General features: G+C 50.4%; 49 protein-coding genes (1 of these 49 running past the window's edge). 6 read left to right on the top strand and 43 right to left on the bottom strand.

The genetic code is table 11. From position 1 onward, the window contains the following. The 12 genes from B2U90_RS05480 to B2U90_RS05425 form a co-directional block, all read right to left on the bottom strand. Nucleotides 1-409, bottom strand: partial view of a Mini-ribonuclease 3 gene (locus B2U90_RS05480; protein WP_059075370.1) — the 5' portion only. Its footprint begins 68 nt before the window's first position; 409 of the gene's 477 nt are visible here — the first part of the coding sequence; it begins with the start codon at nucleotides 407-409; the stop codon falls past the left edge of the window. Continuing rightward, nucleotides 406-1,851, bottom strand: coding sequence for a cysteine--tRNA ligase (gene cysS, locus B2U90_RS05475; protein WP_059075371.1), 1,446 nt, complete (start codon nucleotides 1,849-1,851; stop codon nucleotides 406-408). Before cysS ends, B2U90_RS05480 begins: the two co-directional genes overlap by 4 nt. A gap of 331 nt (nucleotides 1,852-2,182) precedes the next feature. Further along, nucleotides 2,183-2,626: a hypothetical protein gene (locus B2U90_RS05470; RefSeq protein WP_141700280.1), complete on the bottom strand. Its 444-nt coding sequence runs from the start codon at nucleotides 2,624-2,626 to the stop codon at nucleotides 2,183-2,185. Between the two features lie 18 nt (nucleotides 2,627-2,644). After that, the gene (gene gltX / locus B2U90_RS05465; protein WP_292017302.1) at nucleotides 2,645-4,108 is read right to left on the bottom strand and encodes a glutamate--tRNA ligase; all 1,464 of its coding nucleotides are present in this window, start codon (nucleotides 4,106-4,108) and stop codon (nucleotides 2,645-2,647) included. Between the two features lie 28 nt (nucleotides 4,109-4,136). Continuing rightward, on the bottom strand, nucleotides 4,137-5,324 hold the full coding sequence (ispD, locus tag B2U90_RS05460; RefSeq protein ID WP_234995351.1) for a 2-C-methyl-D-erythritol 4-phosphate cytidylyltransferase: 1,188 nt from the start codon (nucleotides 5,322-5,324) through the stop codon (nucleotides 4,137-4,139). Further along, the gene (locus B2U90_RS05455) at nucleotides 5,325-6,506 is read right to left on the bottom strand and encodes a PIN/TRAM domain-containing protein (protein ID WP_059075375.1); all 1,182 of its coding nucleotides are present in this window, start codon (nucleotides 6,504-6,506) and stop codon (nucleotides 5,325-5,327) included. A 182-nt stretch (nucleotides 6,507-6,688) separates the two neighbouring features. Then, nucleotides 6,689-7,027 (bottom strand): hypothetical protein, encoded by a 339-nt coding sequence (locus B2U90_RS05450; RefSeq protein ID WP_059075376.1) that lies wholly within the window; start codon nucleotides 7,025-7,027, stop codon nucleotides 6,689-6,691. A gap of 105 nt (nucleotides 7,028-7,132) precedes the next feature. After that, nucleotides 7,133-8,512, bottom strand: a complete 1,380-nt coding sequence (gene radA / locus B2U90_RS05445; RefSeq protein WP_292017301.1) for a DNA repair protein RadA — start codon at nucleotides 8,510-8,512, stop codon at nucleotides 7,133-7,135. Nucleotides 8,513-8,567: 55 nt separating this feature from the next. After that, nucleotides 8,568-10,994 (bottom strand): ATP-dependent Clp protease ATP-binding subunit, encoded by a 2,427-nt coding sequence (locus B2U90_RS05440; RefSeq protein ID WP_059075378.1) that lies wholly within the window; start codon nucleotides 10,992-10,994, stop codon nucleotides 8,568-8,570. A gap of 69 nt (nucleotides 10,995-11,063) precedes the next feature. Further along, nucleotides 11,064-12,125, bottom strand: a complete 1,062-nt coding sequence (locus B2U90_RS05435; RefSeq protein WP_059075379.1) for a protein arginine kinase — start codon at nucleotides 12,123-12,125, stop codon at nucleotides 11,064-11,066. Nucleotides 12,126-12,128: 3 nt separating this feature from the next. Beyond that, on the bottom strand, nucleotides 12,129-12,650 hold the full coding sequence (locus B2U90_RS05430; protein ID WP_059075380.1) for a UvrB/UvrC motif-containing protein: 522 nt from the start codon (nucleotides 12,648-12,650) through the stop codon (nucleotides 12,129-12,131). A 22-nt stretch (nucleotides 12,651-12,672) separates the two neighbouring features. Further along, nucleotides 12,673-13,125, bottom strand: coding sequence for a CtsR family transcriptional regulator (locus B2U90_RS05425; RefSeq protein WP_075581305.1), 453 nt, complete (start codon nucleotides 13,123-13,125; stop codon nucleotides 12,673-12,675). A gap of 257 nt (nucleotides 13,126-13,382) precedes the next feature. On the opposite strand from B2U90_RS05425, the gene B2U90_RS05420 reads away from it, so the two are divergent. Both B2U90_RS05420 and B2U90_RS05415 read left to right on the top strand, forming a co-directional pair. After that, entirely contained in the window at nucleotides 13,383-15,122 is a 1,740-nt protein-coding gene (locus B2U90_RS05420; protein WP_292017300.1) for an ABC transporter ATP-binding protein, read from the top strand. Further along, a complete protein-coding gene (locus B2U90_RS05415; protein ID WP_292017299.1) occupies nucleotides 15,115-16,743 on the top strand; it encodes an ABC transporter ATP-binding protein in 1,629 nt (542 codons plus the stop codon). Before B2U90_RS05420 ends, B2U90_RS05415 begins: the two co-directional genes overlap by 8 nt. A gap of 148 nt (nucleotides 16,744-16,891) precedes the next feature. Here B2U90_RS05415 and B2U90_RS05410 read toward each other — a convergent pair whose 3' ends face one another. The 16 genes from B2U90_RS05410 to B2U90_RS05335 all read right to left on the bottom strand — a co-directional run bounded on the left by B2U90_RS05410 (nucleotide 16,892) and on the right by B2U90_RS05335 (nucleotide 37,509). Then, nucleotides 16,892-17,893, bottom strand: coding sequence for a VirK/YbjX family protein (locus B2U90_RS05410; RefSeq protein WP_059075383.1), 1,002 nt, complete (start codon nucleotides 17,891-17,893; stop codon nucleotides 16,892-16,894). Nucleotides 17,894-18,003: 110 nt separating this feature from the next. Beyond that, entirely contained in the window at nucleotides 18,004-19,032 is a 1,029-nt protein-coding gene (locus tag B2U90_RS05405; protein ID WP_075581309.1) for an alpha-hydroxy-acid oxidizing protein, read from the bottom strand. A 153-nt stretch (nucleotides 19,033-19,185) separates the two neighbouring features. Continuing rightward, complete coding sequence (locus B2U90_RS05400) at nucleotides 19,186-19,347, bottom strand: rubredoxin (RefSeq protein WP_059075385.1); 162 nt, start codon at nucleotides 19,345-19,347, stop codon at nucleotides 19,186-19,188. A 154-nt stretch (nucleotides 19,348-19,501) separates the two neighbouring features. Further along, nucleotides 19,502-20,152 carry an RsiV family protein gene (locus tag B2U90_RS05395; protein ID WP_059075386.1) on the bottom strand — a complete coding sequence of 217 codons (651 nt, stop codon included), beginning with the start codon at nucleotides 20,150-20,152 and terminating at the stop codon, nucleotides 19,502-19,504. 30 nt (nucleotides 20,153-20,182) lie between these two features. Beyond that, the gene (gene uvrC, locus B2U90_RS05390; RefSeq protein WP_292017298.1) at nucleotides 20,183-22,012 is read right to left on the bottom strand and encodes an excinuclease ABC subunit UvrC; all 1,830 of its coding nucleotides are present in this window, start codon (nucleotides 22,010-22,012) and stop codon (nucleotides 20,183-20,185) included. Continuing rightward, on the bottom strand, nucleotides 22,012-24,867 hold the full coding sequence (uvrA, locus tag B2U90_RS05385; protein WP_292017297.1) for an excinuclease ABC subunit UvrA: 2,856 nt from the start codon (nucleotides 24,865-24,867) through the stop codon (nucleotides 22,012-22,014). Before uvrA ends, uvrC begins: the two co-directional genes overlap by 1 nt. A 108-nt stretch (nucleotides 24,868-24,975) precedes the next feature. Next, nucleotides 24,976-27,093: an excinuclease ABC subunit UvrB gene (uvrB, locus tag B2U90_RS05380; RefSeq protein ID WP_292017296.1), complete on the bottom strand. Its 2,118-nt coding sequence runs from the start codon at nucleotides 27,091-27,093 to the stop codon at nucleotides 24,976-24,978. Between the two features lie 144 nt (nucleotides 27,094-27,237). After that, entirely contained in the window at nucleotides 27,238-28,587 is a 1,350-nt protein-coding gene (locus B2U90_RS05375; protein ID WP_292017295.1) for an MATE family efflux transporter, read from the bottom strand. A gap of 171 nt (nucleotides 28,588-28,758) precedes the next feature. Beyond that, the gene (locus tag B2U90_RS05370; RefSeq protein WP_292017294.1) at nucleotides 28,759-29,559 is read right to left on the bottom strand and encodes a tRNA threonylcarbamoyladenosine dehydratase; all 801 of its coding nucleotides are present in this window, start codon (nucleotides 29,557-29,559) and stop codon (nucleotides 28,759-28,761) included. A gap of 624 nt (nucleotides 29,560-30,183) precedes the next feature. Next, a complete protein-coding gene (gene rpsD, locus B2U90_RS05365; RefSeq protein ID WP_059075392.1) occupies nucleotides 30,184-30,771 on the bottom strand; it encodes a 30S ribosomal protein S4 in 588 nt (195 codons plus the stop codon). A 92-nt stretch (nucleotides 30,772-30,863) separates the two neighbouring features. Beyond that, nucleotides 30,864-31,436 (bottom strand): histidine phosphatase family protein, encoded by a 573-nt coding sequence (locus B2U90_RS05360; protein WP_075581316.1) that lies wholly within the window; start codon nucleotides 31,434-31,436, stop codon nucleotides 30,864-30,866. Nucleotides 31,437-31,534: 98 nt separating this feature from the next. Further along, nucleotides 31,535-31,909 carry a desulfoferrodoxin family protein gene (locus tag B2U90_RS05355; protein ID WP_200817493.1) on the bottom strand — a complete coding sequence of 125 codons (375 nt, stop codon included), beginning with the start codon at nucleotides 31,907-31,909 and terminating at the stop codon, nucleotides 31,535-31,537. Nucleotides 31,910-32,045: 136 nt separating this feature from the next. Continuing rightward, nucleotides 32,046-33,212 carry an SAM-dependent methyltransferase gene (locus B2U90_RS05350; RefSeq protein ID WP_075581318.1) on the bottom strand — a complete coding sequence of 389 codons (1,167 nt, stop codon included), beginning with the start codon at nucleotides 33,210-33,212 and terminating at the stop codon, nucleotides 32,046-32,048. A gap of 42 nt (nucleotides 33,213-33,254) precedes the next feature. Beyond that, nucleotides 33,255-34,094, bottom strand: a complete 840-nt coding sequence (locus B2U90_RS05345; RefSeq protein ID WP_059075396.1) for a bifunctional 5,10-methylenetetrahydrofolate dehydrogenase/5,10-methenyltetrahydrofolate cyclohydrolase — start codon at nucleotides 34,092-34,094, stop codon at nucleotides 33,255-33,257. A gap of 14 nt (nucleotides 34,095-34,108) precedes the next feature. Beyond that, a complete protein-coding gene (locus tag B2U90_RS05340; RefSeq protein ID WP_113855628.1) occupies nucleotides 34,109-36,085 on the bottom strand; it encodes a penicillin-binding protein in 1,977 nt (658 codons plus the stop codon). After that, nucleotides 36,082-37,509, bottom strand: a complete 1,428-nt coding sequence (locus tag B2U90_RS05335) for a CCA tRNA nucleotidyltransferase (protein WP_292017293.1) — start codon at nucleotides 37,507-37,509, stop codon at nucleotides 36,082-36,084. The genes B2U90_RS05340 and B2U90_RS05335 overlap by 4 nt, the downstream gene beginning before the upstream one ends. A gap of 226 nt (nucleotides 37,510-37,735) precedes the next feature. On the opposite strand from B2U90_RS05335, the gene B2U90_RS05330 reads away from it, so the two are divergent. The 3 genes from B2U90_RS05330 to B2U90_RS05320 all read left to right on the top strand — a co-directional run bounded on the left by B2U90_RS05330 (nucleotide 37,736) and on the right by B2U90_RS05320 (nucleotide 41,813). After that, nucleotides 37,736-38,998 carry a M20 metallopeptidase family protein gene (locus B2U90_RS05330; protein ID WP_292017292.1) on the top strand — a complete coding sequence of 421 codons (1,263 nt, stop codon included), beginning with the start codon at nucleotides 37,736-37,738 and terminating at the stop codon, nucleotides 38,996-38,998. A gap of 139 nt (nucleotides 38,999-39,137) precedes the next feature. Continuing rightward, entirely contained in the window at nucleotides 39,138-40,478 is a 1,341-nt protein-coding gene (locus B2U90_RS05325) for a DUF3100 domain-containing protein (protein WP_292017291.1), read from the top strand. Between the two features lie 21 nt (nucleotides 40,479-40,499). Continuing rightward, complete coding sequence (locus tag B2U90_RS05320; protein WP_113855626.1) at nucleotides 40,500-41,813, top strand: amidohydrolase; 1,314 nt, start codon at nucleotides 40,500-40,502, stop codon at nucleotides 41,811-41,813. A gap of 110 nt (nucleotides 41,814-41,923) precedes the next feature. Here B2U90_RS05320 and B2U90_RS05315 read toward each other — a convergent pair whose 3' ends face one another. From B2U90_RS05315 to B2U90_RS05275, 9 genes are all read right to left on the bottom strand, one after another. After that, nucleotides 41,924-42,352, bottom strand: coding sequence for a YbjN domain-containing protein (locus B2U90_RS05315; RefSeq protein WP_292017290.1), 429 nt, complete (start codon nucleotides 42,350-42,352; stop codon nucleotides 41,924-41,926). Nucleotides 42,353-42,379: 27 nt separating this feature from the next. Next, on the bottom strand, nucleotides 42,380-43,600 hold the full coding sequence (locus B2U90_RS05310; protein ID WP_292017289.1) for a multidrug effflux MFS transporter: 1,221 nt from the start codon (nucleotides 43,598-43,600) through the stop codon (nucleotides 42,380-42,382). Continuing rightward, a complete protein-coding gene (locus tag B2U90_RS05305; RefSeq protein WP_075581323.1) occupies nucleotides 43,601-44,281 on the bottom strand; it encodes an HAD family hydrolase in 681 nt (226 codons plus the stop codon). A gap of 89 nt (nucleotides 44,282-44,370) precedes the next feature. Continuing rightward, on the bottom strand, nucleotides 44,371-44,733 hold the full coding sequence (locus B2U90_RS05300; RefSeq protein ID WP_075581324.1) for a VOC family protein: 363 nt from the start codon (nucleotides 44,731-44,733) through the stop codon (nucleotides 44,371-44,373). A gap of 12 nt (nucleotides 44,734-44,745) precedes the next feature. Further along, the gene (locus B2U90_RS05295) at nucleotides 44,746-45,225 is read right to left on the bottom strand and encodes a YbaK/EbsC family protein (protein WP_292017288.1); all 480 of its coding nucleotides are present in this window, start codon (nucleotides 45,223-45,225) and stop codon (nucleotides 44,746-44,748) included. A gap of 95 nt (nucleotides 45,226-45,320) precedes the next feature. Then, entirely contained in the window at nucleotides 45,321-48,368 is a 3,048-nt protein-coding gene (locus B2U90_RS05290; protein WP_292017287.1) for an AAA family ATPase, read from the bottom strand. Next, nucleotides 48,365-49,516 carry an exonuclease SbcCD subunit D gene (locus tag B2U90_RS05285; RefSeq protein WP_113855620.1) on the bottom strand — a complete coding sequence of 384 codons (1,152 nt, stop codon included), beginning with the start codon at nucleotides 49,514-49,516 and terminating at the stop codon, nucleotides 48,365-48,367. The genes B2U90_RS05290 and B2U90_RS05285 overlap by 4 nt, the downstream gene beginning before the upstream one ends. Before the next feature lie 11 nt (nucleotides 49,517-49,527). Next, the gene (locus B2U90_RS05280; RefSeq protein ID WP_075581328.1) at nucleotides 49,528-50,361 is read right to left on the bottom strand and encodes a deoxyribonuclease IV; all 834 of its coding nucleotides are present in this window, start codon (nucleotides 50,359-50,361) and stop codon (nucleotides 49,528-49,530) included. Between the two features lie 71 nt (nucleotides 50,362-50,432). Then, the gene (locus B2U90_RS05275; RefSeq protein ID WP_059075409.1) at nucleotides 50,433-50,870 is read right to left on the bottom strand and encodes a Fur family transcriptional regulator; all 438 of its coding nucleotides are present in this window, start codon (nucleotides 50,868-50,870) and stop codon (nucleotides 50,433-50,435) included. Nucleotides 50,871-51,106: 236 nt separating this feature from the next. On the opposite strand from B2U90_RS05275, the gene B2U90_RS05270 reads away from it, so the two are divergent. Further along, entirely contained in the window at nucleotides 51,107-53,272 is a 2,166-nt protein-coding gene (locus B2U90_RS05270; protein ID WP_292017286.1) for a Tex family protein, read from the top strand. A gap of 58 nt (nucleotides 53,273-53,330) precedes the next feature. Here B2U90_RS05270 and B2U90_RS05265 read toward each other — a convergent pair whose 3' ends face one another. From B2U90_RS05265 to B2U90_RS05240, 6 genes are all read right to left on the bottom strand, one after another. Further along, a complete protein-coding gene (locus tag B2U90_RS05265; RefSeq protein WP_292017285.1) occupies nucleotides 53,331-54,326 on the bottom strand; it encodes an NADH:flavin oxidoreductase in 996 nt (331 codons plus the stop codon). A gap of 207 nt (nucleotides 54,327-54,533) precedes the next feature. Further along, nucleotides 54,534-55,100: a GTP cyclohydrolase I FolE gene (folE, locus tag B2U90_RS05260; RefSeq protein WP_200817444.1), complete on the bottom strand. Its 567-nt coding sequence runs from the start codon at nucleotides 55,098-55,100 to the stop codon at nucleotides 54,534-54,536. A 4-nt stretch (nucleotides 55,101-55,104) separates the two neighbouring features. Continuing rightward, complete coding sequence (queE, locus tag B2U90_RS05255) at nucleotides 55,105-55,761, bottom strand: putative 7-carboxy-7-deazaguanine synthase QueE (protein WP_113855616.1); 657 nt, start codon at nucleotides 55,759-55,761, stop codon at nucleotides 55,105-55,107. Nucleotide 55,762: 1 nt separating this feature from the next. Beyond that, entirely contained in the window at nucleotides 55,763-56,182 is a 420-nt protein-coding gene (gene queD / locus B2U90_RS05250; RefSeq protein WP_075581332.1) for a 6-carboxytetrahydropterin synthase QueD, read from the bottom strand. 158 nt (nucleotides 56,183-56,340) lie between these two features. After that, on the bottom strand, nucleotides 56,341-56,616 hold the full coding sequence (locus B2U90_RS05245) for a GNAT family N-acetyltransferase (RefSeq protein ID WP_059075415.1): 276 nt from the start codon (nucleotides 56,614-56,616) through the stop codon (nucleotides 56,341-56,343). 97 nt (nucleotides 56,617-56,713) lie between these two features. Then, entirely contained in the window at nucleotides 56,714-57,535 is an 822-nt protein-coding gene (locus tag B2U90_RS05240) for a MerR family transcriptional regulator (protein WP_292017284.1), read from the bottom strand. Between the last annotated feature and the right edge of the window lie 136 nt (nucleotides 57,536-57,671).

The raw sequence follows: 57,671 nt of genomic DNA, 5'->3' as shown, positions 1-57,671 counted from the left end.
GTTCCTTCTGGTCAGACAGGACCAGGAACCCGACGAGTGCTTCCAAAGCCGTGCTGTCATGATATTCCGCAACGGAAGCACTTTTCGGTGTCTGGGAATAGGCATTACGTGCCCGCTGACAGACGGCCTGCTCCTCTTCATTCAGGTTTTCTTTTATCTGACGGTATATGATGGCCTGCACTTTGGCTGACACGAACTCGGCTGCCAGCGTATGCAGTACCTGCACGTTGGGTATCCCCGTCCCGACGAGATGACGACGCATATATAATGCATAGTAGGCATCACCAACAAAAGCCAGGGAAATGGGGTCCAGCTGCGCCGGTTCTGCTTCGGGGACATCCAGACGGACTCCTGAAGCAAAAGCGGCGTAAGATTTCTTTTTTAATGCCTGCAGTTGTCTGAATTTCACTTTTTCCAGCGCGCTCCCTGAGGAGAATCTTCTACGGTAATACCCAGAGCCGCCAGCTTATCGCGGATAGCATCGGCCAGAGCATACTGTTTCTGGGCCCGGCATTCCTGACGGACTTCCAGGATAAGGTCCATGAGGTCGTTGTAGTCCTTATTGCTGGCTTCGCCTTTATTGCCATTCCAGCGGTCTTCCAAAATACCGAGGATGTCGGTCATAGTCTTAAAAATCCGTTTGACTTCAGAAACGACGGACGAATCGACAGGAACGTTCTTATTGAGGACCGCATCTTTATAAATATTGACTTTGCGGGCCAGTTCAAACATGGCTGCGCTGGCAAGAGCGGTGTTGAAATCGTCGCACATAGCTTCTTCAAAGTCTTCTTCAATCTTTTTCGCATCGGCCAGAAGCTGGGCTGATGTATCCGATTTAGCACCGGCGGGCATAGCCAGCAATTCCAGAACATTGTCAATCGATGTGCCCAGGCGTTCCAGGCTGCGGGTCATTTCTTCCAATCGTTCGTCGCTGAAATCAAGCGGGCTGCGGTAATGGTTGGAAATGAGGAAATACCGCAGGGCATCGGGACTGTAATGTTCCAGTACGTCTTTGACGAGGAAGAAATTATTCAGAGATTTACTCATCTTTTCAGAGTTGATGGTAATGAACCCGTTGTGCAGCCAGTATTTGACCATCGGTTTCTTGCCTGTATACGCTTCTGACTGGGCAATTTCATTTTCATGATGGGGGAAGATCAGATCGCTTCCGCCGCCGTGGAAATCAAAGGTATCGCCAAGATATTTGTTGCTCATGGCCGAGCATTCGATATGCCAGCCCGGACGTCCCGGTCCCCACGGGCTGTCCCACGAAGGTTCACCCGGCTTTGCTCCCTTCCAGAGAGCAAAATCCATAGGATTATGTTTGCGGTCATCGACTTCAATACGGGCGCCAGCCATCATGTCGTCGAGGCTGCGGCCGCTCAATTCGCCGTAATCGGCAAACTTTTCGACGCTGTAATAGACGTCGTGGTCGATGACATAGGCATAGCCTTTGTCGATGAGGGTCTGGACCATGTGGATGATTTCATCCATGTGTTCCGAAACGCGGGGATATTTGTCGGCCCGACGGATGTGGAGCTTATCCATGACGTCGAAGTAGGATGCGATATACCGGTTGGAAATCGTATCCCATGTAACGCCTTCCCCATTGGCGGCGTTAATGATTTTATCATCGACATCGGTAAAGTTCTGGATGTGTGTGACTTCATAGCCCAGATGTTCCAGATAGCGTTTGATGACATCCCATGTAACGAACGGGCGGGCATTGCCCATATGAGAATGATTGTACGGCGTAATCCCGCAGACGTACATCTTGACCTGTCCCGGCGTTACCGGCACAAATGTTTCTTTACGACGTGTGAGTGTATTGTAAACTTTTAATTCTCTCATAATAAACCTCCTTCAGGTAAATAAAAAGACCGCCGTCCCCTGACAGAGACGGTGGCCCGTGGTTCCACTCTGCTTTATGGCAAACACCATAATCTCAACTACAGGTAACGGCTGTCTCCGGACCGGAATACTGTCATTTCATCCGGCCTGCTCCCAAAGGCAACTCTGCAATTTCATCTGCTGGCCCGGCTCTCAGCAGCTGCCGGACTTCTCTGTAGCGTTCCCTTGCAGATCATTTTGATCATCGCATTTCTAAATTGATATTAATTATTAAATATACTGTATTGTATATTACATGATACTCAATATTTTCTATTCTGTCAAGAACATTTTATGTATCGGTCATATCCGGGCGGTCCCATGTATCGACGGGCGTCTCCTCTTCATCTTCCTCCTCGCCTGCCAGCATTTCATCCATCTGAAAAGCCAGCTGGCAGAAATAAGGATAGTACGGCGAAGTACGGCCTGCTTCCAGTCCCCGGTATGTTTCCCGGCAGGGATATTCTTCCAGGAGCCGTTCATACGGTGGCAGAGGAATGCCGAATACGGGGGAAAATTCCCGGTCCTCTACGTCATCGAGAATGCTGGTTCCGGCCACTCGGAACGTATATATGTCGTTCAGATTTGTACAATGAATATACGTATACCTCCCGTTTCCCTCGGAAAGTTCTATTTCTCCATCCAGCACCAGACGGCCGGCAATCATGCGGGCCGCCCGGTTGCGGCTGAGTACTTCCCACCGGGAAGAAGGCGTCTTGTCAGACGTATCCATCAACGTTCACCATCCCGGCATTCAGTCAGCTATGAGGCCGCTGGCATTGAGCCGGCTGATGACTTTGTCCCGTCCCATGAGGGCGACGATGACGTTCAGGTCCGGTCCGTGCATGACACCTGTAACAGCTACGCGGATAGGCATGTAGACGAATTTACCTTTTACTTTCAGGCCTTTCTGGATTTTTTTGAACAGGGGCTGTACCGTTTCCGCCGTCACTTCGTCGAGAGCTTCCAGTTCATCGCGGAACATTTTGAGAACAGCCGGAGCCGTTTCTTCTTTAAGGACAGCAGCTGTTTCTTCGTTTTCCGGCTGGTAGTCTTCCGTGAAGAATACTTTGGCCGCATCGACAATCTGGGCGCCGTACTGGACGTGTTCGCGCATGGCAGAGCACATTTGTTTCAGCCAGGTCCGTTCATCATGGGAAGGCTGATCTGATGCATAGCCTGCTTTCTGCAAATGAGGCAGGCAGATTTCCAGCAGCTGGTCTTCATCCAGTTCTTTCATGTAATGGAAATTGATCCAGTTCAATTTTTCAATATCAAAGACAGCGGGATTCTTCGCTACCCGGTCCAGGCTGAACTGCTGGCAGAGTTCTTCCATGGAGAAAATTTCCTGATCGCTGTCAGGCGTCCATCCCAGAAGAGCCAGGAAATTGTCAATAGCCTGGGGCAGGTATCCCAGGTCGCGATACTGCTGGACGCTGGTTGCGCCGTGGCGTTTGCTCATTTTCTTCTTATCTTTGCCCAGGATAAGCGATACATGGGCAAAGGTCGGTACGGGAAAGCCCAGTGCTTTATAGAGGACGAGCTGGCGCGGTGTATTGGACAGATGTTCTTCCGCACGGATGACATGGGTAATATGCATGAGAGCATCATCCATGACAACACAATAATTATATACAGGAATTCCGTCTGATTTGACAATGACAAAATCGCCTACTTTATTGGAGTCAAAAGCGACATGTCCCCGTACGAGATCGTCGAATTCGAGAGTTTCATTCTTCGGGGTCTTGACTCGGATGACATAAGGCCGGCCTTCTTTCAGGTACTGCTGCACCTGTTCCGGCGACAGATGGGAACACTTGCCGGAATAAACCGGTGTTTCTCCCTTTGCCATCTGTGCTTCTTTTTCGGCTTCCAGTTCTTCGGGAGTACAGAAACAATAGTATGCTTTACCTTCTGCTAGTAATTTATCGGTATATTTTTTGTAGATATCCAGGCGTTCCATCTGACGGTACGGTCCGTCCGGGCCGCCTACATCAATACCTTCATCCCAGTTGATACCCAGCCAGCGCAGTGCTTCCTTGATATTTTCTTCCGATTCACGGGTAGAACGCTTCTGGTCCGTATCTTCAATGCGGACGACAAAGGTACCACCGGTATGTTTGGCTTCCAGGTAATTGAAAAGAGCCGAGCGGGCACCGCCAATATGGAACGGGCCAGTCGGGCTGGGTGCAAAACGTACGCGTACTGTATTAGACATAACAAACTCCTCCTACTATCTATTACTATTAATTTCTGTATTTAATAACCATGGCAGCGGCCTGGGCGGCCATGCCTTCCTGCCGGCCTACAAAACCCAGGTGTTCTGTCGTAGTCGCTTTGACACAGACGGCAGACGGATCAATCTGCAGGGCATCTGCCAGATTGGCTGTCATCTGAGCCACATATGGCTTGATTTTCGGCTGCTGGGCCAGGAGCGTCACATCGACGTTAATGACGCGGCAGCTGTTCTCTATCAGTATCTGCCGTACTTTACGCAGTAAAATAAGGCTGGAAATATTCTTAAATGCCGCATCCGTATCGGGAAAATACGTACCGATGTCTTTCAGCCCTGCCGCTCCCAGGAGCGCATCCATGACGGCATGGACGAGTACATCCGCATCAGAATGGCCATCCAGTCCTTTTTCATAGGGAATCTCCACGCCGCCCAGAATCAGTTTCCTTCCTGATACGAGCGGATGGACATCATAGCCGCTGCCGACACGGTGCTCTGACGGTCCGGTCATATAAAATTCAAGGACCGGCACATCGTCCATCGTAGTCACTTTATGATTCCGTTCATCCCCCTGGAGAATAACAACCTTTTCCCCCATTGCCTCTGCCAGTGAGGCATCGTCTGTCCCCGTCAGGTGATGCTCTTTGGCGTACCGGTGGGCTTCCAGCAGTGTCTGGCGCCGGAAGATCTGAGGCGTTTGTACAGCAATCAGGCGGCTCCGGTCCAGTGTGCGGACACGCTGCAGCCCCCAGGCTCCAGCTTCTTCCCGTTCCTTGACCGTATCTTTGACAGGAATAGCATATACAGCTACATTTGCTTTTTCCATAACCGGCACGGCATTATCAAACCACTCCGGACCGGCCATGGGGCGTGACCCATCGTGGACCATAATGATGTCGGCTGACTCATCTGCTGCCACGAGGCCATTATAAACAGAATCTTCCCGTTCCGCTCCTCCCAGAGCAAAACGGACCGGTACAGACGGATGCAGGCCGGCAACCATATCTTCTATATCCCTCCGGTCCCGTTCCGCTACTACAATGACGACTTCACTGACACAGGCTGCAGCAAAAACGTGCTGCAGCGTATGAGTCAGTACAGGTTTTCCGCACAAAGGAAAAAACAGCTTATTGCGCTCATAGCCAAAACGCCGGCCTGAACCGGCCGCTACTATGATGACAGATACTTTCAAACCTTTCACCTACTCGTGTTCGACTTTTACAAATATCATACGCCCTGCCGAAGTCTGCAAAACAGAAGTAACTACGACGGGGACGGTAGAACCAATATATTTCTGGCCATTTTCGACGACAATCATAGTACCATCGTCGAGGTACCCTACACCCTGATTATTTTCTTTACCGGCCTTGACGACCAGTACTTCCATATGCTCTCCCGGAATCCGGGCCGGCTTCAGTGCATTGGCCAGATCATTGATATTCAGGACAACGACACCCTGCAGCGCCGCTACCTTATTCAGATTATAGTCATTAGTCACGACTTTGGCGTTGATTTTCCGGCCCAGCCGGACCAGTTTGGAATCAACGCCCTGCACATCATCAAAATCATCATTGATGATACGGACTTCTACATAGTTGTCTTCCTGCATCTGCTTCAGTATATCCAACCCGCGGCGCCCTTTGTTTCTCTTCAGGACATCAGAGGAATCGGCAATAAGCTGCAGTTCCTCCAGGACGAAAACAGGCACCAGAAGAGGCCCTTCGAGGAAACCGGTACTGCATATTTCCGCAATCCTCCCGTCGATGATAGAACTTGTATCCAGGAGTTTCCCTGAAAATTCTTCTTTTTTCCGTTCTTTTTCCCTATTTTTGGGCAAGCGGAAAATACCGGCCCAGCTGACGATTTCTGTCTTCTTGCGTACAGCTATACTCATGCCGGCATACCCGAAAATAATGCTGAATACAATTGGCCCATACGCTCCGATAATCGGCAATTTGGAAAACGCCAGTCCTATTAAATTAGCAATAATGAGTCCAAAAAGCAATCCCAGCGTTCCAATAAGCAGATCCTGCGTAGAAAAGTCACTCAGGCCCGTTTCCATGCGCTGAATAACCTTCCATATCAGCCGCAGCACGAGCGGTGACAAGATATATCCCAGAACGACACCCAGAAGGGCTCCCACGATATAGGTAATCATAGTCATCAGTGTCGTACCAAAAATACCAATCCGGGAAAAACGACCCTCGATTTCTGCACTGAAAAAAGGCGTCGTCACCAGCTGGTCTGCCAACATGACAAAGATGACGGCCATGATCAGCATAACCGCACCTTTCATGATATTATCAGCAATTTTACGGCCATTGAGTTTCTTGCGTTCCGGTTTTCTTTTTTCTTTATTTTCTGTCGTATGTACATCAGCCATAGTATGTCACCCCCTTCTCATATTAATCAACATTTTCATTCATTATACCTGTAAAAAGCATCTTTTTACAATTTCTTATCATACCATATTTTTTGATAAGACTCCACAAAAAAGAACACGTCAGGGAAAAAACACGAGCAGCTCTGCCTTTCTATACAGCAAAACTGCTCGTCTTTCTCTATTCAGCGATGGCACCCGCCATAGTAACCACCGTTACCGTGATGTCCATAGCCATTGCCGTGATGTCCGTACCCATTACCGTCCCCGTAGCAGGGGCCTGTCATTTCGACGGCACCATTTTCATTGACTACGTAGCCACGGTGCTGGATAACCGGTTCCATATGACCATCTGCCATAACACGGCGTCCCTGATAATAGGTAACGGGGCTGTTGCAGTCATATACAGTCGATCTTCCTGCCGGACCAGCAGTACTGTTATGATAATATGCCAGAGCACTTCCGCCACATAAAAGGGCCACTGCCGTACATAATACGGCCAGTCTTTTCACTCGTTTCTGCATAATTGTCCAACCTCCCTTGTACTTTCTTTTTAAATTTTATATTCTACTACCAGTATACCATACCAGCCGGTGAAAAAAATAAATTTTATTTAAATTGTCAAAAAATCAGGAAGAAAAAGCAGCCGTTATGGCATCTCTGATAGACACCACAGGAATGATCCGGCAATCGGGAAAGTCATCCCGTTTCAGCTCTGACATATTCCCCCGGGGAACGATGAACCGGGTAAATCCCATTTTGGCCGCTTCCTTCAACCGGCGGTCAGCCTGAGGGACACGCCGTATATCTCCAGTCAGTCCCACTTCGCCCATGACTACCGTATGCTCATCCATAGAAATATCCTTAAAGCTGGAAACGACGGCCAGAATAACCGGAAGATCGGCAGCTGTCCCGGTGAGCCGCAACCCGCCTACGACATTGATATAGACATCCTGTGTTCCCAGATTCAGGCCGATTCGTTTTTCCAGGACGGCCAGCAAAATAATCAGACGGTTGTAATCCATTCCGGAAGCAGTCCGCCGTGGTACGGCAAATACGGAATGCGATGTCAGCGCCTGTATTTCTCCCAGCATAGGCCGCTGGCCGTCCATAACGGCCGCGATAACCGAACCGGCCTGATGAGCCGATCGTTCAGCCAGGAGCAGCTGGGACGGATTGGCCAGTTCCGAAAGGCCCTCTTCGGTCATGGTAAACATGCCGGATTCATTCGTCGAGCCAAAACGGTTCTTTATCCCCCTGAGGATGCGGAACTGATACTGCCGGTCACCTTCAAAATACAACACGACATCCACCATATGTTCCATCATGCGCGGGCCGGCAATGGCCCCTTCTTTGGTCACATGGCCGATGACCACAACGGGTATGTTGGTCGTCTTGGCAAAAGTCATGAGCCGTGCCGTACCTTCCCGTATCTGCCCCATGCTCCCCGGTGTACCGTCTGCATCCTGGCAGTACATCGTCTGGATGGAATCGACGATGAGCAGCCGTGGTTTCCGCCGTTCAGCCTCATGTAATACAGCATCCAGTGATGTGTCCGCCTGTATGAACAGGTCCGGAGCCACAATTCCCAGTCTTTCGGCCCGCAGCTTAATCTGTCCCTGTGATTCTTCACCGGAACCGTACAGGACGGCACCTTGTTTTTTACAGACCGCTGCCGCCATCTGCAGCACCAGCGTCGATTTGCCGATACCCGGATCCCCACTGAGCAGAATCAGGGCACCGGGCACCAATCCGCCTCCCAGCACGCGGTCCAGTTCGCCAATTCCCGTTTCCAGACGGGACATGTCTTCCATGGTAATGTCCGTCAGGGCAGCCGGACGGGTTTCCGTCCCCGTCCGCTGCATGCTGCCAGCTTTACGGGGAGCCTCCGGCTGCAATGTTTCTTCTGTCATTGTGTTCCATTCCCCGCACTGGGGGCAGCGTCCGAGCCAGCGGCTGGAAACGCTGCCGCAATTAGCGCATACATAGCGCGTCTTTACTTTAGCCATGAATCCGCTCCTCTTCTGAAAGAAGTCCCCGTCCCGGAACCGCTGGCTTCTCTCATCATTCTGTCGTAAATAGTAACTCTTTCTTATCCGGGCTGTCTACATGGAGATGGTTCCCCTTTTTCAGGCTGCCACCGAGCATCATTTCCGAAATAGGATCTTCCACCAGTTTCTGGATAGCCCGTTTCAGTGGACGGGCGCCATAAGCGAAATCGGTTCCTTCCCGGACCAATACATCGTCGGCATTTTCTGTCCAATCCATAGCAATGCCTTTTTCGTCGAGCCGTTTCGTCAGATCTTTCAGCATAAGAGAGACGATGCGGCGCAAATCATCCCGCTGCAGCGGCTTAAATACGATGATTTCATCAATCCGGTTCAAAAATTCCGGACGGAAGAACCGCCGGACGTCATCCATGATTTCTTTTTTCGCCGTTTTGAAAGCCTGTTCCCGGTTTTCTTCCTGACTGCCCGTCGAAAATCCCATGACCGGGGCATCGGGTTTCAAATGAGAGGCTCCCAGATTACTGGTCATGATGATGACCGTATTGCGGAAATCAACCGTACGTCCCTTGGAATCAGTCAGGCGTCCGTCATCGAGGACCTGCAGGAGCAGATTGAAGAAATCAGACGAAGCCTTTTCTACTTCATCAAATAATACGACACTGTACGGTTTTTCCCGTACGGCATCGGTCAGCTGGCCGCCTTCTTCATACCCCACATAACCGGGAGGTGCCCCTACCAGGCGGGATACGCTGTATTTTTCCATGTATTCGCTCATGTCGATGCGAATCATTGATTCTTCACTGCCAAAGAGCTGCCGGGCCAGTGTCCGGGCCAGTTCGGTCTTGCCGACGCCACTGGGGCCGAGGAACAGGAACGAACCAATTGGGCGGTTTGCATCCTTCAGGCCCGCCCGTGCCCGGCGTATTGCCTTGGAAACAGCCGTCACGGCCTCATCCTGACTGATGACCCTCTTATGTAATTCTTCTTCCAGATGGAGCAGACGGTGCGATTCCGTTTCCGTCAACTGCCGTACGGGGATTCCCGTCCACTGGGACACGACATCGGCAATATCATCTTCTGTCACGACCAGCCGGGCATCATCGTGCTGTTTCCGTTCTTTTTGCATCGTTTCCAGCTGCCGTGATAACTCCTTTCCTTCATCACGCAGGGACGCACAGCGTTCAAAGTCCTCACTGGCCAGAGCCGCCTCTTTTTCCTTGCGGATATCGGCCAGTTTCTGTTCCAGGCTCTTGACTTCATCAGACGGAGAATATACTTTCATACGCACCCGTGATGCCGCTTCATCCATGACATCGATGGCCTTATCCGGCAGGTAGCGGTCACTGATATACCGCGCGGAAAGGGTAACGGCACTGCGCACGGCTTCATCGGTAATGCGCGCTTTATGGAATGCTTCATAACGGTCACGCAAACCGAACAGAATCTGTATTGCATCATCTTCCGTCGGTTCACCAACCAGTACTGGCTGGAACCGGCGGGCCAGAGCCGTATCCTTTTCTATATGTTTCTTATATTCATCCAGCGTCGTCGCGCCGATGCACTGCAGTTCGCCCCGTGCCAGGGCCGGTTTAAGGATATTAGCGGCATCCATGGAGCCTTCTACAGCTCCTGCACCGATGAGCTGATGCAGTTCATCGATAAAGAGGATCATATGGGAATCATTCTGTATGGCCTCGATCACCTTTTTAATTCGTTCTTCAAATTCCCCACGATATTTTGTACCAGCCACCAGACTCGTAAGGTCCAGGGAAAATATATGTTTGTCGGCTAAAATATCCGGTACGACACCGCTTACAATGCGCTGGGCCAGACCTTCGGCAATGGCTGTTTTCCCTACTCCGGGAGCTCCGATGAGGACGGGGTTGTTTTTCGTCCTGCGGCTAAGGATCTGGATGACCCGGTCGATTTCCTTTTCCCTGCCGATGACGGGATCAATTTTACCTTTCCGTGCCAGTTCATTCAGATCACGGCCATAGGCATTGAGATCCATGCTGCCAGCAGCTCCGCCTTCTTCCGGCACGTCTTCGGCATCTGTACCTGTTACTTCTGCCAAACGGTGCAAAATTTGTTCCGGATCGACATCCATAGATTCCAGGATCTGGCTGGCACGGCCGCTCCCTTCCAGAATCAGTCCGGCCAGAATATGTTCTGTACCAACATAGTTTTGTCCCAGCCGGTTGGCTTCACTGACAGCCAGTTCCATTGTCCGCTTTGTGCGCGGGGTCAGCCCCGGTTCATCCTGGATCATGTCGCGGGATGCCGTCAATTTTTCGATGGCCCGCAGTATGTTTTCCGGCGTAAGCCCCAATTGAGCCAGTACCTGACCTGCCACCCCTTCTTTATTGAGAACGAGACCGAGCAAAATGTGTTCGGTTCCTACATAGTCATGACCCAAGCGCTGCGCTGTCTGCTGGGCATACTGCAGCACCCGTTTTGCATTATTTGTAAATCTGTTATACATATTCTTTCACATCCTTATACGCTGGTCCGGGCAGACTTTCCGTACTGCCATTCAGCCATCGTACACATTTTAAATGGCATAATCCTGCAGAAGCTGACGGATTACCTTAGCCCGCTGCAAGTCCTGCTCTTCATCATTCAGTTCCTTACCGGCCTGCCATTGCAGATATGCCGGCCCCGCTGCCGTCAGCAGGGCATGATACGCCTGTGGCCGTTCCTGAATGATACCAAAATCTATCCCCATGCGGAAATCGCTTAGAAAATCGATGGTTTCATAAAAATCGAGCATCCAGGCATGGGATAATACGCCATAGTTCCGGAAAAACCGGTCTTTCATGGCATTCTGATTATGCGTCCAGAGCAGGTTCCGGCAGTTCCGTTCTTCCTGGACAATCTGTGTGGCAAGCTTCTTCAATTGCCCTATAATATCTTCTTCTGATACGCCCAGCGTAATTTGATTCGTCACTTGGAACACATTGCCAATATATTCGTTCCGTTCCGTATACATGCCACACATGGTAAAGCCCAATTTAGTAATCCCCTGGACAATACGGTTAAGGCGCTTCATCAGCACCAGTCCGGGCAGATGGAGGATGACGCCGGCAATAAGGCCGGTCCCGGTAAGGGAGGGACTGGCAGTCAGATAACCGAAATCATCCCGGAAGGCAAAATTCAGTTTTGCCTCCAGCGCATCGTCTACCTGTGTCGCATCTTCCCATGCCTTATCGAGCTGGAGCCCTGCCGCACCGGTCTGAATACAGAAATGATCGTCTTCATTGATCATAATGGAAACGGCACCGTCCTGCCGTAACAGCAATCCCCTGTTCTGCGGTTTCTGAATATGGCTTGCCGAAACCAGATGGCGTTCTGCCAGCACTTCCCGTTCCCACGAAGTCAGATCGTAAAGATGGATACTTTCATAAGTCCCTCCTCCCAGCGTATTCAGACTTGGCATGTACCGTTCCCCTTCCGCCAGGACGGCAGCCAGTTCTGCATCAGTCGCCTTATCAGGAAATACGTATTTTTTTAAGTTCCGGGAAAGACGGATACGGCTGTCCAGCACGACATCCGTCAAATCTCCTGATCCATCCTGCCAGGGAATCAACGGCGTTTTCAATATATCCTGCAGCATCCGTTATTCCTCCTTCCCATTCTGCCGCGGTGGCAGCTGCCGTTCCAGCATGCGGATTTCATCGCGTACGCGGGCAGCTTCTTCATACCGTTCATCCTGAACGAGTTTTTTCAGACGCTGGCGCAGGCGTTTAATCTGATTGGCTGTACGGAACACACCGGTTCCCCGGTTCGGCACCTTGCCCACATGTTTAGTGTGACCGTGTATCCGCCGGACCAGAGGCGTGATTTCTTCCCGGAATGCTTCATAACAATCGGGACAGCCAAATTTACCAAGACGGTTAAATTCACTATACGTCATACCACAACTATTGCAGCGCGGTTCTTCTTCGGCCTGGCCGGAATAATCGGGGTAAGCCATTTTACGGAAGAAATCATTATCGATAATATTGAAATTAGAATAATCAGGTAAACTTCCCTGTTTACGCGCACATTCTGCACACAGGTGCAGCTCCGTGCGGCGGCCGTTTTCAATCTTCGCGATATGGACGACGGCTTCTCTTTTTTTGCATTGATCGCAAAGCATGGCGTGCGCCTCCTTTCTTACACTAGTGCAGATTCAGGGACCGGAGAATCCGCCCTATAACTGCCATCCGCTGCGGTTCATCGACTTCATCAAACAACGCTTCAAATGTATGATGCAGCAAAATGGCCTCCCTGTTCGTCAGCGACTTGCTTTTAATCAGACGATATAATAGCACGTCGAGATCTTCCATCGTAATATTGACAGCAGGCAGCGTTTCTTTCAGCGGTGCCGGTGTCCGGTCCTGTTTTTTCGGAGTCAGGCGGATAATGCGCACGAAACCGCCTGAGCCCCGTCGTGATTCTACTAGATAGCCCTTGTCATTAGAAAAGCGTGTACTTAGGACATAACTAATCTGTGAAGGGGCACAATCCAGTTCATCCGCCAGTTCATTGCGGCGGAGAACGATATTCTCTTCATCCTCTTCGAGGAGCTTATGTAATATAAATTGTTCGATTTTATCAGCTAACACACTCATCGTATCACCTGCTTATGAAAATACAATATACATCAAATGGTTATTTTTCACCTTTTGACTTTATTACATTCTTATTATATTCGTCTTTTTGACTTTTTGCAAGAGGTGAATTAATGGCAAAAGACCCTGACATCGTCCTTTCGACAAAAAACTAACAACACTTCCTGCGGACTGCGAACTGCGATTCCAGTTGTACGACTGCCTGTATTAGTGTATAGTGAAAAGATACAGGAAGCAGAAACTGTGAGGTGTTCGCTTTGAAACGCTTAGGACCGGGTTCAGTCCGCTATTATTTTTATCATGAAAAAAAATTACTGCTCATCGTCACGCTCAGTGGCATTTTGTATAATGTCGGCATGATTGCCGCTCCCTGGTTCGACGGGCAGCTGGCACAATGCCTCTATGATATTTTTGCCGGCAGCAGGACGGCAGCAGATATGTACGTTCTCTGTCTGTCCTACGCCCTTGTCATTCTCGGCGTCCAGAGTTCGCGCTATGTCAAGCGCCTGTACGTCCGGAAATTTGCCAACAATATCAGTCTGTCCATGAAAGATATACTCTACCAGCACCTGGTCCAGACACCAAAGAGGGATATGGAACGGGCCGATACGGGAGCATTAATGACTAAGGTCATTTCTGATATCGATACGTGTGTCGAAGGAATGCGCAAATTCACGACAGAAATCTTTGATACGGGCATTGTCATGGTGACCTATGTGGTCATGATTGCCTGGTATGACTGGCGCCTGACCCTATGCGTCCTGGTCTTCCCGCCCATCGCTTACGCCCTGGCCAATAGTCTGCGCCGCACGGTCGCTATGACGGCAGCCAGGAGTAAAGAGAGCAGCGGCGCTTTGTCAGGAATGACACTGGACCGCATCAGCAATGCCATGACATACCGCGTCTACGGCGAAGAAGCCGTGCAGGACCAGCGCTATGAAGATTATCTGACTGATTATGAAAAGAAAATGATTCTGGCCAATCTCTGGGAAAACGCACTCCAGCCGATTTACAAAGTCATCGCTATGATTGGCACGATACTGGTCATCTGGTCCGGTGGCCACAATGTCCTGGGAACGGGCTGGGAAACGTGGGATATTGCCGCCTTCTCGACGTATCTGGCCTGCTTCATCAGACTGGCGACAAAATCGTCCCATGCGGCCAAACTGTTCAACGCTATCCAGAAGGCCCAGGTTTCCTGGCTGCGCATCCAGCCCCACCTGCGGGCCGCCAGTACACTTCCCCGGACAGTGCCGCCGGCGGCACCGGCTTATCTCACCGTCCGACATCTTTCCTTTACCTACCCCGGCAGTGACGTGCCCATTTTTCAGGAACTTTCCTTTTCAGCCCGTCCCGGAGACATTATCGGAATCACCGGTCCCGTGGCCTCTGGCAAATCGACACTGGGACTGGCTTTTCTCTGCGAAAATCCGCATGGCGGCCAGATTCTTTTTGGAACGCAGGAGCTGGGCAATGGCCATACATCTCCCAAGGGCATCGCCGGTTATTGCGGCCACGACGCAGAGCTCTTTGCCGGCACGATTGAAGAAAATATCCGTCTTGGCAAAGGCGGCGACATCATCCCCGTTCTGAACGCAGTCTGTATGGATCAGGATTGCGCGTCCTTTCCTGACGGAATCCGGACCCTCATCGGCGAGGGGGGACAGCGCCTGTCCGGTGGCCAGCAGGCCCGCATCGCCCTGGCCCGGACGCTATTTCATCCACGGCCGCTACTGATTCTCGACGACCCCTTCGCCGCCGTCGATATGGCGACAGAACGAGCTATTTACAGCCACCTGCGCCGAGACTGCAAAGACCGCATCATCCTTCTCATCTCGCATCGCCTGACTCTTTTCCCAATGCTCGACCAAATCATCTGGCTGAATGGTGACGGGAGCAGCATCGCCGCCACCCACGAAGAATTGTATGTATCGTGCCATGCCTATCGGAAACTCTATGACCTGCAGCATGCCCAGGGAGGTGGTTCCCATGGGTAATGTCTTTTTACAGACCTTACGGAAGAACAGCCTGCTCCTGCTGATCCTCATCCTGGCTATCATCGCGTCCATCGCCGTGAGCATTACACCGCCGCTCATCCTGCAGTATATCATTGACAGCCTTGTCAGCGGCGCTTTCAGCACCTACCCCCTGATGGCAGCCGGTGTACTCTATTTCACTCTCAATGCCGGAAGTGGTCTCGTCGATGCCTTCAAAGAAACGCTGATTACCATATTCGGCCAGAAAATCACACATGATCTGCGCTCGGCCATGTGCCGGCGTCTTGACGACCTTCCGGCATCATACTTTGTCAACCACGAAGCCGGTGCCGTCACATCACTTTTCGTCAATGACGTCGATACGCTGGAAAACCTCTTTGATTCCGGCGTGGTCAGTATGATTGCCGACGTATTCACGATTTTCAGTATCCTCGCCGTCGTATTCCATCTGAGCCCGGGGCTGGGCGCACTGATCTGTATCTGCCTTCCCCTGCTCTTTCTCCTGACCCGCTACTTCCAAAAACGCATGCTCCAGGCCCAGCGGGACAACCGCATCGCTGTCAGCCGGACAAATGAACTCATACCAGAAACGGTTCACAATATCCGCACGATCCATACCTGCCAGCAGGAACGCTATATGCGCCAGCGCTATGGCCGTACGATCCGCGATAGTTTCGAGGCCATGGAACGAAGCAATTTCTGCGATTCCATCTATTCGCCCATCATCATCACCAGTTGCACAGTCATCATCTGCCTGATGATGTCTCTGTCTGTCAGCAGTCCGTCCCTGCAGGAACTATTCGGCATGACCGTCGGCAGTGTTGTCGCTCTCATCGCCTATGTACGCCGTATCTTCTCGCCCTTGGAAAGCATCGGCATGGAAATCCAGAATATCCAGTCTGCCGTCGCCGGCATCGGCCGCCTGAAAGATTTCTTCGCCGAACCCGTCCAGGAAAAGAACGGCACGATGGAACCCGACCCGGCTGCAACACCGCTTGTCATCGGCGATGCCGCCTTTGGCTACGGCAAGGAAGCCGACATTTTCCATCACTTCACTCTTATCGTAGAAGCCGGGGAAATGGTTACTATCACCGGCCGCACGGGAGCCGGCAAAAGCACCCTCTTTAAGCTCATCCTCGGCCTCTACCGGCCCCGGCAGGGCCAGGTCCGCGTCTTCGGCTGCGATCCGTCCCGCATGGCTGCTCCCCTCCGCCGTCAGGTCTTCGGCTATGTCGAACAGCAGTTCCACGCTATCCATGGCACCGTTGCCGATCAAATCAGCCTGAAAGACCCGAGAGTTACACCGGAAGCAATAGAAAAGGCACTGCATCTCGTCGGCCTTTGGGATACATGCCACGCCCTGCCCCAGGGATTGGCTACGCCTTACAAACCAGAGTTCTTTTCCCGTGGCCAGGGCCAGCTCCTGTCCATCGCCCGGGCCATCGTCATGGACCCGCAAATCCTCTTGTTCGACGAAATCACAGCCAACCTCGATTCCCTCACAGAATCCCAAGTTCTTCAGGCTCTGCAGGCAGTTGCCCAGAACCGGACCGTCCTCTCTATTTCTCATCGTCTTTACGAATCCCAGGGAGGCCGGCGCATCGTCATCGGAGATCCGTAGGAATCGCAGGTCGCTAGCTGATGGCTGCCGGTCGCACCAAAAAAAGAACCCTCACCGTCATGCAGCAGATGCACTATAAAAGAGAGCATCTGTTGCATGCGTCTGAAGGGTTCTTTTTTGCTGCAAACTATAAACTTTGTACTACAGGCTATTTCACCGGTGCTTCGATGGGATCGTAGTCAGCCGGTTTATCGGTGATAGCCGCTTCGTCGATGGCCGACGGTATGGGATCAAATCCCTGCCTGAAGAGAGACTTGATGGCAGCGATATAGGGAGGAACGATGGTGTCCATAAGGAGATAGCGCTTGCGGAAAAGATTGCGCTTCTGGGACTTGATTTCGCCGTATTTGCGCCGTTTTTCTTCGATAGGCAGGCGGAAATACCACTGTTCCTTACTATCAGGTACGGCACCTTCACCAACCCAGAAGTCATTGAAATTGGTCTTCTTCGAGCGGTTGCCGCGCAGCATGTGGCTGTTAGTATAGAAGCCTTCGTCGGTTATGACGTACATATCGTGAATGCCCAGTGTCTGGACGAAAATGCGCATCAAGTAAAGAATAAAATTCTTCGGACGGTATCCAAAAAGCTTTTTAGTCAGGACTTTCGTCGTTTCCAGGCCGTGTTTTGATCCCTGGATAGTACCGATATACATGGACGGTGTGCCATCAGCATTGTAGTCAAAGCGGAAATTAAAATGGTAAATCATCTGGCCTTCGTGATAGAGATAGAGTGACAGGAAGCCTTCCTTGCGCTGGCCCGTATCAAAGATGAGCCGTGCTTCCAAGGGCAGCGATTCATCCGGCGAGGTCCACAGGGTATAGCCATTTCCCCAGTACAGTTCGTGAATGACGTCATCGGAAAAGAACGTCCGCAAGATAGTGAAATGGTGCTTCAAGGCATCGAGGCGCTGGCGCATGGTCGAATTCTTGAATAAGAAGACGCGGGTCATGACTTCCTGGAAATCAGGATCATGCTGGTCAAAGAATCCTTTCATGGGTTCATAGTGATTGAAGAAATCGTACAATTCTTCAAACAAGGTCCGGTTAGATATGGCACGGGCAAAAAAAACGACAGCCCGCTTGTTTTCCTGGAAATTCCGTGGTCCGTATATAAGGCGCGATAAGTGCCAGAAATAGGAAATGCTGTGCATGAAATACCTCCTATCGAGTACAACTGCAATAATTGCAATAGTACTATTATACGGGCAAGACAAGCGGGCTGTCAATGTAGGATTAGTGGCTGGTGACTGGCTGCCAATCGTTATAATTTTCTAACAACATTTGACGGGACGTGGGACAAGTCGCGGACACCGGTAATCATCATGGCATCCATGAGTTCCCGCTTCAGTGTATCCAGAAGCAGTTTGACACCTTCCGCCCCGCCACCGATAGCGGCTACGGCAGCCGGACGTCCCAAAAGGACCGCATCAGCACCGAGAGCCAGCATCTTCAGTACGTCTTCGCCGTGACGGACACCGCCATCGACGAAAATCGTCAGCCGGCCTTTAACGGCATCAGCTATGCCCGGCAGCACATCCGCCGTACCTGCCATGCCGTCGAGGACACGGCCGCCGTGATTGCTGACGACAATGCCTTTTGCTCCGGCATCGGCACAGGCAACGGCTTCTTCCGGCGACATGATGCCTTTTACGATGAACGGCAGCTGGATGGATTTCACGATTTCTGTAATATCACCAGCGCTCTTAGGTCCTACTGGCTGGCCAAAGATGCGCATATTGATCAATGTCGCCGCATCAATATCGCTGGCAACGGCGAAGGCGCCGGCAGCTTCCGCTTCATGGGCTTTTTCTATGATTTTGTCATTGCTGCGGGGTTTGATCGTCGGGATGACTACGCCCGGGCGTTTCTTACAGGAAGCAATACCCGAAGCATACATATAAGGAGCTCCACTGTCTCCAGTAAAGCACAGCGTACCTGCGTCCATGGCGCCCTGTGTCACGGCTTCATCATATTCCTGTTCTACTGTAGCCGGATCACCGTCTACCTTGGCATTCAGAACAATCCCACCGACAGGTGCAATAAGTACAGGCATACTCAGTTTGCGTCCCAATATCTGACAGCTCGTATCCGGTTCATCCTGTCCGGACATGCTGCGCATGACCAGGCCGTATTCCTGCAATGCTTCCATATTGCGCATAAATGAACGGGCCGTGCGCAGGCCGCCAAAACCGGGAATCATGCCGACGCAGGCTTTCCCATTACATTCGGGACAGACATGACAGCCTTTCATTTTCTGACGCGCAATGTCACGTACTTCTTTCAAATCCATTTGACATACCTCCTTAAGTTATATACATGTATGACACTTTATTTATATTGTACTGCAATGCATCCTGTTACGCTATAGAAAAATGCATCTATCATAAAACAAAAACGGGACTGCCCGAAGACAATCCCGTCGAATCCGCCTATAGAGACAGACTTAGTCCATTTTTACAAAAGCGTCTTTACCAGCGCCGCAGGTAGGACAAACCCAGTCATCAGCCAGGTCAGCAAATTTTGTGCCTGCTGCTACGCCGTTGTCAGCGTCGCCTTCTGCTTCATCATAAATATAACCACAAATAGTGCATTCGTATTTGTCCATGATTCTACCTCCAAAATCATACTAAATCTTAGTAAATAATTATGTTTCACTCATCACATCATATCATGGTCCTATAAAATTTGCAACTGAAAAATGTATATATGGTAGTGTTCCTAATGGACACACTACCATAAGGCCAAAGGTACATGCGAATTTACTTTGCCCGTTTCATCATATTCAAATCGACGATGCCCGTAGAATAGGGAGCTACTTCATAGAGCCCGAACAGGAAATGGATATTCCCCGCTTTATCGAGATAATAGTTTTCCGGAAGCTGTGTCAGGCCGGTAAAATAAGAAGAAAGCTGATACTTGCTGGAGAACAACGCCTGATTGATTTTTTTGATCGTAAAATACTTTTCATCGCCCGGCTTGATAATTTCCTGCCAGGTTACTTTTTTCCCCGTCGTCAAATCAAACGTTGTCCCTTTTTTCCAATGGGTCGGGTGAGCATCCCGGCCAAAATAGATTTGTCCCGATTCGACGATGGATAAATAGGTACCATCATTATGCGTTACTTCATAAGATTTCGTTTCCGTGACAAAACTATGATTGCCAGCTTTATCTTTCTGCTTATTGAAAAAATCCTGCGTTTCTTTCTGTTCATCTGCATAATACTGACGGATTTGTGCCGTCGCTGCTGCATTTCCCATGACCGTGACGTCGGGATAGGACATTTCCAGATAACTGTCTCCATCTTCTGACCGCGGCATCTGTACCATCTGAACATCGGCAGGCGGCGCCGCCAGCGCGACTGATGCTGTCAACAGAGCAACGCTGAGCATAGCTAATATTTTTTGTTTCATCGAAAATCCCTCCTCTGATACTTCGTAATATTACTTCAATTGAGTTTGTTTCCGTTTTTCATCTGTTCCCAGGCGGAAAAAATAATATACATTTTCAGCTGTCTGACGAGTCATTCCCGGTACAGCCGCCAATTCATCAATTTCTGCCTGTTTCATGTCATCGATCGTTTTAAAGTGCTGCCACAGCGCCTTGCGCCGTGCCGGACCGATGCCTTCGATATGGTCCAGAATAGAAACGAGACTGCGCTTTCCCCGCAGATGCCGGTGGTAGGTAATAGCAAAACGATGCGCCTCATCGCGGATAGCCTGCAGCAGCTGCAGCTCCGGCGTATGATGGCTGAGGATAATTGAATCGCTGCGCCCTTCGACAAAGACTTCTTCTATGCGCTTGGCCAGACTGATGACCGGCGCCTCACACCCAGCCTGCCGTATGATTGGCAGAGCGGCATGAAGTTGTCCCTTGCCGCCATCGATGACTATTAAATCAGGAACGGGCCAGTCTTTTTCATTATACCGCCGTTCCATGATTTCCGCCATAGATTTAAAATCATCGGGCTTTCCCTGTACCGTTTTTAATTTAAACCTCCGATACTCACTGCGTGCCGGCTGACCATTTTCAAAAACTACCATAGAGGCAACCGTTTCGATGCCCTGGGTATGGGAAATATCAAAACACTCCATCCGTTCCGGCAGGGACGGCAGGTCCAGCACCCGGGCCAAAGCCTGGACGGCACCGCTCGTCTTATCCGTATCATGCTGCCACTGGAGCCGTCTCTGTTCGAGCAGGACGCGGGCGTTTTCTTCCGCCATGGCAAGGAGTTTCTTTTTACTGCCCCGCTGGGGAATGATTAGGTTGACCTGCTGGCCCTTCAGCTGGCTCAGCCGCCGTTCACAATCTTCCTGTTCTGCCACAGCGGCTACGACAATATCCCGCGGGATAAACGACTGGGCCGTATAATACTGGTCAATGACGGCTTCCGTCATATCGGCGACTGACTCATCATCGCTGTGATCCAGACTGAATGTCTCCCGTCCTATAAGCCGGCCGCTGCGGATGGTATAAATCTGGACGCAGGACTGTCCGGCATCGCTGGCCAGTCCCAATACATCCATATCGCCGCCCTGGGTAACGATGTTCTGCTGGGACTGAATGACCCGGATGGCTTCTATCTGGTCCCGGTACACAGCTGCTTTTTCAAATTCCAGCTCATCCGATGCTGCTTCCATTTTTTGCTGTAAATCCCGTATGAGCGGCGTATTCCTTCCTTCCAGCAGATCCACGGCCTGCCGGACCAATTCCTGATAATCAGCTTTTGTAATATAGTGCACACAGGGCGCATCGCAATGTCCCATATGATACTGCAGGCACGGCCGGTCTGCTTTGAGATTGCGGCAGGTCCGGATGTGGAAGGCACGCTGCATCAGTTTCAGGACGCGGTGCACTGCCCCGGCATCGGCAAAGGGGCCGAAATACCGGGCACCATCGCGCAGGACCCGCCGGGTCATGCAGACCCGCGGATAGTCGTCCTGCAGCGTCACCTTGATATAAGGATAGGTCTTGTCATCGCGAAGCATGATATTATACCGGGGATGATGCTTCTTGATGAGCGTATTTTCCAGAATCAGCGCTTCCATTTCATTGGCTACGACGATGGTTTCCAGATCGACAGCATGACTGATCATAGCCGCCACTTTGACGGCCCGGTTGGCATCGTTGCGGACGTAACTTTTGACGCGGTTGCGCAGATTGACTGCCTTGCCCACATAAATAATATGACCTTTGGCATCTTTCCATAAATACACGCCGGGCTGGGTCGTCAGATTATTCACTTTTTCGAGCACGGCCTGTGAAAATGCCACTATTGGTCACCTCGTTCTTCCATGAGTTTCCGCGTCCGTTCCAGTACGGGTTTCAGGAATTGCCCCGTATACGACTGCGGGACAGCGCAGATATCTTCCGGCGTCCCCGTCGCAACGACCGTGCCGCCTCCGTCGCCGCCTTCAGGTCCCAGATCGATGAGATAATCAGCCGCCTTGATGACATCGAGATTGTGTTCTATGACGATGACTGTATCTCCTCCATCGACGAGGAGCTGCAGGACATCCATCAGCTTGTGGATATCCGCCGTATGCAGCCCAGTCGTCGGTTCGTCGAGGATATACAACGTGCGCCCGGTACTTCTCTTGGAAAGCTCTGTCGCCAATTTTACCCGCTGGGCTTCCCCGCCGGATAAGGTCGTCGCAGGCTGTCCCAGTCGGATATACCCGAGACCGACCTGCTGGAGCGTTTTCAGTTTATTGAGGATGCGCGGAATCTGGGCAAAGAAATCGCAGGCTTCATCTACGGTCATGTTCAGGACATCGGAAATCGTCTTGCCTTTATACTTTACTTCCAGCGTTTCCCTGTTGTACCGCGTACCATGGCATACTTCACAGGGCACGTAGACATCGGGCAGGAAATTCATTTCGATGCGGATGATGCCGTCGCCCCGGCAGGCTTCACAGCGGCCGCCTTTGATGTTGAAACTAAACCGGCCGGCTTTATAGCCACGGACCTTGGCTTCCGGCGTCTGGCTGAACAGCTGGCGGATGAAATCAAAGACCCCCGTATAGGTAGCCGGGTTGGATCGGGGAGTCCGTCCGATAGGCGACTGGTCGATATTGATGATTTTATCGATGTATTCTGTGCCGCGCAATTCTTTAAATTTTCCCGGCCGGTGGGGCGTACCATACACGGCTTCTGCCATCCCTTTATAAAGGATTTCATTGACCAGTGTCGATTTTCCTGAACCAGATACACCGGTCACTACCGTAAGTGTTCCCAGAGGAAAGGCTACATCGATATTTTTTAAATTATGTTCTGCCGCACCGACGATTTCAATCTGCGTTCCATTTCCCGGACGGCGCTGTGCCGGAACAGGGATGAATTTCGTTCCTTTCAGATACTGTCCAGTCAGGGATTCCGGGCATGCCATGATATCTTCCGCCGTCCCCTGGGCAACAATCCGTCCCCCGTGTTCTCCGGCTGCCGGCCCGATATCGAGAATATAATCGGCCGCCCGCATGGTATCTTCGTCGTGTTCTACGACAATCAGGGTATTTCCCAGGTCGCGGAGATGCTTCAGGGCACCGAGCAGTTTGTCGTTGTCCCGCTGATGAAGGCCGATAGACGGTTCATCGAGAATATACAGGACGCCGACCAGACCAGAACCTATCTGCGTAGCCAGGCGGATGCGCTGGGCTTCCCCGCCTGACAAAGTACCTGCAGTCCGGGACAATGTGAGATATTCCAGCCCTACGGTCCGCAGGAAATCGAGGCGGGCCCTGATTTCTTTGAGAATCTGTTTGGCAATCAGCTGCTGCCGATGGCTGAGTTCCAACGTATCAAAAAAGTGAATCATATCCGTCACGGATAAATCTGTCAGCTCATGGATGTCCAGTCCGCCAATTTTAATAGCCAGCGCTTCCGGCCGCAACCGGGCCCCATGACAGGCCGTACACGGCTTGACCGACATAAACTGGCCAAACTGGTCGCGCATCATATCTGATGAAGCTTCGCGGTAACGGCGGCGCACCATCGGTATAACCCCTTCAAAGGGCGTCGAGAATGTCTTAACTTCACCGCGCAGATTTTCATATTCAAAGACACATTCATCATCCGAACCGTAGAGCAATTTCTGCTGCAGTTCTTCCGGCAGGTCATTATAGCAATTCTGTATCGTAAATCCATACGGTTTCAAAAGGCCTCCCAGCTGACGCATGAACCATGAATCGGGATTACTGCTGAGGGCAGCAATACAGCCGTCGGCAAAGGATACATCACCATGAGGCAGACACAGATGGGGATCAACTTCCATGGTACTGCCGATGCCTGAGCAGGCCGGACAGGCACCAAAGGGACTGTTGAACGAAAACAGGTGAGGCTCGATTTCCGGCAGGCTCACATGACAATCGGGGCAGGCAAAATGCTGGCTGTACGTCACAGTTTCTTTCGTGCTCATGCGGAAGACATGGACGATGCCTTCGCCTAATTTCGCTGCCGTTTCCAGAGAGTCAGTTAGCCGAGTCAGGATACTGTCCTTGATGACCAGGCGATCGACAATGACTTCGATAGTATGCTTCTTATTCTTTTCCAGAGGAATATCGTCCGACAAAAGATAGACTTCTCCATCGACGCGCACCCGGACATATCCGTCTTTGACCAGACGGGACAATACTTTCTGATGAGTCCCCTTTCGCCCATCGACGACGGGTGCCATGATCATGACTTTTTCTCCGTCACCCAGAGCCATGAGGGAATCGGCCATCTGCTGGATTGTCTGCTGGCGGATGGGCTTGCCGCACTTCGGGCAGAACGCTTCCCCGGCACGGGCATACAGCAATCGCAGGTAATCGTAGATTTCTGTGACCGTCCCTACAGTAGACCGGGGATTCCGGCTCGTCGTCTTCTGATCGATAGAAATAGCCGGCGACAGCCCTTCAATGTAATCGACATCGGGCTTATCCATCTGTCCCAGGAACTGGCGGGCATACGCTGACAGCGATTCGACATATCTCCGCTGTCCTTCGGCATAAATCGTATCGAAAGCCAGGGATGACTTCCCCGACCCGGACAGGCCGGTAAATACGACTAGTTTATCCCTGGGTATTTTTACATCTATATTCTTCAGATTGTGCTGTCTGGCACCTTTGATGACAATATACTTATCTTGCACTTCGTGCCTCCCGTTTGAAGTTTGACGTCTGATGTTTGATGTTTGAGGTTTGATGTTTGAGGTTTGATGAAAAACAGGCCGTTACGGCCTGCGAACTGCTGCCTGTGCCTATCGCTTCTTCGCATCGGGCCGCTTGATTTTGCGCCGGTACCGCCGCTTCGGCATGTCACTGCCCTGCATTTCTTTGGGCAGCGTGTCGTCCTGGCTCATGTCCGCCAGTTTCTGCCGTAATTGCCCCAGCCGGTCCCGCAATTCCGCCGCCTTTTCGAATTCCAGATTTTTGGCGGCCTGCTTCATCTGCAATGTTACCGTCTGAATGACCTTATGCAGTGCTTCCCGGGTCAGCGGTTTATCCGCACTACGGCCATAGTCTTTCTGGTCCTCAGCTACTTTCGTCAGTTCAATCAGATTGACGACATCTTTTTTGACCGATTTAGGGATAATATGGTGTGCCTTATTATAGGCATCCTGCACTTTGCGGCGCCGTTTCGTTTCATCTATGGCACGGGCCATGGAATCGGTAATCGTATCGGCATACATGATGACCTTGCCATGAACATTACGGGCTGCCCGGCCCATAGTCTGGATGAGAGCCGTATCGGACCGCAGGAACCCTTCTTTATCGGCATCGAGAATAGCCACCAGCGACACTTCCGGCATATCGAGTCCTTCACGCAGCAGGTTGATGCCGACCAGGACATCGAACACGCCGGCCCGCAGGTCCCGGATGATATCGGCCCGTTCGATGGTAGCAATATCGGAATGGAGATAGCGCACGAGCACTCCCATTTCTTTCAAGTAATCCGTCAGGTCTTCTGCCATCTTTTTCGTCAGCGTCGTGACCAGCACCCGTTCGTGACGCTCACGGCGCTTGCGGATTTCACCCAGGAGGTCGTCCATCTGGCCGGCAATGGGGCGGACTTCCACTTCCGGATCGAGCAGTCCCGTCGGCCGGATAATCTGCTGGGCCAGATTAGTCTGCACTTCCATTTCATAGTCTCCCGGTGTAGCGCTGACAAAAATAATCTGGTTGATCCGTTCTGTAAATTCATCAAAGGTCAAGGGCCGGTTATCCAGAGCCGACGGCAGACGGAAGCCATATTCGATGAGCGACTGCTTGCGCGAACGATCACCGGCATACATGGCCCGCAGCTGTGGCAGCGTCACGTGGGATTCATCGACCATGATGAGGAAATCGTCAGGGAAATAGTCAAGCAGCGTATACGGGGCCTGTCCGGCTTTTCGTCCTGCCAGGTGACGGGAATAGTTTTCAATCCCTGAACAATACCCCATTTCTTCCATCATTTCCATGTCGTAACGGGTCCGCTGTTCCAGTCGCTGGGCTTCCAGGAAATGACCGCCATCTTTCAGCTCTTTGAGCCGTTCATCCAGTTCGTTCCGGATAGTTCCCAGAGCCCGTTCCATCTTATCTTTCGTCGTAACATAATGACTGGCCGGATAAATCGCCACGTGTTTCCGTTCGGCAATCACTTCCCCGGTCAGTACGTCCACTTCGGTCAGCCTGTCGATTTCATCACCGAACATTTCAATGCGGATGACAGAATTATCAAAAGCCGCTGGAAATACTTCGATGGTGTCACCGTGGACGCGGAATGTCCCCCGTTCCAAACTCACATCATTGCGTGTATACTGGATATCGACCAGCTTGTGCAGGATTTCTTCCTGTGGCTTTTCCTGCCCCAGCCGCAGAGAAACGACGAGTTCGCTGTAATCTTCCGGATCACCCAGGCCATAGATACAGGACACGGACGCGACGATAATGACATCACGCCGTTCAAAGAGGCTCATCGTCGCCGAATGGCGCAGTTTATCGATTTCATCATTTATAGACGCATCTTTTTCAATATACGTATCGGTCGAAGCAATATACGCTTCCGGCTGATAGTAATCGTAGTAACTGACAAAGTATGCTACTTCATTATCGGGGAAAAACGCCTTGAATTCACTGCAAAGCTGGGCAGCCAGCGTCTTGTTGTGGGCAATGACCAGCGTCGGTTTCTGCACGGCTTCAATGACTTTGGCCATGGTAAACGTCTTGCCTGTCCCCGTAGCCCCCAGCAGGACCTGCGCCCACTGACCAGACTTTACCCCTTCAGCCAGTGATGCAATGGCTTCCGGCTGGTCTCCCATCGGTTCATATGGCGCAACGACCCGGAACGGATGAGACGTATCATAATCTTTATTTAAATGCGATTGTATATCCATAGCAGACCTCGAATCAGAACAAAAGAATAGCAATTTTCCGTTATCCCAGTATAGCATATTGGCGAACATATGTACAGAAAAAGGAGACTGCACGACAGGACAGTCTCCTTGATGATAACAGGACAATACATACCACCCATCGGTTTAGGCCGGTATCCGTTTTTTCATTTGTCGTACATTATAGACTAATGCCGCTGTCGTAACGATGAACGCCGCCCCGTCACTGACGGCTCCGGCCAGCCAGATGCCATCCAGACCCAGGAACGATGAAAACAGATAGACACAGGGAATGAGGAAAAAGACCTGGCGGTTGATCGTAAAGAACAGGGAAAAGAGGGGTTTATTGACGGCCTGGAAATAATTTCCCGCTATGATGGAAGAGCCGACGACGGGCGTCATCACCAGATATATACGCATCGCTCTCACCCCGACGCGGAGCAGGTCCGGTGAATCGTTAAAAATACGGATGATTTCCTGGGGAAACACTTCGGCGATGATAAATCCCAGAATGCTGACCCCCGTTGCCGCCAACAGAGCCAGGCGGAGTGTATGCAGGACGCGGTCATACTTTCTGGCCCCAAAATTGAATCCTAAAATAGGCTGGGCCCCCATGCTGATGCCGACGACAGGCATAAAAATGAGCATCATAAGCCGGTTTATGATGCCGTAGGCAGCTACTGCCGTCACGCCGCCATAAAACTGGATTTTTACATTGAAGACGACCATGACAGCTGTGGCAGCCAGCTGCATCATAAAGGGAGAACAGCCTATTTTGACGATATCCAGTATACTATGCAGCCGGGGACGGAGATATTTCCACCGCAGCTTCAGCACAGCCGGGCCCCAGATAAAATACCAGGTGACCCAGACAGCCGCTACGGCTTGTGCCAGTACCGTTGCCAGTGCCGACCCGCTGATTCCCCACTGGAACGTGAACACAAACAAGTAATTCAGTATGACGTTAATGATACCTGCTATGATTTGTGTCGCCAGGGCTGTCCGTGGATCTCCCTGGGCGCGGATGACATTGTTGATGCCAAAACCGATGTGCTGGAATACACTGCCTACGAGAATAATGCTGATGAAATCGTGGGCATAGGGCAGGACAGCCGGATCCACTCCCATGAAATCCTGCAGCAGGGAATCGAGATACCACAGGAACAATCCGGTCGTTACAACCATGATGGCAAACATCAGGGTAAAGGCATTTCCCAGTATACCTTCTGCCCGGTCTGTCCGCCCCTGTCCCAGGCGGATAGAAATGATATTGGCTGAACCGACACCGATGAGCATGCCAAACGCCATGAGCAGGGTCTGAACCGGGAAGGCAACGGTGACAGCTGTCAGTGCCAGTTCACCAATGCCCTGGCCAACAAAGATACTGTCAACTACATTGTACAAAGCCGTAATGACCGTACCGGTAATGGCCGGGACTGAAAATTTCCAGAGCAGCCTGCTGACCGGCTGGGTTCCTAAAAACGAAGCATCTCTCATCTATCCGGGTCTCCTAATCTATTATTAAATATATACTATAGTATACCACAGCCTCTGATGGCGCTGCGATACTGCATCTGGCAAAAAAACAGGAACTGCCATCACAGCTTTGATGACAATTCCCGTTCAGTCCATCCTCATGATTCCAAAATTATTATTATATTCGATAACTCAGCGATTCAGTACGCCCGTTCCCGGTCCTTCTGCTTTCGTATCGTCTTCAATACAGTCTTTTACCAGGTCATTGACAATAGTCCCGGCAATAATCAGCCCTGCTACCGACGGTACAAAGGAAATACTCCCCGGTACAGAACGACGGAAGTCACAGCTGTGAGAGCTCCCGGGCGGACAGATACAGTTGGCACCGCAGCCGCTCTGACGGCGTTTCAACGGCTGTTCTTTGGAGTACACGACTTTTAATTTTTTTATATGCCGCTTCTTCAGTTCGCGGCGCATGACCCGTGCCAGAGGATCCACACTGGTCTTGTAAATATCGGCTACTTCAAACTTCGTAGGATCCAGCTTGTTACCGGCACCCATGCAGCTGATAATAGGGATATGTCTCTTATCTGCTTCCACGACGAGGGCGATTTTTCCGGTCATCGTATCGATAGCATCGACGATATAATCGTAGTGCTGCTGGAAAAACTTGTCCGCTACATCAGGCATAAAAAATTCTTCTATCGTATCGACAACAGCCTGGGGATTGATATCCAGAATCCGCTGCTTCATCATTTCCGTCTTCTTTTTGCCAACCGTCTTCGATGTCGCATGAATCTGCCGGTTGATATTGGTCAGACAGACCAGATCATTATCGACGAGAACAAAATGACCGATACCGGAACGGGCCAGACCTTCGGCCACATAAGAACCGACACCGCCAATCCCAAAAATAGCTACCGTCGTCTGTGCCAGCTTTTCCATGGCAACATGACCCAGCAATAATTCCGTTCTGGAAAAACGTCCCAACATAATAACAAGTTCCTTTCTATCTCTATAGTGACAGATTATTATATCATAAATTCTCCCTAGTATCCAGTTCTATTTCTTCTCATTAGAACGAAAATACGTCTTCGAATGCTATCATCCAGCATATGCTGCAAAGGAACACAAGAAACCAGGAGAAAAACCTACTGACTCTTTTGCACGGCGGTACTGTTGCCGCCATAATCCGTGAAGGTTTAATATACAAGGATATTTCCCAAAATAAAGACGGACTTTACACGCTCTTATTGATGACCGGTTATCTGACAGCTGTAAAAAATACGCCGGTTCCCAATGGGCGCCTTTGCCAGCTCATGATTCCCAATGCTGAACTGACCCATGTTTTCCAAAGCGAAATTCTCAACCGATTCTGTGCGGATTCAGGCGATGTGTCTGATTTATAATCGAAAAACAGCATTATATAGCTGAATTCAAGCAGAAGCAGATACCATCTGTCTTGAAATACGGTATTGCATTCTGTGGGAAAAAGATTCATGTTGCTATGTAATAAGTGGCTCATCGATAAAACCTGATCTGGAATAAAAAAAAACAGGAAATCCATAGGATTTCCTGTTTTCTGCATAGGTTGTTGTAATCCAGATATATTGTCTATTATTTGGAGTACAATTCGACGATCAGTGTTTCGTTGATTTCGATTGGGAGTTCGTCACGTTCCGGCATGCGGGTAAGGGTACCAGCAAAGTTGTCGAAATCTTTGTCGATGTAAGCTACATCGAAGGATTTGAGTTCCTGGAAGGATTTCTTGAACATTTCGTTCGAACGGGAAGCTTCTTTCAGGGATACGACGGAACCAACGTTTACGCGGGCGGACGGAATGTCGCAACGTTTGCCATCGACGAGGATATGGCCATGGTTGACCATCTGACGTGCCTGGCGGATGGAATTAGCAAAACCGATGCGATAAACGATGTTATCAAGACGGCATTCCAGCAGCTTCAGCATGTTTTCGCCCGTAACACCTTCCATCTTCTTTGCTCTATCATAATACCGGACAAACTGACGTTCCAGCAGGTTGTAATATGCACGGAGCTTCTGTTTTTCCAGTAACTGTGTACCGTATTCAGACATTTTTTTCTGACGCTGTTCTTTTTTGACGCGTTTTAATGCCTTAGGATGTCCGTACACATTCAGTCCGAACCGGCGACATTCTTTAAAACGCGGGTCTCTCCTCGTTGCCATTTTCTACATCACCTCATAGTTTAAAATAAAATAGGCTGCACACAATGCAGTGATAGTATTTTACCATGAAAGGCCAGTTCTGTCAAATTCCGTTACAGCCGGATTTCTACGATCTGACCGTTGCGGATAGTCGCGCTTTTCCGGAACCGTTTCATATAGTCACGGGGAGAAAGATCCGGTTCCTGCATGACCAAAAGGAGGTTGCGCATAAACTGGGCATGGCTGAAAACGACGATGAACGACTCGGGACGGCCGCGAAGCCGGTCTATGGTCTGGTGGATACGCTGCAGGAGATGCTTGTATGATTCGGCATCGTCGCCGTCCACATAGTCTGGATCCAGATGACGCCAGTAGGCAATGACCCGGGGCCGGCGCTGGGCCGATGTCGTACCGGTACAGGTGCGGGGTGACAGATAGACAAATTCATGGACACAATCCCACGTTTCTACAGGTACATCGGGATAGAGCCGCATGAGCGGAGCTGCCGTCTGCCGGGCCCTCAGGTAAGGGGATGTAATGATAAGCTTCGGTTTGGGGATAATAATGCTGACAGCCCGGGCCTGCTCTTCCCCCAGAGAGGAAAGCGGTATCGTACGATGATCCCGGGTTGCTTCACCCGCATTAGCAGCACTTTCTCCATGACGGACAAACCATATTTTTTTCAAGCCCTTTCCCTCCTAAAAAAACAGGGGCTGCCCCGTAAGACAGCCCCACCTGTTACATAACGCCAGAGACTTCCGCCTCAGGCTCGTGCCTATACTTTCTAAATATCAGCCTTCCATAAGCCATGAAGGTTGCAGTATGCATATACAGTACCCTTATCCACGGCATGGAAATCAGCTTTGGGAGCTTCACCCGGTTTCAGGTACTTAAAGGTCAATTTGCCATCGCATTCCAGGGCAATCCATTCGATGTAATGGTTGTCCAGCATGGGATGTTCTATCGAACCTACGGTCACCTGCAGCATAGCCCCTTCTTTAGCAATTGCCGGTGTATGCTTTTCAGCCGATGCATCTACGGTATTTGCCACAAGATGGGTCATCGGCTGGCCGCAACAGACGAGATTCTTGCCACCGCCGTTTTTGATGACGGCAATGATATTGCCGCATAATTCACATTTATAAAATTCTACTGCCATGTTCATACCTCCTTCTAGAAAAAAGCTTTGTTGACATGAAAAAGTAAATCATACTATTAGTATAGCATACTCAGTTCCCCTTTGTCTCCTGCCATATAGAGGATTGAACAAAATACATTAAAATTTATATTCCAGATTAATACCAGCGTGTCATAGGCAGATCGTTGTTCGTCCCTTTGGTAAAGAGCAGCTGATGGACGTCGATATAGCCGATATAAAATGCTACGGCACAACCACAGAGGTATAAGTCCCACATGCGGACGAATTCCATTCCCTTATCGGCAGCTACCTGGTCACGTACCTTCTGGAAATTGTGATACCAACAGCTTAGAGTGCGATAATAATGACGGCGCAGACTTTCCACATCGAGGATCTGGAAATCGCCATCATAAGCCAGCTTCAGGATTTCATAGACTGTCGGCAGTGTGCCGCCGGGGAAGATATACTTGCGCATCCAGGGATTGCTGTTTTTTTCGTCCCGGCCATCAATATAATGGAGAAGGAACAGTCCGCCCGGCTTCAAAATCTGATTGGCAATGGACATATAGCGTTCGTACTGGGAACGGCCTACGTGTTCCAGCATACCGACGCTGACCAGCCGGTCATATTTCAGTCTCTTTTTGGGCAGATCCCGGTAATCCATAAGGTCAATATGGATCTGTCCTTCCAGTCCCAGTTTTTTGATGCGTTCCTGCCCCATGGCCCATTGTTCGTGACTCAGGGTGCAGCCATAACCGGTTACGCCGTATTTTTTGGCTGCTTCTATGAGCAGGAAGCCCCAGCCACAGCCGATATCGAGGAGACTCATGCCCTTTTCCAGATGGAGTTTGGATAAAATATAATCTACTTTATTGCGCTGTGCCTGTTCCAGCGTGTCGTCATCATGTTTGAAATAGGCACAGGAATAGCTCAGGGTCGGATCCAGCCAGAGTTTGTAGAAATCATTCCCCAGGTCGTAATGAGAGCATACTTCTTCGCGCTGTGTCGATTTATCTTCTGACGGATAAAGAAGATTGTTGACAGCTGACCGGTCCAGGGAAAACTGGTCGATTTGTTCGAGAATGCATTTTAAGACGACGAACAAATCTCCTTCCACTTCGATATCGCCTTTCATATAGGCTTCGCCCAATGCCAGCGAGGTAGACGTAAGGAGTTCTTTTTTAGGAATATCCTTATGCACCAATACGCGGAACAGGGGTTTGCCCGTCCCTATGGTATAGGTATGGCCGTGCAGTACTACTTCAAAGCAGTACTTGTCAAACCGTTGCAGGTAATAAATGAGGAAATTATCCATAATATGCATGACTAAACACCTTCCATTCTCATCATATTATTTATAATAAACCTAGTCCGTCCATGCACCCCGGCAGACTACGTTTTCCAAAACCATCATAGTCGTAACGGCACCTACGCCACCCGGCACGGGTGTCAGTGCCCCTGCAACCTGGGAAACGCCTTCGAAATCTACATCGCCGACAGTCTTGCCATCGACGCGGTTGATTCCTACGTCAATGACGACAGCTCCCGGTTTGACCATATCGGCCGTTATGAGTCCCGGCGCCCCGGCGGCACTGATCAGAATATCCGCCCGCCGTGCCGCGGCTTTCAGATCATGGGTGCGCGTATGGCAATGAGTAACGGTCGCATTGCGGTTCAGGCAGAGCTGGGCCAGTGGTTTGCCGACGACATTGCTCCGGCCAATGATAACGACATCCTTCCCCGTCAGTGAAATGTGATAATAATCCAGAATGGCCATAACGGCACGTGGCGTACACGGTACAAATCCGGACCTCCCGGAAAACAGGCGGGCAATATTCGTATCGGTCAGTCCATCTACGTCTTTATCGGGACTGATGCAGTTGATGATCCGTGAAGCGTTGAGATGATGCGGCAGGGGCATCATCATGAGAATGCCAAAAATATGTTTCTGCTCATTGAAATGTTCGAGCATGGAAATGATGTCCCGTTCGCTTACCGATTCGGACAAACGGTAAATTTCAGCGGATAATCCGACGTTGCGGGCTACGCGCTGCATCGAAGAGGCATACATCGCCGAGGGCTTATCCTGACCGGCCAGGACGATAGCCAGTTCTGGACGGATATGTTGTTCCTGGAAATCGTAAATTTTGCTCTCTACCCTCTCACGATGAAAGGCTGCTACAGCCTTCCCATCTAACAATAACACAAAAACTCCCCCTTTTAACGCAGGAATGTCACGTGGACATCATCGCCATCCCTGACATATGTACCTGCTTTCGGACTCTGATATACGGCGCGTCCGGCTCCGTTCGGCACAAAGCCAAGCCCGGCTTTGTCCAGCCAGTCATTGACTTCCCGGTTATCCCAGCCAATGAAAGATGGCATGAGGATGCCGTCGTCACTGCGGTGAATTTCCGGCATATGGCGCCGCTGCCCCTTCTCTTCTTGTTTTCGACGTGGCAGCAGATTTTCCTGCCCATGAGATGGACGAATTCCCTTAAATCGTACAATTTCTTCCATAATCTCTTTGAATACAGGTGCCGCTACCTGGGCGCCATAATAGACGCCTGATGGATTATCGACGACGATGAGGACGACAAACTGCGGATCTTCCAACGGCCCAAAGCCGACAAAGGAGCCAATATACTGTCCTTCCGCATAGCCGGTTCCCTCGGCGTTGAGCCTCTGAGCCGTCCCTGTCTTACCGCAGAAATCATACCCGGCAATGTGGGCATTCTGTCCGCCGCCGGAAGAAATTTCTTCTGCCATGATTTTACTGATGGTCTTGCTTACGTCGGCCGAGACAGGCTGACCGACTTCTGTCGGTTCGGCCTTTTTATAAATGGAACCATCGGGATTATCGATTTCTTTGATTACATAGGGCTTCATCATATGACCGCCATTGGCAATAGCCCCGAAAGCCTGGACCATCTGGAGCGGCGTCACGGCATTGCCCTGGCCGATGCCCATAATCGCTTCATCGACACGGCTCATAGAAGAAGCATCAAACAGGATGCCGGCCCCTTCGCCGGGCAGTTCGATTCCCGTCGGCTGGCCGAAGCCAAAACGCCGGGCATATTCCGTTTCTATGCGGCCGCCCATCTGCATGCCAATATATGCCATGCCGGTATTAATGGAAAATTTCAATATTTCCTTAATGGTGACATTGCCCATGCCGGCATCATCCCAGTTGTGGATGGTCCGGTCATCGACGTCGATATATCCTACGTCATGGTATACGCGGTTGACATCCCATTTCCCCGAATCGAGGGCAGAAGCTGCCATAATCGGCTTAAAGGTCGAGCCCGGTTCATACAAATTGACCACGGCCCGGTTCTTATACGCTTCCGCATTACCCTTACCGTATTCGTTGGGATCGAAATTCGGACGGCTTCCCATCGCCAGGATTTCTCCTGTCTTGGGATTCATGACGATGATGGCGGCCCCTGACGGATGATTGCGCTGCATGATGCCGTCCAGCCCTTTTTCCACGACATATTGAATCGTGCTGTCTATGGTCAGCTGGACCGACCGTTCCTGGTCTGGCAGTATCTTTTCCAGCGCCGATTCGAGAATAGGAACGTTATTACGGTCTGTCGTAATATGGAACTTCTGCACATCCCCTTTTATTTCTTTGTCCAGCACCATTTCAATGCCATCCAGCCCCTGGTCGTTTTCTCCTACAAATCCGATGAGTTGGGCCGCCATTTTGCCATTGGGATAGTACCGGTGGTTTTCATCATTAAACCGCAGCCCCTGCAGCTTTTCATCTTTTATCACCTGCTGCAGTGCTTCATAGTGGTCATGATCCATCGTCCGTTCCAGCCAGACAAAGGCCGTATCCCGCTGGAGCCGCTCCTGTATCTCGCTTTCCTTTATTTTCAGATATGGGGCGAGAATATGGGCCATTTCACTGGGACTTCGGTTGATCATAGTAGGATCGGCATACAGCGACTTTGCCATTTCGCTGATAGCCAATACCCGGCCATCACGGTCCAGAATCGTACCGCGCGGAGATTGAATTTTCCGGCTTTCTTCCGTCTGGGCGTCGGCCCGGCGGGACAGGCTGGGTCCCTTCACGACCTGCAGCCAGAACAACCGGCCAAAAACGACGGCACATACAGTAAACATGACGACGATGCATGCAGCAATACGCCGTTTCATGAATTGTTGTCTTTTTTTATCCTCTGTATTCATTGAGTTTCAGCCTCTTCATGGCGTTTCAGCCATTTTTCTGCCGCATCGAGCAGCGCAGCCGGGTCATTTTCCAGCTGTTTATTCTGGACGCGTTTCAGGAGATTGCGCAGGCAGTCCCCCGTACGGCGGCCACATGCATCAGGCAGGCGGCGGTCGTAATGCAGGTCTTTCGTACTGACGGGCATTTCCCGCGCCAGTTCTTCCATAAAGGCACCAAATGATTCGGTACCGCTCGTATCGGTATGTTCATGGCCGCATCCCCAGATATCGCCGACAGCCAGAGCCGTCGCCTGGCGGATGGCTTTTGCCATTTCTTCACTGCGCCGGAACGGGCCATATAATGCCTCCCGGCGCAGCCATTTATTGATATCCCCTTCGCCCGTATTGGCAAAATAATGGAATTTCATATGCGTCCGGACCAGCCAGGCTATGCGCCGGACAAAGGCCGGGTTCTTATGCCACCGGGTCAGGATATCCGCAGCCATTTCGGCGCCTTTGTCATCGTGCCCATAATCGGTCAGACGGCCTTTGTGTACGCCACGGATTCCCGGCAGTCCCTTCGCCACATCATGAAACAGCGCAGCATAGCGGATAACCGGATCAGCCGGCGTATGGGCGACGACGGCCAGGGTATGGAACCAGGCATCAAACGCATGAAACGGCAGCGACTGTGGTGTATCCGGCAGATGGGCCAGTTCCGGCAGAATGGGGATTTCGTGGTAGATGCCATTTTCTTTCTGCCGGCAGCTGCACTGACCGAGGCCGCTGCGGACGAGGACATCAAGACCTTTATAAGCAACCGGCGTTACCATGAGCCGGTCAATTTCAGACACGACCCGTTCCAGCGACAATCCCCGTACACGGTCGTATGCCGCCGGCATAGCACGCAGCAGCTCTTTTACCGGCAGGAAATCAAGCTGTCCCGTAAACCGGCAAGCCCGGAACAGGCGCAGGGCATCTTCACTGAACCGGCGCCGCGGGTCGCCTACGGTAACCAGACGTTTCTTACGGATATCTTTTTGACCACCTGTATAATCATAAATATGGCCTTCGTCATCCATAGCCAGGGCATTGACGGTAAAATCGCGGCGCATCACATCTTCACGAAGCGTGGAAGCGTACCAGACTGTTTCTGGCCGGTGACTGTCCGTTCCATACCGTTCTCCCCGGAATGTAGCCGTCTCGATAGTCAGTCCATCGACGACCAGGACGACGATGCCAAAGGCTTCTCCGTTGATTTCTACGGTGTGCCAGTGTTCTTTTTCTGCTATGGCACGGATTTCCTCCGGCCTCGCCGATGTCGTCACATCATAGTCATGAGGCTGCCGCTTCATCAACAGGTCCCGCACAGCCCCGCCTACGATATACGCTTCAAAACCGGCATCACGAAAAGCACGCAGAACGCGCCGTACAATTGGATTCAACAGCTACACCCCATTTCCTACAACAGAAGAATTCCAGTTCATTTCCCGGCTTATAAATCTGTAATATATTATCAGAATACTTAATTATACTATGATATGCCTGAAAATTACAAGGTTATCCCAGACCGCATTGCAGGTCCATTATAAGGAAATCTCATGCTCCGTCTTGTATTACTGTTTAAATATGCTATAATGTAGAAAAATTATACTGCAAGGAGGTTATTCCATGTCTCTGGATATAAAAAAATTAGTAGAAACGCAATTCCCCCTGCTCGTCGAAATCCGTCGCCACTGTCATGAATACCCGGAACTTTCCTGGCAGGAAACGAAGACTCTGGCATATATAAAAGAAAAACTGAGCGGCTGGCATATTCCCTCCCAGTCCATTGAAAAAGGAGGAATCGCCGCCATCCTGGAAAGCGGACAGCCGGGACCCACCTTGCTGCTCCGCGCCGATATTGATGCCCTGCCCGTACAGGAAGGAGCAATGAATCTTTCTCAAAAAAGGACATGTATCTCCCAGATTCCCGGTGTCATGCATGCCTGCGGTCATGATGGTCACATCGCCATGCTGCTGGTAGCGGCAAAGATATTGCATGAATGTAAAGATACCTGGTCCGGCACCATCATTTGCCTGTTCGAACAAGGAGAAGAAGACTCACACGCTATGGAATACATCGTTCCCTGGCTGGAAACAAAGAGCGGTTATCACATCGATGGATGCTACGCCACTCATCTGCGCTGGGATATCCCGACGGGTAAAATCGCCATCTGTCCCGATGCCCCCATGGCGGGAGGGTTCCGTTTCGATATTACCATTCACGGACAGGGAGGTCACGGATCCCGTCCGGACCTGTGCCACAGTCCCATCGACTGCTTTTCCGCCTTTAATCAGGAATTACAGGGACTGCGCCTGCGCGCTGTCCCGCCACGCCAGTGCCTGGCCGTCTCTATCGGCAGCCTCCACAGCGGTGAATTGCAGAATGTCGTCCCCCAGGAGCTGACCTTTGGCGGTACCTGCCGTTATTTTGATTACGATAAAGCTGGCAAACCCTTTTATGATGAATTTTATCATCTCCTGGACCACACCTGTGCCAGCTACCATTGCAGCTGGACCAGCGGTCCCGTACCCAAACCGTTATATGAGGTCCACAACGACAAAACCTGCGCGGCCCTGGCAGAAAAAGCCATAACGGCCTCCCTGGGAAATGATATACTGACAACGTGCGAACCGTGGATGGCATCGGAAACATTCGCTATCCTCACCCGGCTCTATCCGGGAGTCCTCACCTTTACAGGCATTGCTAACCCGTCAAAAGGTACTGGTGGCAATCATCATACACCGGAATTCGACCTCGATGAAGACGCTCTCGTCTACGGCACAACGGCCTGTATATCCTATGCACTGGCATTTTTAAAAGAAAACCCACAAACATCATTCATCCGCACGAATGAACCGTTAGATATACTGGCCGCGCGGAATGTATGACATGCATGCTGTCTATCGTAAAAATACAATTGCATTCTGGTACATTATATTGTAGAATAATGGCGGTTGCAACAAGGCAGCCGTTATTATTTATATATATGTTTTCATGTTTTTATCTTATGTTTTAGGAGGCACTAAATTGGACCTTATTAAAAACTGGAAAATCCATGTGTTTGCCTTGCTGCTCGTCATCGTGGCAGAATTTATCGGCATCCAGAAACATGGACTCGTCATCTTCCTGCCAATGCTCTATGCACTGGTACTGGGCGGTATCATTTCCTATCCATCCTTCCACATCCTGAATGAAAAACAGATGACCCGTGCAGGCAATCTCATGGGCATCACCATGCTCTTCCTGATTGCCAAAATCGGTCTGGGCATCGGCCCGAACCTTCATCTGCTCCTGAATTCCGGTCTGGCCCTGATCATGCAGGAATTCGGCCATTTCTTCGGCACATTGATTTTCGGCCTTCCTACGGCTATTTTATTGAAAATGGGCCGGGAAGCCATCGGTGCCTGCTACTCCATCGACCGGGAAGCCAATGTGGCTATCATCGCCGAAAAATTCGGCATCTTCTCCCCTGAAGGCCGTGGCGTCATGGGTATGTACATCTGCGGAACTCTCTTTGGGGCACTCTGGATTTCCATTCTCGCCGGCATCGTATCCCGCACGGGAATCTTCCATCCCTATGCGCTTGCCATGGGCGGCGGCATCGGTTCAGCCAGCATGATGGCCGCCTCTGTTGGTTCCATCGTCGCCGTATTTCCCGATGAAGTACAGAAAATCACTGCCTTTGCCGGGGCTGCCAACCTCATGACATCGGTCATCGGGATTTATTTCTCTCTGTTCATTTCCCTGCCAGTCACCATCAAAGTATATGAACTCGTTACAGGCCGAAAACGGAAAGATGAAGTAACCGAAGAAGAACAGGCCAATGCCAAGACAAAAGAAACGATGGCACAGAATGAAGAAGCCGTCGCAGCAGACATCAAAAAAGAAGAAACGGAAGAACAGGAAGCAAAAAAAGGATCTACCCTGGGCGATGACCTGCTCATCCTCTTCATCACCGGCGTCCTCACCCTCGTAGCTAACTTCGTCGGTTTCAAAGTCAATCCTCTCGACGACTGGCTCGGTATCCTGATCATCATTGCCATCTGCTTTGTCGGCATCCTCATCGCCCACGTCCCGGTACTGAACAAGCTGCCCAATGTATTCTGGGTCTCCATTGTCGCCGTCGTCATTTCTATTCCTGGCATCCCCGGTGCCGAATGGATTACGACCATCACCAAGAATGTCAACTTCCTGGCAGCCTGCACGCCTATCCTGGCGTATGGCGGTCTGTCCCTCGGTAAAGATATCCCCGCATTCAAGAGACTGTCCTGGCGCATCGTCCCCGTTGCCCTGATGGTATCGTCGGGCACATTTATCTGCGCGACGATTATGGCAGAAATCATGCTCCATCTTGAAGGTGTCATTTAGGTTTAAAAAGGAGGCTTTACTATGACCAAAGAAGAATTAAAACAGAAAGTCTGCGATGCCATTGATAAACGCGCCGAAGATATCATGTCTTTCGGAACGTCTGTATTCGATGAACCTGAACTGGGTTACAAAGAAACAAAGACATCAGCCAAAGTCCAGGAAGCCATGGATAAACTGGGTATTCCTTATACGACAGGCTGGGCCATCACCGGTGTCAAAGGCCGGCTGAAGGGCAAAAACTCCAAGCGTACTGTCGCCGTCATGGGGGAACTCGATTCTATCGTCTGCCGCCGCCATCCGTCAGCCGATCCAGTAACCGGCGCGGCTCACTGCTGCGGTCATTTCATCCAGATTTCCGATATGCTCGGCGTCGCCATGGCGCTGAAAGATGCCGGAGCCATGGATTATCTCGGTGGCGATGTCGTCTTCTTTGCCGTGCCGAGTGAAGAATGTATTGAAATCGAATACCGCAAGAAGCTCATGGATGAAGGGAAAATCCATTTCTTCGGCGGCAAGCAGGAAATCATTCTTCAGGGCGGATTCGATGATATAGATGCCGCCATGGAAATGCATGCCTACTCGACGGATGACCCGGAAGGCAACATTATCCTCAACGGCGGCATGAGCGGTTTCATCACCAAACTCATTGAATACCACGGCAAGGCAGCGCACGCAGCCGGACAGCCTCATCTGGGTATCAATGCACTCAATGCCTGCATGCTGGGCATCATGGGCGTCAATGCCCTGAGAGAAACATTCCAGGAAAAAGACCACGTCCGCTTCCATCCGATTATCACCTCCGGCGGCGATCTGGTCAACGTCGTGCCCGATCTGGTACGCATGGAAAGCTACGTCCGCGCCGCATCGGCCGACGCCATGAAATTCTACAACGACCGCATCAACCGCGCCCTTCGTGCCGGTGCCGACGCCATCGGTGCTACCTGTGAAATCAAGGATATGCCGGGTTACCTTCCCATGGAACAGGATAAAGCTCTGGGCAAAATCTGCGAAGCCAACGCCGACGCTATTTTCGGCAAGGACCACGTCGATACGAACCCGCCGTTCAATGCCGGCAGTACCGATGTCGGCGATATCTGCAACCTCATGCCCTGTATCCACCCTCATGTAGGCTGTGTCCACGGAGCCCTTCACAGTGCCGAATTTGAACTGTTCCAGAAACAGGCCGCGTATATCAAGACGACCAAAGTAATGGCAATGACCGTCATCGACCTTCTCTATGACAACGCTGCTGGCCTGGAAGACATCCTGAAAGACTATAAGCCACGCATGACAAAAGAACAATATCTGGCATATATGGATTCACTCCGCAGCTGAGATAAAAGATGTTTGATGTTTGATGTTTGATGTTTGACGTTTGATGTTAAAAAGGGAATGCCCCATGAAAACGTAGGTTATCATGGGGCATTCCTTTTTCTATTTCACTGTTATACTTTTTCCAGAATACTGGTCAGGTTATCATTCAGATAGGGATAGGCGACCTGACGAATCATGGCATCGACGAGCTGCGGATCAAAGGCATCATCGGTAGCAGGCAGACAGATATCGAGCACGATATCGCCGTTATCCGATATGTAGAATTTGAATACTTTGTATTCTTTGTTACCCTGATTGATGAAATCATAAATGGCAGCCTTATTCCCATCATTGACGACTCCGGTTGCGACGAAAATGCGCAGCATGACATAGATACTGTCGTCAATGAGTACCAGGAACGGCAGCCGTTGGCCTTTGACTTCAATACCCGATTGGAAAGCAACGGAATGGCGTTCGTCGTCTTTCATTTCGTTCACGGTAAAGGCTTTGGGATCCACCTTGTCGATATAGACTTTAAATTTTTCTGCTTTTGTATTCATGTTATCACCTCAAACAACTTGATACATTTATTGTATCACATCTTTTGTATCTCTTCTATTCTTATGGCTTGGATAAATAAAGAGATAAAACGATACGAGAGCCCCTATTTCTCCTATAGCCATGACAATGCCCATGGGGATTGCCGTATAGCTGCCGGCGATTCCTACGACAGGAGCCATGACTGCCCCGGAAATCATGGAGAAAAAGCCGATGAGTGCCGCAGCGCTGCCGGCATTTTTTCCCTGTGCCTGCATAGCCATAGAAAAGCTGCTAGTCGATAAGGAGGCCAGTGTCGCCACCGTGAAGAAAAGAATGACCAGAATAGCATAGACAGACCAGTGCAGGAAGAATCCTGTCAGCAGGGCCATACTGCCTACCACCGCCACCAATAGGACAAAGCGCAGCATCTTCCAGTCGGGAATGCGACCGGCCAGCCGTCCTGTCAGGCCGCCGCTGATCATGAGACCGATACCATTGATGCCGAAAATCAGACTGAATGTCTGAGGCGTCACATCATAGATATTCTGGAAAACGAAAGAAGAAGCCGATATATATCCGAAAAACGCCGCGAAGGCAAAACACTGCATGACACAGTGTCCCATAAAATACGTATCGCGGAATAACTTGCCGAAGCTCCGGACGCCTGCCAGCGGTCCGCCATGGATCCGCTTACGGATGGGAAGCGTTTCCGGCATGAAGAGAGCACAGACTGCCAGCGCCAGGCCAATGATGACGAGCAGCCAGAATATGCCGCGCCAGCTGGAAAACCGTAAAACCTGTCCGCCTATGACCGGAGCCAGGATAGGGGCGATGCCATTGACCAGCATGAGCATGGAAAAGAGCCGGGTCAGAGCCGTTCCACGGCAGACATCACGGGCAATGGCCCGGGCAATGACGATGCCGGCACCGCCGGCAAACCCCTGGATAAACCGGGATACTAAGAGCAGCCAGATTGTCGGAGAGAAAATACAGGCGACGGACGAAAGGGAAAAAACGGCCATGCCCAGAAACAGAGGCTTCCGCCGCCCTGCATCGTCGCTGACAGGACCGGCTATGATCTGACCGGCAGCCATGCCGGCCATGGACGCCGTCAGCGTCAGCTGTATCATAGATGGTACGACACCGAAATCGGCCATCATGGCCGGAAGTCCCGGCAAGTACATATCTGTTGAAAGTGGGGCAATGGCTGCCAGCATCCCCAGAAATACGGTCAGCCCTATCATCAGATGTTGACGTTGTTCACTCATTTAGTTCGCACTCTCTTTCCACACAGGCAGATTCTGAATCAGCGGCGGCACGTCTGCCAGTGTCTGGCAGGTATGCCAGGCCGTTGCAGCCACAGCTGGTTCCACACGGACCAGATCGGGTACCCAGATAGACGGGATATGAGCTGCCGCCGCGGCTTTCAGGCCATTTCCCGAGTCTTCAAGGACAAGAGCCCGCTCCGGTCGTACGCCCAGAGTCCGGCAGACTGCCAGGAAAATATCCGGGGCGGGTTTACTGTGAGCCATGGCATCACCGCTCTGGATATGGCAGAAATAGGACTCCAATCCGGCTTTATGAAGCAGCAGCCGTACCGTTTCTTCTGCAGAGGAAGAAGCGACTGCGCAGCGGATACCTTCCTGTCGCGCGTAATCCAGGCATTCCTGCAGGCCCGGTTCTGCCGGGGCACCCTTTTCATGATAGATTGCCAGCTGCATGGCCTTCTTCTCATCGTGGAATGCATCATAGGGAAAGTCCGCCCCATAGGTCTGCAAAAATATTTCTTTTATTTTCGCATTATTCATGCCAAATATGGTATCAAAAAATGAATCCTCCATATCTATACCATATTTACGGCCAATGGCCCGCCAGCACGGTACGGAAATCCGCTCCGTATCGAACATAAGACCATCCATATCAAAAATAAAAAGCTCCGGTCTATACATCTTATTCCCCTTTCATAAACGCTAACAACCTCTGGCTGCTGCCAGAGGTTGTCTTTCTCGCTGTCGCATTCGATTATCCTGTTACGTTTTTAGCGTACAGGGATGACTTCCAGCCAGTATCCGTCCGGATCGGCAATGAAGTAAATCCCCATGGCCTTATTTTCAAAGACGATACAGCCCATGTCTTCATGTTTCTTATGAGCCGCATCAAAATCCTGTACCCGGAACGCCGTATGGAATTCATTTTCACCCAGATTATACGGTTCTTTCCGGTCTTTGAGCCAGGTCAGTTCCAACTGGAAATCACTGGCATCGTTGCCGACATAGACAATGGTGAAGTTAGGATTTTCGATGCGCCGTTGTTCTACCAGTCCCAGGGCTTCTTTATAAAATTTCAGGCTTCTGTCCAAATCGAGAACATTGAAATTAGTATGAGCAAATTTAAATGTCATGATATTCCCTCCTTACGCTTCTTCCCAGCCTTTACCTACATTGACCCAGCCTTTGGCATGAGAGTAGGTTTCTAATTCCGGCAGTGTCAGTTCGATGGCACTATTTCCGGTACCACAGGCGGGAAATACCGTCTGGAACCGTTTCAATGATTCATCCAGATATACATCTATACCGGGATTGACGGCAAAGGGACACACACCGCCGACGGGATGGCCGATGAGACGTTCTACGTCATCGTGTTTGACCATAGACGCCTTGCGGTGAAATGTGTCTTTGAATTTGCGGTTGTCTACCCGGGCATCGCCGGCAAAAATAACGAGAAACGCCGAATCATCGTCGCCATAAAACGACATGGATTTGGCAATACGTTTCCATTCCGTGTGCAGGGCTGCTGCGGCCAGATCGACAGTAGCACTTGATTCATGTAATACCTGCACCCGGTCTTCCATACCATATTGTGCAAAATAAGCCTTTACTTTTTCTAATGACATTGTATAAATCCCCCATCCCCCAATAACGGCTAAATACTACCTCTTTTGCGGATATAAAGAATTATATACCAAAAGAGTCTGCCATTCAAGATAGTCTAGAGGAGTTCAAAGGAGGCAACACTGCCGCAATCGGTCTTTTTGACAGCCAGGCGGGTATCAATGCGTTCCCGCAGTTCACCTACGTGGGAGATAATCCCTACCAGGCGTCCGCCCTGACGTAGTTCCAATAGCGCTTTCAGGGCAAAATCAAGCGTTTCCGGGTCCAGCGTCCCGAATCCTTCGTCGATGAAGATGGTATCCAGGTGAATGCCCCCGGAATAAGCCTGCACTACGTCGGCCAGCCCCAGTGCCAGAGACAGGGAGGCCAGAAAGGTTTCTCCGCCGGACAGCGTATTGGCCGGACGGGTATATCCCGTATAGGCATCGAAGACTTCAATATCGAGGCCGATCTGACGCACCCGGCGGTCATCCCAAGAGTGGGACCGCTGCAGTTCATAGCGGTTGCGGCTCATTTTCTGCAGCCGCTGATTCGCCGCCTGGAGCACTTCATCGAGGAGCGCTCCTAAGACGTACCGTTCAAAATTAATTCCCGTCGTCCTGCCGCTGATAAGATCATAGAGAGCTCCCACTGTCTTATAGTGTTCACTCAGCTCAGTCTGTTCCTTGTGCCAGGCATCAATCTGACTGGCACAGTTCGTAAGCTGGCGGAGTTCTGCAGCCAGTGCGGCCTGCTGCCGGGACAAGTCCTGGCAGGCCTGATTCAAAGCATCCAGCTTCTTGCGGTATGTTTCCATATCCGGTTTTGTCTTGCCCTGAATCATCTTTTCTTCCTGCAGGACCTGTCCCCGTGTCTGCTGGAGAGATGCTCCATAGGAAGTCAGTTTTTCTTTTAACGGTTCAATCTGCTGCAACTCTTTCTGCAGAGCCCGGCATTCATTCATATCACGGAATCCGCACTGACCAGCCTGTGCCTTTAATTCTTCCAGCGCTTTCTTATATTTCTGGCGCAGCTCATCCCGTTGGGCTTCTTTCATCCGGGCCTGTCCGCTCCAGTGGGCCTTTTCCTGTTCCTGCTTTTGTCTGGCCGCATTCCAGTCTTTTTCTTTCTTTTCAAAGGCAGCGAGCTGCTGACGGAGAGTCTGTATTTTCCCTTTCAACACAGTAGGATTGCGATATTCTTCAGGAAGTGTCCGTTCTGCTCTGGCCAGGGCTTCTTCCGCCTTCGTCCGGTACAGCCGTGCTTCCTCATAATCCTTGCGGGCCTGTTCTGTCACTGCCGTCTGCTGCGTCACCGTTTTTTCTTTCTCTTCCAGCTGTTGTGCAAGCTGCCGTGCCTGTTCGATTTCTTTCAGAAGAACAGCTTCTTCTGCAGCCGACTGTTCTGCCCGGCGGAACCAGTCGGCACTCGTCCCGTCTTCGGGATACTGCTGCCGCAGCAATTCATACTGGCGTTGCTGTTCCTGCGCCTGCGCAGACAGGACCTGTTCGTCCTGTTCCGCCTGCTGGCGCTGCTGTTCGCTTGCTTCCGCCCGTTTCCGGCAGCGTTCGACATCGGCCTTTTCCGGGAAATCAGCTGGTTTGACTGCCAGTTTGGGGTGGGATACGGCCCCGCATACGGGGCAGACATCTCCATCGTGCAGATTTTCCGCTAGGACAAAGGCCTGCCCCTGAAGGAACATGGCACTCACGGCGTCAAAATCCGTTTTGTCCTGAACGGCCTTCTGCAATACGTTTTTCAGTTGGCTGGCAGCTGCTTCTTGTTTCTTTGCCGTATCCTGCCAGTTGTTCTTCAGATTCTCTATCTGTTTTTCCTGATTGGCACGGAGCTTCCACTGTTTAGTCCTTGCCCTTACCTTTTCATACTCGCCTTCCCGGCCCGACAGGGCATCCCGTGTCTTGCGGACCATATCCAATTTTTTCTGAGCCATTTCCCGTGTCTGGTCGGCTGTATGCCATGCCTTTTCACAAGCCGCTGCCTGCAGGGACGCTTTATGCTGTTCTTCTTTCAATGCGGCATACGAATCGGCTTCTGTCACGAGATTTTCCAGGCGGATGGCTTCCGCTTTATCTGTTTCACATTGATCATGACCGGCCTTCATATCCTCTTCCTGCCCATTGAGCCGTTTCAGTTCTGTATCAGCAGCCGTCGCCTTTGTCTGAAGCGTTTCCCATTCTTTCGAAGCCTCTACGCCCTGCTTCTGGATATCATCGAGAGTACGGCAGGGTTCACTGAGCAGGCGGGCTTTTTCCAATAAATCCAGCTTCTTTTCTTCCGCGGCCATAGTCTCTTTTTGCGTTTCAAGCTGCTGCAGCCGTACCTTGGCATCTTCCCATGCTTTCCAGTGGCTGGCAACAGCCTCGGCCTGCTGGACTTCCTTCTGGAAATCATCGCGCTGGCGGACAGCCCGGCCAGATTTTTCCTTTGCTTCCCCTGCCTGCGCTGTTTTATCTGCAATGGTCTGCATCAGTATTGCTTCATCAGCGGCTCCCGTCAGTGACAAATATTGCTCAATCTTTTTCTTCAGGTCTTCATAGGCATGGCTGACATCATCATGCATGGTTTTGGCCAGTGCCTGCAGCCGGTCATAGCGCTGGGTATGGAACAGCACCTGCATGATGCGCTGCCGGTCTGATGAATTGGCCAGGAGCAATTTCCGGAAATCCCCCTGGGGCAGGAGGACGACCTGACGGAACTGGTCCGATTTAAATCCCAGGAGTTTTTCAATTTTCTGGGAGACATTCTTACTGGTCACCAATATGTCCCCATCCGGTGTATTCAGCTCGTAAAGGGCAGCTTTCATAGATACATGCCGCGTACCCGTTCCTCTTTTTTTCGCGATTTCCTGGTCCGGGCTCCGTTCGACGCGATATAATTTTTGTCCAATCGTAAAGGTAAACGCTACCTGCGTCACTTCTTCTGGTGTCGCATATTCACTGCGCATATGCGCTCCGTTGCGTCCTTCTGTACCGCCACTCAGTTCTCCGTACAGGGCATAACACATGGCATCAAGAATCGTCGTTTTCCCTGAGCCAGTCGGTCCGTAAATGAGAAACAACTGCCGGTCTCCCAGAAGGCGGAAGTCGATGACCTGCCGGCCTGCATACGGGCCAAAGGCAGTCATATCCAGATAAACGGGCTTCATAAAATCCCTCCTCCTTCTTCTTTGCGCAATGCGTCCCAAAGCTGATGCAGACAGTCTGTTTCCTTTTCCGACAAAGGCTGTTCCGGCCTCATAGCACCGGCAAAACTGGAAAAGAGTTCTTCTTCTGTCGTCCCGCGGATATTGAAATCCCGGTCACCGGCATGGTCTGAAATACGGCGCCGCGGGGCCTCCAGTGCCATGGCATTAGGATATTTCTTGCGCAGTCTGGCCATGCCATCGAGGACCGGTTCGGTGTCATCGATACGTGCCAATACATAATCACCGGTCCGGTCATCTTCTCGTTCCATAATATCGTGGAATGAACCTTTCAGAATACGCACATCATGGCGTGGCGTAAAGGAAATAAACCGGCTGCTGACCTGTCCATTATCAGCCAGGTCGACGAGGACAGCCCCTTTTTTTTGTGTTGCTTCGCTAAAGGAATACTTAAGCAGGCTCCCGGCATACCGCACCTCCGGCCGTCCCACCTGCTGCGGCCCGTGAAGATGCCCCAGTGCGGTATACTGGAAGCGGTCAAAAACTGCACTGTCGATCATATCGGTACCACCGATAGAAAGAGGCCGTTCGGAATCGCTGCTTACCCCGCCAGAGGCAAAGACATGACTGACGCAGACAGCCCGCATGTCATCACATCCTCTGGACTGAAATGCACAGAGTGCTTCCAATGCCTTTTGATGATCGTGGATGGTTTCATCACTCAGAAAATGGCGGACATCAGCCGGTTCGGCATAGGGAAGCAGCACAAAGGCAACTGGTCCCGCATCATCGCGGAGGATGACCGGCCCCGTCAGCTTGTCCAGATCACCAGCAATATACAGTCCCTGCCGGGCCAGAAGGGCACTGCCAAAGGAAAGGCGGGACGCACTATCATGATTGCCGCTGATGACCAGAAAAGGAATATGAAGTTCCGCCGTCACCTTTGTCGCAATTTCATCAAACAATTCCACAGCAGCAGCCGGCGGCAGGCTGCGGTCATAGACATCCCCGGAAAGGACGACGGCCTCTATGCCTTCGTCTTTCAGCAGTGGCAGAAATTGTTCTTTTAGCACGTATTCCTGTTCATCCGTCAGATAATCGCCATAAAACATCTTTCCCAGGTGCCAGTCCGCCGTATGTAAAATGCGCATGTCGTCACCTCTTATTCCTTGTACAAACTTCGCAGAAGTGAAATTTCATGAGCATATCCCGGCAGTTCATTCGGTGTTTCCAGATAAAAGGGGAGCTGCCGTAATGCCGGATGATTGATAATTTGCGTAAACGCTTCGATGCCGATATGGCCTTCACCAATCTTTTCATGGCGGTCTTTATGGCTTCCCAGTTCATTTTTACTGTCATTGATATGGATGGCTTTCAGTCTGGACAGGCCAATACGCGTATCAAACTGAGTCAGCACGTCATCGAGATGATGAACGATATCATATCCGCCGTCAAAGACATGGCAGGTATCGAGGCAGACCCCGATGTTGTCCTGCAGTTCCACCTTTTCAATGATAGCGGCAATTTCCTCAAAATTGCGGCCTACTTCTGTCCCCTTGCCGGCCATCGTTTCCAGCAGGACCGTCGTTTTCTGGCCTTTGAACATGCACGTATTGAGCATATCAGCAATAAAATCTATTCCTGTTTCCGCCCCCTGTCCGACGTGACTGCCCGGATGGAAGTTGTAGCGGCAATGATCGAGGTATTCCAGACGGCGCAGGTCATCAGCCATAGCTTCTCTGGCAAAAATCCGCGTCTTTTCCGTCTTCGAACAGCCATTCAGCGTATACGGTGCATGAGCCAGTATAGGAGCAAAATGATGCTCCGCCATCAGCCGGTTCAACGCTGCCATATCGTCCGTATCGAGAGGCCGGACGCTGCCGCCGCGGGGATTGCGTGTAAAAAACTGAAATGTATCGGCACCGATCGACAGGGCTTCTTCACCCATATGCAGGAATCCCTGGGAAACAGATAAATGACATCCTATATGAAGCATAGCCTTTTCTCCTTTTATACAAAAACAGGCTGCAACGAAACCAATTCGTCCCAGCCTGCCTGCTTATCCTATTAATTTTCTTTTTCGTTCTGGCATCCCGTTTCTTCATTCTGGCATTCTGCACAAATTCCCGTAAAGGATACATTGACAGAATCTACCCGATAGCCCGTTTGTGTCTGAGCCAGATCAGCGAGCTTATCCCGTTCCACATCTACATCCATGACGCGGTTGCAGCGGGTGCAGCGGATATGGGCATGGGGCTTGGTGTTAAAATCATAGCGGTGCGCATCTTCTTCGCACTGCAGCACCTGTACGACACCGATTTTTGCAAAAATTTCCATCGTTTTATATACCGTCGCCAGACTCATGAACGGATATTTGGGCTGTAATTCTTTATAAATGGCTTCTGCATTGGGATGTGTCGTATTATTGTTGACTACTTCATACACGGCCAGACGCTGTGGCGTGACTTTATAGCCGTTTTCCCGTAATACTGCAGCAATATCCATAGACATAATCCTCCTTTCTCCATTAACAAGGATTTTTCACCTGTGAATGCTATTAAATGAGTATGATTTTTAAATTGCGCTTCTACTATATTGTAACCGTTATTTGTTGAAATGGCAATACAAAGATTCTAAATAATACGAAAAATATACATTATATTCGCCCCTTTGTCAAATCAGACGTTGACGGAACAGCTATTTCCACTCATAATATAGTACTAGGAAGAAAGGAGACCGGCATGAATGAAGAAATGATTATCCATCAGATAGCTTCTGACCTGCATATCCGCCCGGGACAGGTCCGGACCGCATTAGACCTGTTGGCCAGTGGCAATACCATCCCGTTTATCGCCCGGTACCGCAAAGAGGCAACGGGGACCCTGGATGAACAACAGCTGCGCCAGATAAAGGAACAGTATGAATACGAAGAAACACTCAGCAACCGCAAGGACACGGTACGCCAATCCATCATGGATCAGGGATTATGGAGCAATGAAATCAAAAGCCAGCTGGAAAAAGCCCGGCTGTTACAGGATGTAGAAGATATATATCTGCCCTTTAAGCCTAAAAAGCGTACGAAAGCATCGATGGCCCGCGACGCAGGCCTGACACCTCTGGCTGATTTATTCTGGAATCAGGATATACACGGGCCAGCTCCGGAAAAAGCAGCAGAAGCTTATCTGACCAAAGATGTGCCTACCGTAGAGGATGCCATCCAGGGCGCTGCTAATATTATTGCCGAACGCTGCTCCGAACTCGCCCCATACCGCCGTTTTTTACGTAACGCCTTCTGGCATGACGGCAAACTCACCTGCTCGCTGCAGGAAGAAGAGGAAAAATCACGGATTTATCTCGCCTATAGAGATTTTCACGAAGCCATCCGGCGCCTGCCCAGTCATCGTATCCTGGCTATTAACCGCGGGGAAAACCAGAAAGCGCTGAAAGTCAATCTGGAAGTCCGTACCGACGCATATATCAGCCGGTTGTGCCAGATGATCATCAAAGGCCCCTCTCCATATAAAGATATACTGGAAAGCGCCGCCACCGACAGCTATAAACGTCTCATCTGTCCCCAGATAGAACGGGAAATCCGCAATGAACTCACAGAAAAGGCAGAAAAACAGGCTATTCAGGTCTTTGCCTCTAATCTGCGCAGTCTGCTCCTGCAGCCTCCTTTTACCGGTCAGACCATTCTCGGTCTCGATCCGGGGTACCGCACAGGCTGCAAAGCTGCTGTCATCGACTCTACCGGTGCCGTGCTGGCCTACGGGACCTATCACCTTACGGGCTCGGAAAAACAGCGTCATGAAAGCGCCGATGCTCTGACCCACATGATCAGGGAGCACGAAGTTACCCTCATTTCCATCGGTAACGGAACGGCCTCATATGAGACGGAACAGTTCGTTTCCCGCTTAATCCATGAACAGCATTTGAAATGCCGCTATCTCATTGCCAACGAAGCCGGCGCCTCGGTTTATTCGGCATCGGAACTGGCCCGGGAGGAATTACCGGATCTGGATGTCACGATACGCGGAGCCGTTTCCATCGCCCGCCGTATCCAGGACCCGCTGGCAGAATCGGTCAAAATCGACCCCCAGTCCATCGGTGTCGGCCAGTATCAGCATGATGTCAATCAAAAATCCCTGACGGCAGCACTGGATGCAGTCGTCGAATCGGTTGTCAATTATGTCGGCGTCGATCTCAATACTGCTTCATCTGCTCTGTTGCAGCACGTATCGGGCCTGACCTCAGCTACGGCTGCAAACATCGTCACCTATCGCAATGAAAACGGCCCATTCCACAACCGCCAGGAACTGATGAATGTCAACCGGCTGGGTCCGGCGACATTTACCCAGTGTGCCGGATTTTTACGCATCAAAGACAGTACCCAGCCACTGGATAATACGTCTGTCCATCCGGAATCGTATGATCTGGCCGCTAAAATCGTGCGTCAGTACGGATTTACTCTGAAAGATCTGAAGAACCCGGCCCGCCTGCAGGATTTGCAGAGCCGTCTGCAAATGAACGCCGCCCCTAAACTGGCATCGGCCCTCAATGCCGGCGAACCAACAGTCCGTGACATATTGGAAGAATTGCGGAAACCCGGCCGGGATGTGCGCAGCGACTTCCCCAAACCGCTGACACGACGCCACGTCCTGTCCCTGGATGAACTGGAAATCGGTTCTATCGTGCGCGGTACGGTCCACAACGTCGTCGATTTCGGTGCCTTTGTCGATATCGGCCTTAAAACGCCCGGCCTCGTCCACCGGTCAGAATTATGCAATCATCCCTTCCATCACCCGACAGATATCGTACACGTCGGCGATATCGTAGACTGTATGATTCTTTCTGTAGATACAGAACGGAAACGCATTGCCTTATCCATTAAAAAAGCAACAATATAATATAGATAATATAACAGGCTGCCCTCATCGGACAGCCTGTCATGTTATCTATATTATACTATTTTCCTAATTCACGTTTCGGCCATTCCGCATCTTGTAATATGGCCCGGCCAACCCCGATCATATCAGCTGCTCCCGTGACAAGAAGGTCTTCTGCCTGTTCCACTGTCTGTACCCCGCCAGTCAGGATGACCGGTACGGAAACATGATGACGGATAGCGGAAGACATATCGCGGAAATAACCCGGTTCTGTATGATCCTGGCGGACAAAGAAATTCATGCCGCCTGATACATCAATCAGATCAACCCCAGCCGTTGCAAACAATTTAGCTGCTTCCACGGCATCATTGATTGTACTGCCGCCCGGCTGATAGTCACATCCGCCAAACCGGATAGCCAGCGGATACGCCGTACCGACGACCATACGGATAGCATGGATGACCTGCAAATGGAAATGAACACGTTTTTCCAGCGTGTCACAGCCATAGGCGTCGTTACGGTGGTTGGTAAGTGGTGAATAAAATTGGTTCAGCAGATATCCATGAGCCGCATGGATTTCCACGCCGTCATATCCGGCCGCTTTGGCTCTGCCGGCAGCGGCGGCATATTCTGCTACGAGTACCTGTATTTCTTCGACAGATAACTCCCGTGGCAGGACCTGGCTCTGTCTCTGACGGGGATGTAGTACAGGAGACGGGCCCACAGCCTGCTGCCGCGTCACAATGGGATCGGCAATAGAACCGGCATGATTAATCTGAGCAAACACACGCGTACTCCCTTCGCGGTGGATACACCGGGTCAGCTGCCGCAGGCCGCCAATATCACCATTGCGGGAAATGGAAATCTGATTCGGATCGGCTTTTCCTTGCTTATCAATGTACATATGCTCCGTAATGATCAGACCCAGATAGCCCTTTTCTGCCCGTTTCTGATAATACTTACATATTTCTTCATCAATGTAGCCATGAGAAGCAGCCCGGGTAGCCATAGGCGGCATGACGATACGGTTCGTCAGCGTAAGATGATGAATCGACAGCGGTTCTTTCCATTTCATTATCAATCACTCCTTACAAGCTAAAATTACATGTTATTTCGTAACCATTCTTTTCTTTTAGTATACCATTAAACACGACTATCCTATAGGAAATTTTTAGTCTTATTCCGGGAAAATTTCCTGTAGGAATCGTCTCTGGTTCACGTATACAAAAGAGAGGCCGCGGCAAACATAGCTTTTAATGCTCATTTGCCACTGCCTCATTTGTTATCGCAGGTAGAGTTGCAATGCCGGTTCTTCCTTGAAACGGCCCCGCAGTTCGACCGTACGCGTTTTCGCATCCGTTTTCTTGATTCCCCGGGCACTGACACAACTGTGCCGGCCTTCCAGGAGGACAGCAATATCCGTACTGCCTGTGATTTCTCCCAGAATATCGGCAATATCACGGCCCAGCCGTTCCTGAAGCTGCAGCCGCCGCCCGGCCATGTCACAGATGCGGGCAATCTTAGAAAGACCAATGACCTTGCCTTTGGGAATATAGGCAACGGTCGCTTTCATATCGTACATGAGGGCCATATGATGTTCACAGTACGAAAAAAGGTCAATATCTTTCATGACGACGACCTGATCGCTGCCTGCACTGGTCGTATCTTCTGCAAAGGTCTTATCCAGCATCTGTGCCAGTTCATGGTTCGTGTAATTCATGCCGTCAAAGACTTCCTGGTACATTTTGGCTACCCGTTTCGGCGTTTCCACCAGGCCCTCCCGGTCAGGATTTTCTCCGAGAGCAATGAGAATCCCCCGTACATGTTCTTCTATCGCTTTGGTATCAATCATATCAGACACCCCGTTTCTCTGGATCCCAGATAACCTTATGTATCTGGATTTGTAAACGCACATCGTTCATTTTATGTGTTTCCATGAAAGCAACCATATCGACCGGTTCAATCGAACCGAATACTGGACTGAGATACACATGGCATCGTTCTGTCAGCCTGTACTCTTGTATGACTTCCCACGCCCGCTGCAGGTCTTCCTGGCTGCCGCAGACAAACTTCACCGTATCCTGCTTTTCCAGGACAGAAAAATTCTCCACTTTCATAGCCCGTTCCCAGCCGCTGGAAGGCAATTTGTAATCCATCGTAAAGACAGGCCGCGCAGGCATACAGAATGGACGCAGGTCTACAGCGCCGTTCGTTTCAATTTCTACGCGGATTTTTGGCTGTGCCAGGAGTTTTTCTATTAATTCAGCGATTCCCTGAGACAGCAGCGGTTCCCCACCAGTGAGCGTAACATTATGCACGCCCGTAGACAGGACGTACTCCACGATTTCATCGGGTGTCAGTTCTTCATAGGGACAATCCGCTTCATAGGCCCATGACGTATCACAGTAACTGCAGCGGAGATTACATCCCTGAAAACGCACAAATACAGACAACTCACCTGCCCGGTTCCCTTCCCCGTTGATACTGATAAATTTCTCTGCTACCTTCATGTCAGCCTCCATAAGACGCACAATTATTAGGCGTTTCGTATACATCTACGCGGGAAACATCATATCCCTGCTGTTGCATCGTTTCATAAATATGGCGGGAAAACTCCTCTGCCGTCGGCCGGAAAGGCACTTCATGGAGACAGAAATCTTCTTCCTTCAAGGCGGCTACAGTCTTTTCCTTCAGAGACCCCGTTTCATATATCAGGCTATGGTCATAGAAATCACAAATATCTTTCAGACTCTTTTTCAAGTCAGAAAAATCCACTACCATACTGCGGCATTGTGCATCAGTCCGCAACTTGTCCGACCGGATTTCTACGATGACCCGCCAGCGGTGACCGTGCAGATTATGGCATTTTCCTGCATACCCTTTAAGAAAATGAGCCGCATCAAATGATTGTTCTGTCTTTAAATAATACATGGCTGTACTCCTATAAAAAAACAGCCCTGCCAAAGCAGAGCTGTCTCACACAAATAAACAGTCCTGGTTTTGTTTTACGACAGGATGGTACAAGCGAACTGTCGATATGGCTTAACGAACATTATTTTACACGTACTCCGCAGAGCTGTCAATAAAAATCAGGGAAGATATACGTCGCTGTAGTCTTTATGACGCATGAACCAGCGGGACGCATAGGAGCACGAAGCCTTGGTCTGATGCCCCGTACTGCGAATATAATCAGCCGCTGCCTGAACCAAACGGCCAGCCGCTCCCTGACCGCGCATACTATCATCGACTTCCGTATGGACGATGTCATAATCGCCCTGTTCGTCCTGGAAAAAATCAACTTCCCCGACGGTCTTTCCTTCTTCATTCTCTATCCAAATCTTATTGGGACTATACTGCAAATTCATGATACATCACCTCTAGTTCACAGTATATCAGATACACAGATTCTTGTCTGTTGGTTTTGCAACGTGTCCCTGTAAATGGTCTTCACATATTAAAGTATCATATTGTCATCGGATGCTCTATGCCCGGCGGAATTAAAATTTGTATTTCATAGGGACAACGGGTATATTCACATAAACTATTTTCATATTCATTAGCCAGAACCAATTTAGGTTTGCAATGTAAATGCCGGAAATATACTTTTGCTTCATAGGGATTACACTGTTCACATAAAATGTGAGAGGTCATGCAAAAATAGTCGCCTTCCGGGATTTCAATAACATGCTTGGAGGCTGTTTCAGGCTTATTATTTAAAAACATACCAATATGAGTCGGATTATTTTTACCTTCCAGGAAATCTGCATATGACAGAATCAGAGAAAACTGTCGTTTGTATACTTCATTTTTTAATTCACTTGAGTTTTTTATTTTATGCAGACGTATGTGATAGCTTTCTTTTGTCTCCCCTTCTTTTATTTTAGCTACGACCAGATAGCGTTTCGGTAAATGACTGATATGGCTTTTATTTTCCTTCTGGCTGCGGATAAAATAATCGTGATACCAGGTAATCATATCTATCGTATCATGCAACTGTTCAATCTGTTTTTGAAAGTCTTCCTTTTTTTGATCCAGCATAGTTACGAGCTTATCAATATCATTTCGCAGTAATATCGTACGTATTTCATCCAGAGAGAAGCCGAATTTCTGCAAATATTTAATGCGGTCGATAAAATGAAATTGTTCATATGTATAATACCGGTATCCTGTACGGGGGCTAATATATTCCGGTTCAAGCAGATTAATTTTAGCATAGTATCGTAAAGCTTGTACGGATACACCCATTATTTTGGACACTTCACCAATGGCGTAAAATTTTTTCATACGGAATCTCCTCGCATCTGACTAATATCGTAACTATATCATGGACTTTAAAATTGGTCAAATGCAAAAAAACAAGCTGGAATATCTGATGACGGACAGCGAATTGAATATAGTATATAAGCCACTCATAAAATTT

It is taken from the genome of Megasphaera sp. UBA4233 (genome assembly GCF_002395615.1).
In the GTDB taxonomy this organism is placed as follows: Bacteria; Bacillota; Negativicutes; order Veillonellales; family Megasphaeraceae; genus Megasphaera; species Megasphaera hexanoica.
Note: the sequence above shows the minus strand (reverse complement) of the source record. Positions and strands in the feature narration are given on the sequence as shown.

Bases quoted from the DNA above. Each gene is read 5' to 3' on its own strand.
- cysS (WP_059075371.1), bottom strand. From the start codon at position 1,851: ATGAGAGAATTAAAAGTTTACAATACACTCACACGTCGTAAAGAAACA.
- gltX (WP_292017302.1), bottom strand. From the start codon at position 4,108: ATGTCTAATACAGTACGCGTACGTTTTGCACCCAGCCCGACTGGCCCG.
- B2U90_RS05455 (WP_059075375.1), bottom strand. From the start codon at position 6,506: ATGGCTGATGTACATACGACAGAAAATAAAGAAAAAAGAAAACCGGAA.
- B2U90_RS05450 (WP_059075376.1), bottom strand. From the start codon at position 7,027: ATGCAGAAACGAGTGAAAAGACTGGCCGTATTATGTACGGCAGTGGCC.
- radA (WP_292017301.1), bottom strand. From the start codon at position 8,512: ATGGCTAAAGTAAAGACGCGCTATGTATGCGCTAATTGCGGCAGCGTT.
- B2U90_RS05440 (WP_059075378.1), bottom strand. From the start codon at position 10,994: ATGTATAACAGATTTACAAATAATGCAAAACGGGTGCTGCAGTATGCC.
- B2U90_RS05435 (WP_059075379.1), bottom strand. From the start codon at position 12,125: ATGCTGCAGGATATATTGAAAACGCCGTTGATTCCCTGGCAGGATGGA.
- B2U90_RS05430 (WP_059075380.1), bottom strand. From the start codon at position 12,650: ATGCTTTGCGATCAATGCAAAAAAAGAGAAGCCGTCGTCCATATCGCG.
- B2U90_RS05425 (WP_075581305.1), bottom strand. From the start codon at position 13,125: ATGAGTGTGTTAGCTGATAAAATCGAACAATTTATATTACATAAGCTC.
- B2U90_RS05415 (WP_292017299.1), top strand. From the start codon at position 15,115: ATGGGTAATGTCTTTTTACAGACCTTACGGAAGAACAGCCTGCTCCTG.
- B2U90_RS05410 (WP_059075383.1), bottom strand. From the start codon at position 17,893: ATGCACAGCATTTCCTATTTCTGGCACTTATCGCGCCTTATATACGGA.
- B2U90_RS05405 (WP_075581309.1), bottom strand. From the start codon at position 19,032: ATGGATTTGAAAGAAGTACGTGACATTGCGCGTCAGAAAATGAAAGGC.
- B2U90_RS05400 (WP_059075385.1), bottom strand. From the start codon at position 19,347: ATGGACAAATACGAATGCACTATTTGTGGTTATATTTATGATGAAGCA.
- B2U90_RS05395 (WP_059075386.1), bottom strand. From the start codon at position 20,152: ATGAAACAAAAAATATTAGCTATGCTCAGCGTTGCTCTGTTGACAGCA.
- uvrB (WP_292017296.1), bottom strand. From the start codon at position 27,093: ATGGATATACAATCGCATTTAAATAAAGATTATGATACGTCTCATCCG.
- B2U90_RS05375 (WP_292017295.1), bottom strand. From the start codon at position 28,587: ATGAGAGATGCTTCGTTTTTAGGAACCCAGCCGGTCAGCAGGCTGCTC.
- B2U90_RS05370 (WP_292017294.1), bottom strand. From the start codon at position 29,559: ATGTTGGGACGTTTTTCCAGAACGGAATTATTGCTGGGTCATGTTGCC.
- rpsD (WP_059075392.1), bottom strand. From the start codon at position 30,771: ATGGCAACGAGGAGAGACCCGCGTTTTAAAGAATGTCGCCGGTTCGGA.
- B2U90_RS05355 (WP_200817493.1), bottom strand. From the start codon at position 31,909: ATGGCAGTAGAATTTTATAAATGTGAATTATGCGGCAATATCATTGCC.
- B2U90_RS05350 (WP_075581318.1), bottom strand. From the start codon at position 33,212: ATGCATATTATGGATAATTTCCTCATTTATTACCTGCAACGGTTTGAC.
- B2U90_RS05340 (WP_113855628.1), bottom strand. From the start codon at position 36,085: ATGAATACAGAGGATAAAAAAAGACAACAATTCATGAAACGGCGTATT.
- B2U90_RS05330 (WP_292017292.1), top strand. From the start codon at position 37,736: ATGTCTCTGGATATAAAAAAATTAGTAGAAACGCAATTCCCCCTGCTC.
- B2U90_RS05320 (WP_113855626.1), top strand. From the start codon at position 40,500: ATGACCAAAGAAGAATTAAAACAGAAAGTCTGCGATGCCATTGATAAA.
- B2U90_RS05315 (WP_292017290.1), bottom strand. From the start codon at position 42,352: ATGAATACAAAAGCAGAAAAATTTAAAGTCTATATCGACAAGGTGGAT.
- B2U90_RS05310 (WP_292017289.1), bottom strand. From the start codon at position 43,600: ATGAGTGAACAACGTCAACATCTGATGATAGGGCTGACCGTATTTCTG.
- B2U90_RS05305 (WP_075581323.1), bottom strand. From the start codon at position 44,281: ATGTATAGACCGGAGCTTTTTATTTTTGATATGGATGGTCTTATGTTC.
- B2U90_RS05300 (WP_075581324.1), bottom strand. From the start codon at position 44,733: ATGACATTTAAATTTGCTCATACTAATTTCAATGTTCTCGATTTGGAC.
- B2U90_RS05295 (WP_292017288.1), bottom strand. From the start codon at position 45,225: ATGTCATTAGAAAAAGTAAAGGCTTATTTTGCACAATATGGTATGGAA.
- B2U90_RS05290 (WP_292017287.1), bottom strand. From the start codon at position 48,368: ATGAAGCCCGTTTATCTGGATATGACTGCCTTTGGCCCGTATGCAGGC.
- B2U90_RS05285 (WP_113855620.1), bottom strand. From the start codon at position 49,516: ATGCGCATTTTACATACGGCGGACTGGCACCTGGGAAAGATGTTTTAT.
- B2U90_RS05280 (WP_075581328.1), bottom strand. From the start codon at position 50,361: ATGCTTCATATAGGATGTCATTTATCTGTTTCCCAGGGATTCCTGCAT.
- B2U90_RS05275 (WP_059075409.1), bottom strand. From the start codon at position 50,870: ATGGATATTGCTGCAGTATTACGGGAAAACGGCTATAAAGTCACGCCA.
- B2U90_RS05270 (WP_292017286.1), top strand. From the start codon at position 51,107: ATGAATGAAGAAATGATTATCCATCAGATAGCTTCTGACCTGCATATC.
- B2U90_RS05265 (WP_292017285.1), bottom strand. From the start codon at position 54,326: ATGAAATGGAAAGAACCGCTGTCGATTCATCATCTTACGCTGACGAAC.
- queE (WP_113855616.1), bottom strand. From the start codon at position 55,761: ATGAAGGTAGCAGAGAAATTTATCAGTATCAACGGGGAAGGGAACCGG.
- queD (WP_075581332.1), bottom strand. From the start codon at position 56,182: ATGTATTATTTAAAGACAGAACAATCATTTGATGCGGCTCATTTTCTT.
- B2U90_RS05245 (WP_059075415.1), bottom strand. From the start codon at position 56,616: ATGAATTTGCAGTATAGTCCCAATAAGATTTGGATAGAGAATGAAGAA.
- B2U90_RS05240 (WP_292017284.1), bottom strand. From the start codon at position 57,535: ATGAAAAAATTTTACGCCATTGGTGAAGTGTCCAAAATAATGGGTGTA.